This window comes from Cellulomonas sp. P22, from assembly GCF_044392165.1.
Genome location: NZ_JBISBW010000011.1, coordinates 1 through 57671 on the forward strand (window position 1 = coordinate 1; position 57671 = coordinate 57671).

The window sequence follows — 57671 nt, forward strand, 5'->3', positions numbered from 1 at the left end:
TCCCCCCCCCCCCCCCCCCCCCCCCCCCCCCCCCCCCCCCCCCCCCCCCCCCCCCCCCCCCCCCCCCCCCCCCCCCCCCCCCCCCCCCCCCCCCCCCCCCCCCCCCCCCCCCCCCCCGACGTGGTGGTGCAGGTGGTGCTGCTGGTGCAGGTCAGACGGTCGCGCGCGGGGCGACCTCGTCGACCACGACCGCGGGGCGACGGCCCAGCGTGTGGATCGCCCAACCGGTCAGGATGAACAGGACACCGAGGCCCATGACCAGGGCGGCGACGCCGAACGCCACGACCGAGGTGAAGAGCGAGGCACGCAGGAACGAGCCGTTCATCGCCGTGGCGCGCAGCGGGTCGTCCTTCTCGAGCTCGGCGTAGGTCTTGCCACCGGTCGCCTCGAGGGCGTGGTGGCTGATGATGTCCGCCTGCGCGAACGCGGTCCACGGGCTGTTCACGGTCGCGCCGCCGAACGCCGCGGCGTCCTCGGAGACCGTGATCTTCTCGTCGGCGAGCTTGACGGAGACGGCACCCCAGGTGACGCCACCGGCGATGACGAAGATGATGCCCGCGATGATGGAGAGGATGCCGACGACGCGGATCCCCTTGGAGTGGTCGGTGACTGCAACGACGCTCGACATGATGCTGATCCCTTTCGGATACCCCCACGCACGGGCCCGACGGTGCCGGCCCCGCTGAGATCGGTGGATCTCACGGGAAGAACTCTGCTGCACACCCACGGGCCGCCGTCGGGACGTTAGTCACGGATGTTCCCGGGACTAACGCACTCGGCGTCAACGCGCACGGGCCGGTCGGTCGGCAGGTCAGAGCGCTTCTCCGCTCCAGACCGTAGCGAGTGCGGCGGCCCGGCGACACCGGGCGTCCACCGTGGCGAGGACCTGGTCCCACCCGAACCCGGGACGGACGTCCCGGGTGCCCGCCTGGATCGTGCGGAGAAGTCCGGTTCCCGGACGAGCCGCTCGAGGCCGATCCCGTCGGGCGCGATGCGCACGTCGGCACCGAAGACCGTCGCAGGCGACGACCCAGGCGGCGGTCTGCGCCGACCGAGTGAAACCACCGACGTGAATCGTTTAGGGCGCAGCGGAGGCCGTTGACACGACGACATACCCGCACAAACTTGGCAGCAACCCCGCCGGCAGACCCGTCGCGCACGCGGCCCAGCCCGCGCCCGCGACGGGAGGCAACGACGCCCGCCCGGCGGCCGACGTGAGGGGATCCGCATGCCCGTCGCACCTCCGTACCGACCGCTCGTCGCCGGGGCCGCCGCCGCGGCGCTCGTCGCCGCACTGACCGGGGCGGCGCTCGCCGGTCCGGCGTCCGCGGCCGTCCCGACCTCGCCCGCCGGACCCGGCTCCCCGGCCGAGCTGTACGTCGACTGGGAGAGCTCGACGCTCCAGGCAGCGGAGGGCCTCACGGGCCAGGCCCGGGACGACGCCGTGCTGCTCGGCAGCTTCCCGTCCGCCCGCTGGTTCACCTCGGGCACACCCGCCGAGGTCCAGGCCGCGGTCGACGAGTACGTGACCCGCGCCGACGAGCAGGGCGCCGTGCCGCTGCTCGTGGCGTACAACGTGCCGTTCCGCGACTGCGCGCAGTACTCGGCGGGTGGCGCCGCCGACACCGCTGCCTATACCGCCTGGATCGACGCGTTCGCCGCCGGGATCGGCGACCGTGCGGCCTCCGTGGTGGTCGAGCCCGACGGGCTGGGCATCATCCCCTGGTACACGAGCAGCACCGGTGCGAGCGAGTGGTGCCGACCCGCGGAGGCCGACCCCGCCACCGCCGCCACCGAACGGTTCGCCCAGCTCAACCACGCCGTCGACGCCCTCACGGCGCTGCCGGGGACGAAGGTCTACCTCGACGGCACGCACAACGGCTGGCTCGGGGTCGGCGACGCGACCGACCGGCTGATCAAGGCCGGCGTCGAGCGCACCGACGGCTTCTTCCTCAACGCGTCGAACTACCAGACCACCGAGAAGGTCTCGCGGTACGCGGGCTGGCTGTCCGACTGCCTCGCGCTCTCGACCCAGACCTGGTGGCAGGCCGAGTGGTGCGGCAGCCAGTACTACCCCGCGAGCCCCGACGACCTGAGCACCTGGCACCTCACCGACGAGGCCTACGACGCCGCGTTCGCGAGCACGGGTCTCACCCGGGACCGGGCCGCCCAGAAGCACGCGCTGATCGACACGAGCCGCAACGGCCAGGGGCCCTGGACACCGCCCGCCGGCAAGTACACCGACGCGGAGGACTGGTGCAACCCGCCCGACCGCGGGCTCGGTCACACCCCCACGCTGGCCACCGGCGACCCGGTCGTCGACGGCTACGTGTGGATCAAGGTCCCCGGCGAGTCCGACGGCCTGTGCTTCCGCGGGACGGGCGGCCCGCTCGACCCGGAGCGCGGGGTCCAGAACCCGCCCGCGGGCGGGTGGTTCCCCACCCAGGCCGCCGAGCTCCTCGCGTTCGCCAGCCCCGCCGTCGAGCGGCCGACGTGCGCGGTCCGCTCGGTGGTGCACGGCACCTGGCCGGGCGGCTTCGTCGCCCAGGTGTGGGTCACCAACACCGGCACCACGACGCTCCAGGGGTGGGACCTGCGCTTCGCCCTGACCGGCGGCGCCCGCGTCGCCGACGCCTGGAGCGCGGCCGTGAGCCAGACCGGCCAGGTCGTCGACGCCGCGAGCCTCTCGTGGAACGCGACGCTCAGCCCGGGCCGCACGCTCACGTTCGGCTACGTGGGCGCGGGCGACTCGGGCAGCACGTCCCTGCTGCGGCTGCTCGACGGGAAGGCCTGCACCGTCGGGTGAGATGACACGTCGTCACCCGGACGAACTCTCAGGGGCACCCCTCAGGTGGCCGATGGTGTGGACGTGGAGCAACGACGCCTTCCCGCTCACCTCGCCATGGTCCTGGGGGGTGCCCTGCTGTGCGCGCTCTTCGCCGTGAGCGGGGGGTGGGTGCGCGGCACGGTCCTGGTGCTCGCGAGCGCCCTGCCCGCGACGATCGTCCTGACCCGGGTCGTGCGAGTGCCCCCCGCGCGGCCCGCGCCGTGGTGGTTCCTCGCGGCGGGCCTCATGGCGCTGAGCGTCAACTCGGTCGAGTGGCTGCGCCAGGTGGGACTCGGCGGACGCAGCGTCGCCGTGGGGCCGCTCGAGGGCTGGAGCATCCTCGTGGGCTACGTGCTGCTGCTCGTGGGGGCCGTGCTGATCCTCGCGTCGTTCGCACGGACCGACGGCGGCGCGCTCGTCGAGGCCGCGGTGTTCGGGCTCGGCTCCGCAAGCGTGCTGTGGGTGGCCCTCGTGCACCCCGCGCTCGTGCGCGACGAGGTCGACGGCGCCCAGCGCCTGCGCACGCTCGTCATGATGCTGCTGGTCAGCGGTATCGCCGGGATGCTCCTGCGGGCCGCGGTGGACAACCGGCCGGCGCGGCCGGCGCTGCTGTACCTGCTGGTGGCCGTGGGGCTCACGCTCGTCGGGACCGTCGCCCGCAGCCAGACGCACTCGGCTGCCGACGGCAGCTCGGCGAGCTGGATCGGGCTCGTGTGGGTCATCGTGTACGCGGCGGTCGCCGCGGCCTCGGTGCACCCGTCGTGCGTCGCGCTGACCGCGACCGGCGACCCGGCCCCCGACCGGCTCAGCATCACGCGCCTCACCCTGTTCGGGCTCGTGCTCGGCGCCAACCCCGTGCTCGCGGGCCTCCAGCAGGCGCGCGGCAGCGACGTGGACTGGATCCTGCTCACCGTCTCGACGCTGACGATCGTGCCGCTCGTCGTGCTCCGCATCGGGCGGCTCGTCCGCCGCCAGGAGGAGGTCGAGGCGGCGCTCGCCCAGCTCGCCGCGCACGACGAGCTCACGGGCCTCGCGAACCGCCGCACCGCGATCGCCCACCTGACGGACGTCCTGGCGCGGGTCGCGGCGGGCGCCGCACCCGGGGTCGTCGTGCTGTTCCTGGACGTCGACCGGCTCAAGGCCGTCAACGACGAGCACGGTCACCGGGCCGGCGACACGGTGATCCGCGCGATCGCCCGCCGGGTGGATCGCGCCGCCGGGCCGGCCGCGCTCGTGGCCCGGCTCGGGGGTGACGAGCTGCTGGTGGTGTCGGTGGCGACCACCGAGCAGCGCGACTCGCTCGTCGCGGCCGTGCGCGCCGCCCTCGACGGCTCGGTCGACGTGGGCGGCGGCGTGCTGGTGCGGGCGACCGCGGCGGTCGGGGTGTCGTGGGTGCGCAGCGGCGTGCGGGCCGAGGCCGTACCGACCATCGCCGACGCGGACCGCGCCATGTACGAGGACAAGCGCCGGCGCGCGGAAGGCGCCCGGCGGTGAGGAACCGTGCGGGGGCGAGCACTGGTCACCCCCGCACGGCCCTCACTCCCACTCGATGGTGCCCGGCGGCTTGCTCGTGACGTCGAGGACGACCCGGTTGACCTCGGGCACCTCGTTGGTGATGCGCGTCGAGATGGTCGCGAGCACGTCGTAGGGCAGGCGCGTCCAGTCGGCCGTCATGGCGTCCTCGGACGAGACGGGCCGCAGCACGATCGGGTGGCCGTAGGTACGGCCGTCGCCCTGCACACCCACCGAGCGCACGTCGGCGAGCAGCACCACGGGGCACTGCCAGATCTCGCGGTCCAGGCCCGCCTTGGTGAGCTCCTCGCGGGCGATCGCGTCGGCCGCACGCAGGGTGTCGAGCCGCTCGGCCGTGACGTCGCCGACGATGCGGATGCCGAGGCCCGGACCGGGGAACGGCTGGCGCCAGACGATGCCCTCGGGCACGCCGAGCTCGAGGCCCACCGCCCGCACCTCGTCCTTGAACAGCGTGCGCAGCGGCTCGACGAGCTCGAACTGCAGGTCGTCGGGCAGGCCGCCCACGTTGTGGTGGCTCTTGATGTTGGCCGCACCCTCGCCGCCGCCCGACTCGACCACGTCGGGGTACAGGGTGCCCTGGACCAGGAACTTCACGTCCTCGCCGTGCGCACCAGCCTCCGCGACGACCTCGCGCGCCGCATCCTCGAACACACGGATGAACTCGCGTCCGATGATCTTGCGCTTGGTCTCGGGGTCGCTCACGCCCGCGAGCGCGGTGAGGAAGCGCTCGCGCGCGTCGACCACCATCAGCTTGACGCCGGTGGCGGCCACGAAGTCCTGCTCGACCTGCTCGGCCTCGCCCGTGCGCAGCAGCCCGTGGTCCACGAACACGCACGTGAGCTGGTCGCCCACGGCCTTCTGCACGAGCGCCGCGGCGACCGACGAGTCGACGCCGCCCGAGAGGCCGCAGATCACGCGGGCGTCGCCGACCTGCGCGCGGATCGCGGCGACCTGGTCGGCGATGACGTTGCCCGGGTTCCAGTCGGGCTTGAGCCCGGCACCCTCGTAGAGGAAGTTCTCGAGCGCCTTCTGCCCCAGCGGGGAGTGCTTGACCTCGGGGTGCCACTGCATGCCGTAGAGGTGCCGCTCGCGGTCCTCGAACGCCGCGACGGGCGACCCGGCGGACGTGGCGAGGACCTCGAAGCCCTCGGGCGCGGCGTGCACCGAGTCGCCGTGGCTCATCCACACCGACTGCTCCTCGGGCGAGCCGGCCAGCAGCGTGCCCTCGTCGGACACAGCGACCGCCGTGCCGCCGTACTCGCGCGAACCGGTCCGGGCGACCTCGCCGCCGAGCGCACGCGCCATGGCCTGGAAGCCGTAGCAGATGCCCATCACGGGCACGCCCGTCTCGAACAGGGCGGCGTCGACCGACGGGGCGCCGTCGGCGTACACCGAGGCGGGACCGCCCGAGAGGATGATCGCGGCCGGGTCCTTCGCCAGGATCTGCTCGACGCTCGCGGTGTGCGGCACGATCTCGGAGTAGACGTTCGCCTCCCGCACCCGACGCGCGATGAGCTGCGCGTACTGGGCGCCGAAGTCGATGACGAGGACCGGGCGGGGGGTCTGCGGGGAAGGCTGCGTCACGGGCCCAGGGTAGTCGGAGACGCTGGGTGCTCGGCGCGGGGCTCCGCGCGCGCCTCAGCGCGTGAGGCCGGCCAGCGCGTCGGCGTGCACGCGGCGCTCCAGGATGAACGACATGACCGGCACGACGCCCGCGAGCGCCATCGTCACGAGGCGGCCCATCGACCAGCGCATCTTCGACCAGAGGTTGACCACCGTGGCGAGGTACACCACGTAGACCCAGCCGTGCACGATCGCGATCCAGGAGCCCAGCACGGGCTTGGCGTGGCCCTCGGCGTCGACCCCGTTCGCCTGGAACACGTACTTGAGGACGATCTCGAGCGTCAGCACGAGCAGCATGGCGCCGGTGACCCACGCCATCGCGCGGTAGCGGCTCAGTGCCGTGCGGCGGGCCGCCGTGCGGCTGTCGACCGCGGCAGGGACCGTTCCGGCGTCGGCCGTCGGGGTGGCGTCGCCCTGGGTCATCTCGAGGTCCTCTCTCGTCGCCGCCGGGCGCCCACCGCCCACCGACCGCCCCGATTCTCCCCCACGAATCCCGGTGGGCTACCCGTTCGTGGGTGACCCGTGGCTCACACCGTCGCCGGGGTCGGCCGTGCAGGCCCGACCCCGGCGCGCGTGCGGTGCGGTGCTACCGGGGCGAGCGCTTGAGCCCGAGCGCGGACAGCACCGTCGAGTTGAGGTCCGTCTGGTCCGTCAGACCCAGCACCTTGGCCGAGCCCGGGCCCGACGCCGCGATCCGCAGCTGCGATCCGGTGTGCTGCTGCGAGCCGCCCGCGGCCGCCGTGCCGTACGAGATCTTCAGCGGGGAGCCCTCGTTCGTGGTCAGCGCGATGCTCAGGCCGGGGGGCGTCGAGTCGACGATCTGGCTCGAGTGCGCGTGGTCGGCGGTGACGACCACCAGCGTGTTCTTGTCCTTGGCCGCGAACGCGAGCGCCGCCTGCACGGCCTCGTCGAGGTCGATCGTCTCGCCGATCTGCCCGCACGCGTTGGCCGCGTGGTCCTGCTTGTCGATGCTCGCGCCCTCGACCTGCAGGAAGAAGCCCTTCGAGCCCCTGGTGTCGAGCAGCGCGATGGCCTTCTCGGTCAGGGCGCGCAGCGACAGGGCCGGGTCGAGCCGCTCCGGGTTCTCGGTGCACCGCACGGGGGCGGCCGACGCGCCGCCGACCGTCGCGGGCGTCGCGCTCCAGCGGGTCGGGAAGTTGCCGGGCGTGAACAGCCCCAGCACCGGGCTCTTCTGGTCGGCCTTCGTGACCGCCGCGAGGTCGGCCGCGGTCCGCACCACCTGGTAGCCGCGCTCGGTGGCCTGCTGCCAGAGCGTCCTGCCCTGGTAGGTGCCCGCGGTGGCGGTCTCGTCGAACGTGGCCGCGCCGCCGCCGAGGGTCACGTCGGGGCGGGTGGTGAGCAGCTGCTCGGAGATCGAGCCGAGCCCGCCGTTCTCGAGGGCCTCGGCGGTGCACGTGGCGCTCGTCCGCACCGGGCCGTAGCAGCTGCGCTGGCTGATGTGGGCGACCTGCACGGCCGGCGTCGCGTCCTGGATCTCGGCGGTGCTCACGTCGCCCGTCTTGAGGCCGGCGGCCTTGGCCGCCTCGAGCAGCGTCTGCTGCGGCTTGCCGTCGATGTCGACCGAGATCGCGTTGTCGTACGTCTTGACGCCCGTGGCCCACGCGGTGCCGGTCGCGGCGGAGTCGGGCACGTAGTCGGGCTTCCCGCGCAGCGCGCCGTCCTTGTACAGCGAGTACGTCGTGTACTGACCCGTCATCGGGAGCGCGTCGATGCCGGGCAGCTCGCCCGCGGCGCCGTACTCGTAGTCGCGGGCGATCGTGATCTCCGAGTCGCCCATGCCGTCGCCGATCAGCAGGATGACGTTCTTGGCGCGCGTGGCGCCGAGCTGGGAGCGGACCGACTGCTCGGCGTCGCCGTGGCGCCGGAACGCGTCTCCCCACCCACCTCCGCCGTGCTGCCCGGCGACGGCCGGGCCGGCCAGGGCGGTCAGGGTCGTCAGGGCCACCGCGGCGACGACTGCCGTGCGTCGTCGGCTGCGGGTCAGTGCTCGAGGCATGCGGACTCCTGGGGGTCGGTGCGCCGGGTCGGCGCGGTCGGACGGGCCGGCGGCCCGCGGCGTGCGACCCGCACGCGAAGCACACCGGACATACGTGACGAATCGACGTCCGCCAGGTGAGCGCCAGATGGCCGCTGCCCGTCGGGTCGGGGCGGGCCGACCCCGGCCGCGGCCACGCAGGTCCGGAATATGCACTTCGGGCTTGTGGGTACCCGCACGTACCGTGTGGGACGTGCGCCAGCTCCCCGTGCCCGATCCCGGCACGCCTCCACTCACCTCCCCCGCAGGCCTCCTGTGGTGGATCGCGCGCCGGCAGGCCGGCCTCCTGAGCCTCGCGATCGCCGTCGGCATCGCCGGCAACGTCGCGGCGGCCGTCATGCCCGCCGTGCTCGGCAGCATCATCGACGGCGGGCTCGAGGACGGGCTCGGCACCGAGCTGTGGCGCGGCTGCGCCGCGCTGGCGGCGATCGGCCTGGTCCAGGTCGGGGCCAACGTGTGGGGGCACCGGCTCGACGTCGAGAGCTGGCTCCGTTCGGCCTACCGCGCGTCGCAGCTCGTGGGTCACCACGTGACGCGCACGGGCGACGCGGTGAGCGCCGAGCTGCCCACGGGCGAGGTCGTCTCGACCGTCGCGAGCGACAGCCACCGGCTCGGCGAGGTCTACATGATGGCCTCGCGCGTGGTCGGCGGCGCGGTCGCCTACGGCGTCGTGGCGGTCGTGCTCATGCGCACCTCGACCACCCTCGGGATGCTGGTGCTGCTCGGCCTGCCCGCCGTCGTCGCCGTGCTCGCCTTCCTGGTCAAGCCTCTGCAGCGACGACAGGCCGCGCAGCGCGAGGCCCAGGGGCGCCTCACGACGCTCGGCGCGGACACCGTCTCGGGGCTGCGCATCCTGCGCGGCATCGGCGGCGAGGACGTGTTCGCGGGGCGCTACCGCGCCCAGTCGCAGGTCGTGCGCAAGGCCGGCGTCGAGGTCGCCCAGACCCAGTCGCTGCTCGACGCGCTCCAGACGCTGCTGCCCGGGCTGTTCCTCGCGGTGGTCGTGTGGGTCGGTGCGCACGAGGCGCTCGCGGGCGACATCACCCCCGGCCAGCTCGTCGCGTGCTACGGCGTCGCGGTGTACCTCACGCAGCCGCTGTGGACCGCGACCGAGGCGATGCGCGTGGTCACGCGCACCCTCGTCGGCGCCCGCAAGATCATCGCTGTGCTCCAGGTGCCCGAGGTCGGTGCCCAGGACGGTGCGGCGGCCGACGCCGGGGCCGCCGGTGCCGCGCCCGACGCGGGCGACGAGCTCGTCGACGAGACGAGCGGCCTCGTGGTGCGACCCGGACAGCTCCTCGCGCTCGTCAGCGCCGACCCGGACGAGTCGGCGCGCATCGCGCTGCGGATCGGTCGGTTCGGCGTGCCCGGCCCGGTGCGGTGGGGCGCCACGTCGCTCGACGCGCTGCCGCTCGACGTCGTGCGCGCCCGCATCGTCGTCGCCGAGTCGACCCCCACGCTGTTCACCGGGCTGCTCGCCGAGGAGCTCGACGTGCGCGGCCAGGCGCAGGAGGCCGACCTGGTCGCCGCGATGCGCACGGCCGACGCCGCGGACGTGCTCGACTCGGTGCCCGGCGGCCTCGCGGGCGAGATCGAGGAGAAGGGCCGCTCGCTGTCGGGCGGCCAGCGCCAGCGCGTCGCCCTGGCCCGCGCCCTGCTCACCGACGCCGAGGTGCTCGTGCTCGTCGAGCCCACGTCGGCGGTCGACGCGCACAGCGAGGCCCGGATCGCCCAGCGCCTCGCCGCCGCCCGCGCCGGACGCACCACCGTGCTCGTCACCGCGAGCCCGCTCGTGCTCGACGTGGCCGACGACGTCGCGCTCGTCGTCGACGGCCAGGTGCGTGCGCGCGGACGCCACCGCGACCTCATGGACGCGGACGACGACGCGGCACGGGCCTACCGGGCGGTCGTCTCGCGCACCTCCGACCTCGACCCCACCCCGCTCGCCCCCACCACGCTCGCCCCCACCACGCTCGCCGAGACCACGAAGGAGGACCGCCGTGAAGCTGCCCATCGCTGACGGACCCGCGCTGCGCCGCCACACCGGGGTGCTCCTGCGCCGCCACCGCGGCGCGCTCGCGGGCGTGGTCGCACTGCACACGCTCGCGGCGACCGCGGGCCTGGCCGGGCCGTGGCTGCTCGGCCGGCTCGTCGACGCCGTGGTCCAGGGCACCACAGCTGCCTACGTCGACCGCACCGTCGGGATCCTCGTCGTCGCCGTGCTCGCCCAGACCGGGCTGGTGCGCTACGCCCAGCGCGCCGCGATGGTGCTCGGCGAGACGGTGTTCGCCGACCTGCGTGAGGAGTTCCTCACCACCGTCACGCGTCTGCCGCTGTCGACCGTCGAGCGCGCCGGCACGGGCGACCTGGTGGCGCGCACCACGACCGACATCGACCGCGTGCAGTACACGGTGCGCTTCGGGGTCCCCCGGGTGCTGGTGACCACCGTGACGATCGTGCTCACTGTGATCGCGGCGCTCGCGACCAACGCGGTCGTCGCGCTCGCCCTGTTCGCGGGCGTGCCGCTGCTGCTCGTCGTCACCCGCTGGTACCTCGCGCGCGCCACGTCGGCCTACCTGGCCGAGGGTGCGGCCTACGCGACCATCAACGGCACCATCACCGAGTCGGTCGAAGGGGCCCGGACGGTCGACGCGCTCGGCCTCGGCACCCGGCGACGCGCGCGCCTCGATCGGGACATCGGCGTCGCGTTCGAGGCCGAGAAGCGCACCCTGTTCCTGCGCTCGGTGCTCTTCCCCGGCGTCGACACCGCGTTCCTGATCCCCGTCCTCGCCGTGCTGGTGTGGGGCGCCTACCTCGTCTCGACCGGGCACGCGAGCCTCGGTGCGGTGACCACGATCGCGCTCTACGCGGTCCAGGTCATCAACCCGATCGGCGAGCTGATCTTCTGGATGGACGAGATCCAGGTGGGCGCGACGTCGCTCGCCCGGATCGTCGGCGTCGCGGCCGTGGCCCCGGACCGGCAGGCCGGCACGGACCAGCCGGCCGACGAGCACGTCGTCGCGCGCGACGTGCGCTACGCGTACCGCAAGGGGCACGACGTGCTGCACGGGATCGACCTCGACCTGCGGGTCGGCGAACGGCTCGCTGTCGTCGGGCCGTCGGGCGCCGGCAAGTCGACCCTGGGGCGCATGCTCGCGGGCGTCCACCCGCCCACGGGCGGCAGCGTGACCGTCGGCGCCGTGCCGCTCGTGGAGCTGCCGCTCGACGACCTGCGCGGCCACGTCGCGCTCGTGACCCAGGAGCACCACGTGTTCGTGGGCACGCTCGCGCAGAACCTGCGCCTGGCCCAGGAGGACGCCGACGACGCGGCCCTCGAGCGTGCGCTGCGCGGGGTCGACGCCTGGGACTGGGTCGAGGCCCTGCCCGACGGTCTCGAGACCGAGGTCGGGTCCGGCGGGGTCGCGCTCACCCCCGCGCAGGCGCAGCAGGTGGCCCTGGCGCGGCTCGTGCTGCTCGACCCGCACACCCTCGTGCTCGACGAGGCGACCTCGCTGCTCGACCCGCGGGCCGCCCGGCACCTCGAGCGCTCGCTCTCCGCGGTCCTCGAGGGGCGCACGGTCGTGGCCATCGCGCACCGGCTGCACACAGCGCACGACGCGGACCGCGTCGCGGTGGTCGACGCCGGGAACATCACCGAGATCGGCTCGCACGACGAGCTCGTCGCCGCGGGGGGCGACTACGCGGCGCTCTGGCGGTCCTGGCAGAGCGACTGACCCCGTCGACGCCGGTGCGCGTCAGACGGGGACGTCGGTGCGCCGGCCCAGGGTCGTCCCGTGCTCGTCACCCGTGATCCGGTGGAACCCGAGCCGCTCGTAGAAGCGCAGCGCGCCGGTGTTCCTCGCCGCCACCCCGAGGTGCACGCCCGGCACGTCCCGCTCCGCGAGCGCCGCGAGGAACGTGCGCATGAGCTCGCGACCGTGGCCCGCGCCCTGATGCCCCGGCAGCAGGTCGATGTGCAGGTGCGCGGGGTACTCGTCGAGCTCGTCGAGCACGTTGCGCTCGGGGTGGTGCAGCGTGTCGACGAGGTGGTCCTCGGCGGTCACCGGGGGTTCGACGAGGCGGTAGCGCGGCGAGACCAGCGGAAGCCAGTGCCGGCGGCAGGCCGCCGCCCACGCCCGCGTGTCGGCGGTGCCGAGCACGTAGCCCACGGCCCGGTCGCCGTCGTCGAGGACGAACGCCAGCTCGGGTTCGAGGTGCAGGTAGGAGCCCGCGTACACGTCGGGGAGCAGCTCGTCGTCGCTGTACAGCCCGCGGGCGTCCCCGCCGCCGTCACCCGTCCGCACGCAGATGTCGTAGACGTCCTGCCGGTCGAAGGGCTCGTAGGGCCTGACGAACACAGGGTCTCCTTCGACGGTGTGAGGACGGGGTGCACACCCGACGGGTGCGAGTATGCCCGTGACAGACGCCCCGCGGTAGCCGATCCTGGACAGATGTTCGGCTTCATCACCCTGCGCGGCGGCGCGATGATCTCCCCCGACGCGCTCGCGTGGCGGTTCTCACGCTCGAGCGGCCCCGGGGGTCAGTCGGTCAACACCGCCGACTCGCGCGTCGAGCTGTCGGTGCGGCTCACGGACGTCGCGTGGTCGAGCCCCGTGCAGCTCGAGCGTGTCCGGGTCCGGCTCGCGGGTCGGCTCGGCGACGACGAGGTGCTCACCGTGACCGCGTCGGAGCACCGTTCGCAGCTGCGCAACCGCGAGGCCGCGCTCGCCCGGGTCCGGGCGCTGCTCGACGAGGCTCTCGCTCCGCCGGCCCCGCCCCGCAGGGCGACCAGGGCGAGCAGGTCCTCGCGTGAGCGCCGCGCGCAGGGCGAACGTCGGCGCCGGGCCGTCAAGGAGATGCGGAGGCGTCCACCGGCGTCGTGACGTCCGGCGACGCGTTCGAGGTCACGGCGTCCGTGGTCACGGCGTCCGGCCCACCGGGCAGGGCGTCCGGATCGTCGGGGCCGTCGGTGTCGTCGTCGGGGTCGTCGTCGGGGTCGCCCGCCGCCTCGTCGCGCACCAGCCGGATCCACACGAACAGCGCGAAGCCGCCGAAGATCCACCACTGCGCGGCGTAGGCGAGGTTCTGGATGTTGAGACCCGACCCGCTGCGGGTGGGGGCGGGCACGAGCTCGAGCCCGGCCGCGTACGCGGGGTCGGCGGGCTCGACGTCCGAGAGCACCACGTAGGCGGTCCAGATCGGGCCGTCCCACCGCCCGAGCAGCTCGGCCGAGCTGATCGCGTCGACCTGGCCCGCGGGGAGGGCGCCGACGCCCGAGCCCTCGGATGCCTGCAGGTACCCGGTGACGGTGACCTCACCGGTCGGGACCGCGAGCTGGGCGGCGTCCTCGGGGGTCTCGACCCAGCCGCGCACCACCGGGAGCACCGGGGCGTCGCCGGTCGGGTCGGCGCCTCCCGACGAGGGGGTGGCGTCGCTCACGCGCAGGGGCGTGAGCACCAGGTAGCCGGTGCGGTCGTCGAGGACGCGCTGCACGACCAGGAGCTGGCCGTCGGGCTCGTAGGTGCCGCGCGCCACGACCTGGCGCCCCACGAGCCCGCCGGTGAAGGCCGTCTGCGGGGCCAGCACGTCGCCCAGGTCCTGGGGCGGCCGGGCCTGCTGCGCGGCGAGCTCGCGGGCGGCGGCCGACGCACCCCGGATCTCGGCCCTGTCGAGCTGCCAGGCCCCGAGGCGCCCGCACACCGCGGCGGCCAGGAGCAGCACCACGAGCAGGCCGATCATGCGGGGACGGGTCGCGGCGCGGAGCAACGTCGTCGGCCCCCGGCGGTCGGTCGCGGGTGCACCGCCGAGCGCAGCACGGGGCGGGGTCGCGGGCACGCCCCACGGTAACCCGGGGCCCGGGACGGAGCCCAGCCGCAGATGTCGTGCGCCGGGGCCCCGACCTGCGGGGACGTTCGTCACCCGACCGGCTGTGACGTGCGGTACACCGGGCGCCGACGTCGCCGGCGCCCACGGGGCGTGACGGAGCTGCCCGGCTGCCGCGGATCCACCGTCCACAAGCCCGCCACCAGCGGGATCATGGGGGTCGCGCGGGTCTGCGGCCCGTGCGAGGACCCCGGGGATGGGGTTGTATGGCAGGTGGACCGCGAAGGTCACCGAGGGCTCCGTCTGGGTCAGACGTCCCACCCGGCAGTCGTGATCCGCGTCAGGCTGAGGGCGGCCTGTGGTGCAGCCGCACCGCGGCCACGAGGGAGGACAAGGACACATGAGCACGACGGCGTCGCACACCACCACCACGACCACGTGGCCGACGGGCAGCGGAACACCGCTCTCGAGCGAGACCCTCGACCGTGTCCATCGGTGGTGGCGGGCCGCGAACTACCTCTCCGTCGGGCAGATCTACCTGCTGGCCGACCCGCTGCTGCGCGAGCCCCTCACGGTCGAGGACGTCAAGCCGCGCCTGCTGGGTCACTGGGGCACGACCCCGGGCCTGAACTTCCTGTACGCGCACCTCAACCGCGTCATCCAGGAGCGCAGCCAGTCCACGCTGTACATCACGGGCCCCGGGCACGGCGGCCCGGGTCTGGTCGCGAACGCGTACCTCGACGGCACGTACTCCGAGTACTACCACGACATCACGCACGACACCGAGGGCCTGCGCCGGCTCTTCCGGCAGTTCTCCTTCCCGGGCGGCATCCCCAGCCACGTCGCGCCGGAGACGCCGGGATCGATCCACGAGGGCGGCGAGCTCGGCTACTCGCTGTCCCACGCGTACGGCGCGGCGTTCGACAACCCCGACCTGCTGGTCGCCGCGGTCATCGGCGACGGCGAGGCCGAGACGGGCCCGCTCGCGACGAGCTGGCACTCGAACAAGTTCGTCAACCCGATCCAGGACGGGGTCGTGCTGCCGATCCTGCACCTCAACGGGTACAAGATCGCCAACCCGACCGTGCTCGCCCGCATCCCCGAGGACGAGCTGCTCGACCTCATGCGCGGCTACGGGCACAAGCCGCACATGTTCGTCGCCGGCTTCGACGACGAGAGCCCGGAGTCGTACCACGCGCGCTTCGCCGAGGTGCTCGACACGGTGATGGACGAGATCGCCGAGATCAAGGCCCGCGCGGCCACGGGCGACGACAGCCGGCCGCGCTGGCCCATGATCATCTTCCGCACCCCGAAGGGGTGGACCTGCCCCAAGGTCATCGACGGCAAGCAGGTCGAGAACTCGTGGCGCTCGCACCAGGTCCCGCTCGCGAACGCGCGCGACACCGTGGAGCACCTGCGCACGCTCGAGGACTGGATGCGCAGCTACCGCCCCGAGGAGCTCTTCGACGCGGACGGCAAGGTCAACGCCGACATCACCGCGCTGGCGCCCGAGGGGCCGCTGCGGATGAGCGCCAACCCGCACGCGAACGGCGGCCTGCTGCTCCAGGACCTGCGCCTGCCCGACTTCCGTGACTACGGCGTCGACGTGCCCGTGCCGGGCGGCTCGGTCACCGAGGCCCCCCGGGTGCTCGGTGAGTGGCTGACCGACGTGATCCGCAACAACCCGAACAACTTCCGCATCTTCGGGCCGGACGAGACGGCGTCGAACCGCCTGCAGGCTGTGTTCGACGTCACCGACAAGCAGTGGGACGCGGAGTTCCTCGACCCGCAGGTCGACGAGCACATGGCGCGCATGGGCCGCGTCATGGAGATGCTCTCGGAGCACCAGTGCCAGGGATGGCTCGAGGGGTACCTGCTCACGGGCCGGCACGGGCTGTTCAACTGCTACGAGGCGTTCATCCACATCGTCGACTCGATGTTCAACCAGCACGCCAAGTGGCTCAAGGTCACGCGCGAGATCCCGTGGCGCCAGCCGATCGCGTCGCTCAACTACCTGCTCTCGAGCCACGTGTGGCGTCAGGACCACAACGGCTTCAGCCACCAGGACCCGGGCTTCATCGACCACGTGATCAACAAGAAGGCCGAGATCGTCCGGGTGTACCTGCCGCCGGACGCGAACACCCTGCTGAGCACGTACGACCACTGCCTGCGCAGCCGCGACTACGTGAACGTGGTGGTGGCCGGCAAGCAGCCCGCGCCGAACTTCCTGACGATGGAGCAGGCCGTCGCGCACTGCACGCGCGGGCTGGGCATCTGGGAGTGGGCCGGCACCGAGGTGCCCGGCGAGGACCCGGACGTCGTGCTGGGCTGCGCTGGCGACGTGCCGACGCTCGAGGCCCTCGCTGCGGCGGACATCCTGCGCCGTGAGATTCCTCACCTGAAGGTGCGCGTCATCAACGTCGTGGACCTCATGCGTCTGCAGGACGAGGCCGAGCACCCGCACGGTCTGTCCGACCGCGACTTCGACACGCTGTTCACGCGCGACAAGCCCGTTGTTTTCGCGTACCACGGCTACCCGTGGCTCATCCACCGCCTGACGTACCGTCGCGCGGGGCACGCGAACATCCACGTGCGCGGGTACAAGGAGGAGGGCACGACGACCACGCCCTTCGACATGGTGATGCTCAACGACCTCGACCGTTTCCACCTGGTCATCGACGTCATCGACCGGGTGCCGAGCCTCGGGTCGAAGGCCGCCGGCCTGCGCCAGCGTATGCTGGACGCCCGCCTGGCAGCCCGCGAATACACCCGGGAGCACGGCGAGGACATGCCTGAGATCCGTGACTGGGTATGGCCCGACGTGGGCGACACCGCGACAGCCGCAGGCGGCCCGTCCTACGACGCGACCGCTGTGACGGGTGGCGACAACGAGTAGCCGCACCACCAGCACGACCCGCAGCACGCTCACCGCACAGGAAGAAGCACCACCCGTGTCTCGCAGCATCTACGTCACGTCAGCCGAGGGCGACACCGGCAAGTCGACAGTCGCCCTCGGTCTGGTCGACCTCCTGACCCGCAGCGTCCAGCGGGTCGGGGTGTTCCGCCCGATCGCCCGCTCGACGGCGACGCCCGACTACGTGCTCGAGCTGCTGCTCGCCCACGACGGTGTCGACCTCACCTATGCGGACTGCCTCGGGGTGACGTACGAGCAGGTCCACGCGGACCCCGAGGCGGCGCTGGCCGAGATCGTGCAGCGCTACCACGCGGTCGAGCGGCAGTGCGACGTCGTGGTGATCGTCGGCACCGACTACACGGACGTCGCCGGCCCCACCGAGCTGTCGTACAACGCCCGGATCGCCGCGAACCTCGGCGCACCGGTGCTGCTCGTGGTGAGCGGCAACGGCCGGACGCCGGACGACGTGCGGCAGGTCACGGACGTCGCGATCGGCGAGCTCGAGGCCAACCACGCGCACGTCATGGCCGTGGTCGCCAACCGCTGCGCACCCGACCAGCTCGACGAGGTCCGGACGGCCGTCAGCAAGAGCGTCCCGGCGTGGGCGCTGCCCGAGGAGCCGTTCCTGACGGCGCCCACGGTCCGCCAGCTCATGGAGGCCGTGGGCGGCGAGCTCTCGGTCGGCGACGAGGAGCTGCTCTCCCGCGAGGTCGTCGACGTGCTCGTCGGCGCCATGTCGATCGAGCACCTGCTCGACCGGCTGCAGGACGGCGTCGTCGTCATCACCCCGGGCGACCGCTCGGACATCCTGCTGGGCCTGCTCATGGCGCACGCGGCCGAGGGCTTCCCGTCGCTCGCGGGCATCATCCTCAACGGCGGCTTCTTCCCGCCGCCGACGGTCGCCCGGCTCGTCGAGGGCCTCGGCTCGCGGCTGCCCATCATCCGCACCGACGCCGGGACGTTCCGCAGCGCGAGCGCCGCGGGCCGCACCCGTGGCCGGGTCTCGGCCGACTCGCAGCGCAAGGTCGACTCGGCTCTCGCGCTGTTCGAGGGTCACGTCGACGGCGAGGCCATCGTCGCGGCGCTCGACGTCCCGCGCCGCGAGGTCGTCACCCCGCTCATGTTCGAGTACGAGCTGCTCGACCGGGCACGCGCGAACCGCAAGCACATCGTGCTTCCCGAGGGCAACGACGACCGCATCCTGCGGGCCACGTCGACGCTGCTCAAGCGGGGCGTCGCGGAGATCACGCTGCTCGGCGACGAGGCCGCGATCCGGGCCCGCGCGACCGAGCTCGGCCTGGACATCACCGAGGCGCACGTCGTGGACCCGCGCTCGGGCGAGCTGTTCGAGCGCTTCGCCGAGGAGTACACGAAGCTGCGTGCCCACAAGGGCATGACGGTCGAGCGGGCCCGCGAGATCGTCTCGTCGGTGTCGTACTTCGGCACGATGATGGTCGAGCTCGGCCTGGCCGACGGCATGGTCTCGGGTGCGCTGCACACGACCGCGCACACCATCAAGCCGTCGTTCGAGATCATCAAGACCGCCCCGGGCGTCTCCATCGTCTCGAGCGTGTTCCTCATGTGCCTCGAGGACCGGGTGCTCGTCTACGGCGACTGCGCCGTCAACCCCGACCCCACGGCCGAGCAGCTCGCCGACATCGCGATCTCGTCGGCCGCGACGGCCGCCCAGTTCGGCGTCGAGCCGCGCATCGCGATGCTGTCGTACTCGACAGGCGAGTCGGGCTCGGGGGCCGACGTGGACAAGGTCCGCGCGGCGACCGAGCTGGTGCGCGAGCGCCGGCCCGACCTGTCGGTCGAGGGCCCGATCCAGTACGACGCCGCGGTCGACGCCTCGGTGGCCCGCACGAAGATGCCCGACTCGGCCGTCGCCGGCCGCGCCACGGTCTTCGTGTTCCCCGACCTCAACACCGGCAACAACACGTACAAGGCCGTGCAGCGCTCGGCCGGTGCCGTCGCCGTCGGCCCTGTGCTCCAGGGTCTGCGCAAGCCCGTCAACGACCTCTCGCGCGGTGCCCTGGTGCAGGACATCGTCAACACCGTCGCGATCACAGCGATCCAGGCGCAGGCCCTGGACACCACCGCCCCGGAGGACCTTTCGTGAACCCGTCCCACGACACCACCCCCGCTGCCGCGCACGGCAGCGTGCTCGTCATCAACTCGGGCTCGTCGTCGGTCAAGTACCAGCTCGTCGACCCCGTGGGCGGTGAGGCGCTCGCCTCGGGCATCGTCGAGCGGATCGGCTCGCAGGACGCGCTGCTCTCGCACAAGCACGCGGGCACGTCGACCAAGCTCACCGAGCCCATCGCGGACCACGGTCAGGCGCTGCGCCGGGTCATGGAGCTGTTCGCCGAGCACGGCCCGGACCTCGCCGAGGCCGACGTCGTCGCGGTGGGCCACCGCGTGGTGCAGGGCGGGGACGTCTTCGACGGTCCGGCCCTGATCGACGACGCCGTCGTCGAGGCCATCGAGGCGCTGTCGCCGCTGGCACCGCTGCACAACCCGGCGAACGCCCGCGGCATCCAGGTCGCCCGTGAGCTGTTCCCCGACGTCCCGCAGGTCGCCGTGTTCGACTCGGCGTTCTTCCGCACGCTGCCCGACGCCGCTGCGACGTACGCGATCCCGCTCGACGTGGCCGCGAAGTACAGCATCCGCCGCTACGGCGCGCACGGCACCTCGCACCAGTACGTCGCGGCCGAGGTCGCGCGCCTGGTCGGGCGTCCGATCGAGGAGCTCAACCAGATCGTGCTGCACCTCGGCAACGGGGCGTCCGCCTCGGCGATCAAGGGTGGCGTCGCGGTCGAGACGTCGATGGGCCTGACCCCGCTCGAGGGGCTCGTCATGGGCACCCGCTCGGGCGACATCGACCCGGGCGTCATCTTCCACCTGCACCGCAACGCGGGGATGTCGATCGACGACATCGACAACCTGCTGAACCGGGAGTCGGGCCTCAAGGGCATGTCCGGCGAGAACGACTTCCGCGCGCTGCACGACCTGATCGCCGCGGGCGACAAGGACGCCGCGCTCGCGCTCGACGTCTACATCCACCGGCTGCGCAAGTACATCGGCGCCTACCAGGCTGTGCTCGGCCGCGTGGACGTCATCGCCTTCACGGCCGGTGTCGGCGAGAACGACGACATCGTCCGCGCCAAGGTCCTGACGGGGCTCGCCGATCTGGGCATCGAGGTCGACCTCGAGCGCAACGACGGCCGCAAGTCCGCGGCGACCGTCATCTCGCCCGACGGCGCGAAGGTCCTCGTCCTGGTCGTGCCCACGGCCGAGGAGCTCGCGATCGCCCGCCAGACGGTCGCGACGATCGAGGCGACCGAGGTCTGACCTCACCCGCTCGTCCCATCACGACAGCCCGCCGGCGGTCGATGGGCAGGGTATGAACCACCACGACGAGACGTCGTCGCCCACCCCACCGGTGAGCGGCGACGTCTTCTCGTTGGAGCGCTTCGCACTGCTGGCCCAGTCGGACCCCGCCGCGTGCGTCGCCGAGCACGAGAGCCAGATCGCTGCGGCCAGGGCCCGCGGTGACCGGGACGTCGAGGTGCAGGTCACCTACTTCGTGGGGGTCGCCCACCACCTCTTGGTGGACGACTCCGCGGCGTTGGACCTCATGGGGGCTGCGCTCGATCTCGCCGTCGAGCTCGGCGACCCGGCCTGGCAGGCACGCATCAAGAGCGGTCTCGCGTCGGTGCACAGCGCGTTCGGCGACAACGCCACGTCGATCGACCTGCAGGAGCAGGCGCTCGAGATCCGGCGAGGCCTGGACGACCAGCGCGGTCTCGCGATGACCCTCAACAACCTCGGCGCCACCTTCCTGTCGATGGGCGACTTCTGGGACCGGGCGCACGACCTGCTGATCGAGGCGCACGACCTGTTCGACGGCGTCGGAGACGACATGGGTCGGTGCACGGCGCTGACGAACCTGGCCGCCGTCGGTGTGGCGCGCAGCGAGCAGCTCGCGGCGAGCGACCCGGTCGCCGCGCAGGCACTGGCCGACGAAGCGGCCCGGTACGCCGACGACGGGGTCCGCCGCCTGCTCACCCTGCAGGACGTGGGTCGGGTGCTGATCGACGCGCGCCTCACCGAGGTCCGTGCGCTCCTCGCCTGCGGACGGGCCGCACGCGCCGCCGAGGTGTTCTCCGCGGTCGACGCGCAGATCGCCGCCGGCGACCTCTCCCCCGGTGACCCGCTCCGGCTGGGCGTCGCGGTGCTGCGTGGGCGGTGGCGTCGCATGCGCGGCGAGCACGATCTGGCCGTCGCCGAGCTCGAGGCCGGCCTTGCCCTGGCCGCCGGTGACGATCGGCCCTTCGAGCGGCTCGACCTGCTGGCCGAGCTCGTCGTCGCGCAGGAGCAGCAGGGCGACCACCGGGCGGCGCTCGCGACGCACCGGGAGTACCACGCGCTGGTGCTCCGCCAGCGCGACGAGGCGGCGGCGAACCGCGCCCGCCTGCTCAACTCCCGTCTGGACATCGACCGCGCGAGGCTCGAGGCCGAGGCCGAGCGGCTGCGCTCCGCCCAGCTCGAGCTCGACAACCGCACGCTCGCGTACGAGGCGACGCACGACTCCCTGACGGGGCTCGCCAACCGCCGCAGCTTCGACGCGCTCGTCGCCGTCCGCACCGAGCAGCCCGGCTCGGTGGTCGCGTGCCTGCTGGGCGACCTCGACCACTTCAAGTCCGTGAACGACGGGTTCTCCCACCTGGTAGGCGACGAGGTGCTGCGGCAGGCCGCCCAGGTGGTGGGTGCGTGCGTGCGGGAGACCGACGTGGTGGCCCGGTTCGGCGGCGAGGAGCTCGCGATCCTGCTGTCCGAGACAGATCCCGTGGCGGTCGCCGAGGTGGCCGAGCGCATCCGGGCAGCGGTCGCCGACCACCCGTGGGAGCTCATCGCCCCTGGGCTCCGCGTGACGATCAGCATCGGGGCTGCGGTGCGCGGTCCCGCGGAACCCGCGACGGACCTGCTGCGGCGGGCCGACGCGCTGCTGTACGCCGCGAAGAGCACGGGCCGTGACCGGATCGCGGTGGACTGCCTGTCCGCCTGACCGCTCGACCTCAGGCGCCGAGCCGCGCCGCGAGGAAGGCCACCGCGCGGGCGAGCGGCGGCACCGGATCGACACCCACGAAGCAGTGGTCGGCGCCGGGCACGACGTCGAGCACCACGTCGGTGGCGCCCGCGTCGACGAGGGCGTCACGCAGCCGCAGGCTCTGCTGGAGCGGGACGATCGCGTCCTCGGCGCCGTGCTGCAGCAGCATCGGCGGTGCGTCGCCGTGCGCCCGGGTCACGGGCGAGGCCGCCGCGGCGAGCGCTGTCCGGGCCGCGAGCGCACCGCCGAGCAGGAGGGCCTCGGGGCTGTCGAGCAGGTGGGCCTGAGGCATCGCGTGCCCACCGAGCGGGAGCGTGAAGTCGGTGGGTGGGTAGAGCAGCGCCGCGGCCTGCACCGGACCGGCGAACGCGTCACCCACCTCGGCCGCGGTACCCGCCGGCGGGGCGTCGGCCCCGGCCCCGGTCCCGGCCACGAGCGCGGCCAGGTGGCCACCCGCGCTCTCCCCCATCGCACCGACCCGTCCGGCGTCGATCCCGAGCGCGGGCGCCTGGGCCCGCAGATACCGCACCGCGGCACGCACGTCGTCGATCTGCGCCGGGAAGACCGCCTCGCCCGAGAGCCGGTAGTCGACGGTCGCGACAGCGAGACCGGCCGCGACGAGCGCGTCGTAGAGCCAGCCCGCGGGCCACGCCGCCGGGGTGCGGCGCCGGTCGCCGGACAGCCAGGCTCCCCCGTGCACCCAGACCACGAGCGGCACACCGGCGGCCCCACCCGCGGCCACGCGCTCGGCGGCGGTCTCGGGCACGTGCACGTCGAGCGCGAGCGGCCGGAACCCCGGCACGGTCCGGTAGGTGACCTCGCAGCGGCTGACAGCGCCCGCGACCACGCCCCGCACCGGGGCCGGCAAGGGCGGGAGCCCTGCCGCGGAGACGGGGTCGGGGACGGTCACGGCTGCCGCAGCGTCTTCATGGTGCGCAGCACGTCGGTGAACAGGCCGGTCCACCGCTCGCCCCCGAGCTCGAACAGCCGGTTCAGCCCGATGCCGGGCAGCCCCGCGACGCCGTGCACGCCGCGCTGCACCGCGATGGTCTGCTGCTCGGTCGTCTGCCACAGCCCTTCGGGTCCGTGCCGGTGCCCGAGGCCCGACTGCCCCCGTCCGCCCTGCGGTGCACCGGTCGAGCCCCACACGGCCGTGTAGCCCTCGTTGACGTTGACCGAGCCGGCCCGGACCCGGCGCGCGATCTCGGCGCCGCGTCGTGAGCTGCGGGTCCACACGCTCGCGTTGAGGCCGTACTCGCTGTCGTTCATGGCCGCGACGGCCTCGTCGTCCGAGGCGACGCGGTAGAGCGAGACCACGGGACCGAACGTCTCCTCGCGGTAGGCGCGGGCGCGGGCGCTCACACCGGCCAGGATCGTCGGTTCGTAGAACAGCGGGCCGATGTCGGTGCGGTGCACCCCGCCGGTGAGCACGCGCGCGCCGTTGCTCAGGGCGTCCTCGACGTGCTCGACGACGGTCGCGAGCTGGGTCGTCGACGTGAGCGAGCCCATGTCGGCGGCGTAGTCGAGCCCGGCGCCCAGCCGCAGCGCCCGGGTGCGGCGCACGAAGGCCTCGGTGAACGCGTCGGCGACGTCCTCGTGCACGTAGAGCCGCTCGATCGAGACGCACAGCTGGCCGGTGTTGGCGAAGCACGCCCGCACGGCGCCCTCGGCCGCGACCTCGACGTCGACGTCCTCCGCGACGTACATCGCGTTCTTGCCGCCGAGCTCGAGCGTCGCGGGGATGAGCCGTTCGCCCGCGCGGGCCGCGACGGTGCGACCCGTGCGGGTCGAGCCGGTGAAGCTCACCTGGTCGACGTGGTCGACGACTGCCGCCCCGATGCTCCCGTCGCCCACGACGACCTGCAGCACCCCTGACGGCAGCCCCGCCGCCTCGAGCTGCTCGGCCGCCCACAAGGCCGTCAGCGCGGTCTGCGGGTCGGGGCGCAGCACGACCGCGTTGCCCGCGACGAGGGCCGGCAGCGCGTCGCCCAGCGTGAGCGTGAGCGGGTAGTTCCACGGCGCCACGATGCCGACCACGCCCACCGGGTGCCGCAGCACCTCGACCCGGGTCAGGCCGGGGACGAGCCCGCGGACCCGACGCGGCGCGAGGTAGGTCCGGGCCCGCCGCGCGTAGTGCCGGGCGACGAGCGCGACGTCCGCGAGCTCCTCGTAGGCGCTCTGGCGCGACTTGCCGTTCTCGAGCTGGACCAGGTCGAGCACGTCGCTCTGGTGCGTGAGGACCAGGTCGTGCAGCCGCAGGAGCACAGCGGCCCGGTCGCGCAGCGGGGTGCGGGCCCACGTGCGCTGCGCGCGGCGTGCCTCGACCGTCGCTCGGGCCACGTCCTCGGGGGTCGAGAGCGGTACCGCGACGATCGGGGAGCCGGTGAACGGCGCGTACGTCGTCCACGTCGCGAAGCCGGGGGACGTCACGACACGGTCGAGCAGGGTGCGCACGTCGTCGGGTTCGAGCACGTAGGTCGCGAGCGGGTCGGTCTCGGGGTCGATGAGCCGGTCGGAGTCAGGGTCGTGCGCCATGCCCAGAGGCTACGTCGCTCAGGGTCGGTGGTGCGCGCGGTCGGTGGTGCGCGCGGAGGCGCCGGCGCTCGACGAGATCGGCCACGGCCCCGTCGCGGACGGCCCGAGCCCTCCTGGAGAGGAGGGGGCTCGGGCCGCCCGGCGGAACGAGGATCAGTGCGGCTGGTACGGCGAGACGACGACCTCGACGCGCTGGAACTCCTTGAGGTCCGAGTAGCCCGTCATCGCCATCGCACGGCGCAGCGCGCCGACCAGGTTGAGCGTGCCGTCAGCCGTGTGCCCCGGGCCGAAGAGCACCTGCTCGAGCGAGCCCGCCTGGCCCACGTGCACCCGCTCGCCGCGCGGCAGCTGCGGGTGGTGCGCCTCGGGGCCCCAGTGCCAGCCCTGGCCCGGCGCCTCGGTCGCCCGCGCGAGCGCCGCACCGAGCATGACCGCGTCCGCGCCGCACGCGATGGCCTTGACCAGGTCGCCCGAGCGCCCGACGCCGCCGTCGGCGATCACGTGCACGTACCGGCCGCCCGACTCGTCGAGGTAGTCGCGACGCGCGGCCGCGACGTCCGCGACAGCGGTCGCCATGGGCGCGTGGATGCCGAGCGAGACGCGCGTGGTGTGCGCGGCGCCGCCGCCGAACCCGACGAGCACGCCCGCGGCCCCCGTGCGCATGAGGTGCAGCGCCGCGGTGTAGGTCGAGGCCCCGCCGACGATCACGGGGACGTCGAGCTCGTAGATGAAGCGCTTGAGGTTGAGCGGCTCGGCCCGGCCCGAGACGTGCTCGGCCGAGACCGTGGTGCCGCGGATGACGAACAGGTCGACCCCGGCGTCGACGACGACCTTGGAGAACTCCTGCGTGCGCTGCGGCGACAGCGCACCCGCGACCGTCACGCCCGCGTCACGGATCTCCTTGAGGCGCTGCGCGATGAGCGCGGGGTCGATCGGTGCCGCGTACAGCTCCTGCATGCGGGCGGTCGCCTGCTCGGGGTCGAGCTCGGCGATCTCGGCCAGCAGCGGCTCCGGGTCGGCGTACCGCGTCCACAGCCCTTCGAGGTCGAGCACCCCGAGGCCGCCCGCCCGGCCCAGCGCGACGGCCGTCCGGGGGCTCATGACCGAGTCCATGGGGGCCGCGACCACGGGGAGGTCGAAGTGGTAGGCGTCGATCTGCCACCCGACGGACACCTCCTCGGGGTCCCGGGTGCGGCGCGAGGGCACCACCGCGACGTCGTCGAAGGAGTATGCGCGCCGTCCGCGCTTGCCGCGTCCGATCTCGATCTCGTTGCTCACGCGACCAGGTTACCGGGGCTCACCGGCCCGGGCCGTCGTCCGGCGGCCCCTGAGCACCCGGGTCACTGCCCCGCGGCCTCGGCGACCACGTCGACCAGCATCGTGCAGAAGGCCGGCAGGTCGTCGGGGCCGCGCGACGTCACGAGGGTCCAGCCGCCGGCGCGGTCCACGAACACCTCGGCATCGACCCACGTCGCGCCCGCGTTGCGCAGGTCCGTGCCCACGCTCGGGGCCGACGTGAGCGTCTTGCCCGGCGCGACTCCCGCGTCGATGAGCACCCACGGGGCGTGGCAGATGGCGGCGACGGGCTTGCCCGCCTCGGTGAAGCCTCTGACCAGCTCGCGCGCGGCCGGCAGGATGCGCAACCGGTCGCCGTTCACCGTGCCCCCCGGGAGCACCAGCGCGTCGAACTCGAGCGCGACCACGCCGTGCAGCAGCCGCCCGACCGGGTACGTCGCGACGGGGTCGCAGCCGTGCTCGACCGTCGCCACCTCGCCGAGCTCGGGCGCCACCAGCACCGGGGTCCCGCCCTCGTCGCGGACGACCGACCACGGCACCGCCAGCTCGGCGTCCTCGATGCCCGACATGCTCGTCACGAACGCGACAGTCGTCCCCGTCAGACGCCCCATGGTGTCCCCCTCGTCGACCGGTGACCCTTCCACGGTCACACCGCCCCCACGACCCCGCATCCCGGCGCGCACGGCGTGCGTCACGGCCCTGTGGGCGAGCGGTGGCATGCTGACGGCGGCACGAGGAGGACACATGACCTGGACCCTGGGACCGCTGCTCGGTTTCGACACCGAGACCACCGGCATCGACGTCGAGCACGACCGCATCGTCACCGCCGCGCTCGTCCGGCGCGACGCGTCGGGCACGCACGTGCGCACCTGGATCATCGACCCGGGCGTCGAGATACCCGAGGCGGCGAGCGCGATCCACGGCATCACGACCGCGCAGGCCCGCGCCGAGGGCATGGCGCCGTCCGTCGCCCTCGAGGAGATCGCGACCGTCCTGACCGACGCGTTCGCCGCGGGCACGCCGGTGGTCGCCTACAACGCCGGGTACGACCTGGGCATCCTCGACGCCGAGCTGCGTCGGCACGGGCTCGCCACCGTGGGCGAACGGCTCGGGCGCGCCGCGCAGCCCGTGATCGACCCGCTCGTGCTCGACCGGCACGAGGACCGCTACCGCAGGGGCAAGCGCAAGCTCGTGGACCTGTGCGGGTACTACGAGGTGGTCGACCCCGGGACGCTGCACACCGCGGACGTGGACGTCGTCGCGACGCTCGACGTGCTCGCCAAGATCGTCGGCCGGTTCCCGCACCTGGGGGCGCTCGACCTGGCCACGCTGCACGCGTACCAGGAGACGGCCCACCGCGCGTGGGCCGAGGGCTTCAACGCGTGGCGCGAGACCCGTGGCCTCACCGGACCCGGCGCCGCCCTCGAGTGGCTGGGCCCACGCCCCACCACCGCGGCCCCTGCGACCCCCCGACCTGCGGAGCTCGTGGCATCTCAGCCATGAGTTGCGCCAGGGGGCGGGCGGACGTACACGCGGCGGCACGGCCCGCCGTCGCGGAGACATCATCTCAGCCATGAGTTATCGTCATCGGGTGACGACGACCAGCACGACCGAGACCACCGAGCACCTCACACGGGTCGGCGGCCTTGTCCGCAGCGCCCGCCAGCACCAGGGGCTCACCCAGGCACAGCTCGCCGAACGGCTCGGCACGAGCCAGAGCGCTGTGCACCGCATCGAGCAGGGCGCCCAGAACATCAGCCTCGACATGCTCACGCGCATCAGCGCGGCCCTCGACTCCGAGCTCGTGACCATCGGCCCGCGGCACTCGCACCTGCGCGTGCACGGCGGTCACCAGCTCTCGGGCCGCATCGACGTGAACTCGAGCAAGAACGGTGCCGTCGCGCTGCTGTGCGCCTCGCTGCTCAACCGCGGGACCACGCGGCTGCGGCACGTGGCCCGCATCGTCGAGGTCGACCGCATCGTCGAGGTGCTCCGCAGCATCGGGGTGCGCGCCACCTGGTCGCCCGACGGGCACGACCTCGAGATCCAGGTGCCCGATCGCCTCGACCTCGCGTCGATCGACGTCGACGCGGCCCGCCGCACCCGGTCGATCATCATGTTCCTCGGCCCGCTGCTCGGGCTCGAGCGCGAGTTCGCGCTCCCCTACGCGGGGGGCTGCGACCTCGGCACCCGGACCGCCGAGCCGCACCTCATCGCGCTGCGGCCGTTCGAGCTGGACGTGACGACCACGGGCGGCTTCTACCAGGCGACGGTCGGCGCCGCACAGGCCCGCGACCTGAGCGTCGTGCTCACCGAGCGCGGCGACACCGTGACCGAGAACACGATCATGGCCGCGGCCCGGCGCCAGGGCGTCACGACCATCCGCAACGCGAGCTCGAACTACATGGTCCAGGACCTGTGCTTCTACCTCGAGCGGCTCGGCGTGACGATCGACGGCATCGGCACCACGACGCTGCGCGTGCACGGCGTGCCCGACATCGACACCGACGTCGAGTACACGGTCTCCGAGGACCCGGTCGAGGCCATGAGCCTGCTGACCGCGGGCATCGTCACCGGCTCCGAGATCACCGTCGGGCGGGTGCCGATCGAGTTCATGGAGATCGAGCTCGCGACGCTCGCCGAGATGAACCTGCGGTTCACCGTCTCGGACGAGTACCTCGCCGACAACGGCCGCACCCGCCTGGCCGACGTCACCGTGCACCCGAGCGAGCTGCGGGCACCGGCCGACAAGATCCACCCGATGCCGTTCCCGGGGCTCAACATCGACAACCTGCCGTTCTTCGCGGTCATCGCCGCGTGCGCGCAGGGCCACACCCTCATCCACGACTGGGTGTACGACGGTCGCGCGATCCACCTGACCGACCTCACGCGCCTGGGCGCCGACGTCCGCCTGCTCGACCCGCACCGGCTCGACGTGCAGGGCCCCACGCGCTGGTCGGGGGCCGAGGTCAGCTGCCCGCCCGCGCTGCGCCCCGCGGTCGTGATCCTGCTCGCGATGCTCGCCGCGAAGGGCACCTCGGTGCTGCGCGACGTCGACATCATCGCGCGCGGCTACGAGCAGCTCCAGGAGCGGCTCGTGAGCCTCGGCGCGCAGATCGAGACGTTCCGCGACTGACCCCGCGGGGCGTCCGCCCTCCAGCACGTACGACGGAGCCCACGGCGACCAGCGCCGTGGGCTCCGTCGTACCGCGGGTCAGCGGCTCGAGTAGTTGGGTGCCTCGGAGATCATCTGCACGTCGTGCGGGTGCGACTCCTTGAGCCCCGCGGGGGTGATCCGCACGAACTTCCCGCGCTGCTGCAGCTCGGGGACCGTGCGGGCACCCACGTAGAACATCGACTGGTGCAGACCGCCGACGAGCTGGTGGGCGACAGCAGCGAGCGGGCCGCGGTAGGGCACCTGGCCCTCGATGCCCTCGGTGATGATCTCGTCGTCGGACAGGTCGCCCTGGAAGTAGCGGTCCTTCGAGTACGAGCGGCGGTCGCCACGCGTCTGCATCGCACCGAGCGAGGCCATGCCGCGGTAGCGCTTGTACTGCTTGCCGTTGACGAAGACCAGGTCGCCGGGCGACTCGTCGCAGCCCGCGAGGAGCCCGCCGAGCATCACGGTGTCGGCCCCCGCGACGAGGGCCTTGGCGATGTCCCCCGAGTACTGCAGGCCACCGTCGCCGATGACCGGCACCCCGGCCGGCTTGGCGGCGAGCGACGCCTCGTAGATCGCGGTGACCTGCGGCACGCCCACACCGGCCACGACGCGCGTGGTGCAGATCGAGCCCGGCCCGACGCCGACCTTGATGGCGTCCACGCCGGCGTCGACGAGCGCCTGCGCACCCTCGCGCGTGGCGATGTTGCCACCGATGATCTGGACGTCGCGCGTGGCGGGGTCCTTCTTGAGCCGGCGCACCATGTCGAGCATGAGGCGCGCGTGCCCGTTGGCGGTGTCGACCACGAGCACGTCGACGCCGGCCTCGACCAGCGCGATGACCCGCTCCCACGCGTCGCCGAAGAACCCGACGGCCGCGCCCACGACGAGGCGACCCTCGCCGTCCTTGGTCGCCTGCGGGTACTGCTCGGTCTTGACGAAGTCCTTGACGGTGATGAGCCCGGCCAGCACGCCCGCGGCGTCCACGAGCGGCAGCTTCTCGACCTTGTGCTTGGCCAGGAGCCCGGCGGCGTCCTCGCGCGCGATGCCCACCGGGGCCGTGACCAGCGGCATCGACGTCATGACGTCGCGCACGAGCCGGGTCGGGTACTCGTCGGGGGCCACGAAGCGCAGGTCGCGGTTGGTGATGATGCCGAGCAGCCGCTGCTTCTCGTCGACCACCGGAAGGCCCGAGACGCGGTACTTGCCGCACAGCTCGTCGAGCTCGGAGAGCGTCGCCTCGGGTCCGACCGTCACCGGGTCGGTGATCATGCCAGACTCGGACCGCTTGACGAGGTCGACCTGGTGCGCCTGGGCCTCGATCGACAGGTTGCGGTGCAGGATCCCGATGCCACCCTGACGGGCCATCGCGATGGCCATGCGGGCCTCGGTCACGGTGTCCATGGCCGCCGAGACGAGCGGCAGGGCCACCGAGATCTCGCGGGTGAGCCGGGAGGTCGTGTCCACCTCGCTCGGGATGACGTCGGTCTCTCCCGGGAGCAGCAGCACGTCGTCGTAGGTCAGACCGATGCGGCCGAACGGGTCGGAGGTCTCACGTGATCCGGGGGTTCCGAGGTCGGTCATCCGTCGATGATACGTCCACGGGACAGGCGTCGTGAATGACCCCGCAGGCCCCCGGAGAGGGGCCGCAGATCAGCGGATCAGACCGCGCCGCAGCCCGATGGCGACCGCCTGCGCGCGGTCCGCGGCGCCGAGCTTGCGGAACAGCCGGCGCGCGTGGGTCTTGACCGTGTCCTCCGAGAGGAACAGCTCGGCACCGATCTGCGAGTTCGAGCGACCGTTGCTCATGCCGACCAGGACCTCGATCTCGCGCTTGGTCAGCGAGACCTCCTCGACCCCGCGCTGGGTCGGCGTCTCGACCATGGCGTCCATGAGCGTCGACTCGGCGCGGATGGCCGTGGGCCCCGCCGTCGCGGGGACCGCGGGGCTCGCGAGAACGTGCGCGGCGACGGCGGACAGCTCGGCCCTCCCCACGTCGGGCGCGAGGTAGCCGCGCGCACCGATCGAGATGGCGCGGTCGAGCGCGACCTCGTCGCCGGGCACCGCGAGCATCACGATCGTGGCGGTGGGGGCCAGGCTGCGCAGCCGGCGGATCGCCTCGACCGGGCCGGGGCCGGGCAGGTGGGCGTCGAGCAGGACGATCGTCGGGGGGATGCGGCGCGCGAGGGCCGTGAGCTCCTCGGCGGTCGAGGCGGAACGCACCGGGGTGAGCGAGGGGACACCGAGGGCCGTCAGCACCAGGCGCTCCCGCACCACGGTCGAGCCGTGACACACCACGACCCCAGCCATCGAGCCCTCCTTGCCGCACACGGGTGTCGCGCGCTTGTTACCACTCTGTATCGACGCGGCGTCGCGCAACGTTAGTCCACAGTGCGGGTGAAAGGCCCGGAGCGTCTGACTCTGCGCCATCTCCGGCGGGCTCAGACGGTGACGGCCAGCACCTCGGCGAGCAGGCCCGTGAGCGTGCGCGCCCGGTGCACAGAACGGCCGAGCGGCAGCCCCTGCGCCGCGGCGTCCCCCAGCATCGCGAACTGCGGGACGTCGGGATGGGTCTGCACGATCGCCTCGACGGCGGTGAGGTCGGGGGCGGCGAGCTCGGTGACGAGCACGACGGCCGCCGGACGGGTCATCGCGGTGATCTCGACGAGGCGGTGCCGTTCGACGGGGCCCACCACGATGCGCGGGTCGGCGCCACGCTCGGCGAGCACCGCCGCGAGCACGTGGAGCACGAGCGGGCACTGCTCGCCGGGGGCCGGGAGCAGCAGCACCACGCGCCGCCCGGCGACGTGCGCCCGGGCCTGCGGCGCGGTGCGGGCGCGCAGCCCGGCGAGCACGGCACCGACCACGAGCGCGTCGGCGTCCTCCCCCGGTCGGGCCAGGACCGTGCGGGCCGCGAGGCCGAGGCGCACGGGCTCGACGAGGTCGCTCCACCAGGACACGAGCGCGTCGGCGGGCGGCGGGGCGAGCAGCCGCCGGCAGGCGACCTCGTCCCCGCGCAGCGCCGCGTCGATCACGACGGTGGGGGTCGCGTGCACGGCGGGGTCGGCCGACGCGAGGGGGTTCGGGAGCGGCACGACCTCCGGGTCGGCGGCCCCCAGGGCGGCGGCGCGCATGTCGGTCTCGCGGGCCACGCGCGCGGCCTCCGAGGGGGCGACGCCGTCGAGCGTGAGGCCCCGCATCACGAGAAGCCGCGCGACGTCGTCGGAGGTGTAGCGGCGGTGCGACCCCGCGGAGTGCTCGGACGGGCCGAGCCCGTAGCGACGGTCCCACGTCCGCAGCGTCGCGGGGGCGACCCCGAGGCGACGGGCGACGGCAGCCACGGAGAGGGCCGGACCGTCGACGGCGGACGTCGGCCCCGGCACGGGTGCCGGAGCGTCACCGTCGGTCACCATGACCCGATTGTGCACAACTTGCGGCGCGGTTGCCAACGCGTGTCCAGTTCAGATTCGGTACGACCTGGACGTTCGTCACACTGAAGCGATTCTGAACAGGGACTTGAACAACTTGTGGCGCGGTTGGTAGCGTCTCGCCCCGTACGCAGTTGCACCGCAAGACATCCCGATCGCTGGGGCCTGGCGCACCGCCGCCGCCGGCCCGGCGTCTGAGTCGAGGAGGACCGCATGGCCGAGATCTCACGTCTGCCCGGGCCCGTCATGGACCTCTGGGAGTGGCAGTTCGAGGGCGCCTGCCGCGACGCCGACGAGAACCTGTTCTTCCACCCCGAGGGTGAGCGTGGATCTGCGCGCCGCCGCCGCGCCGAGGCCGCCAAGGCGGTCTGCGCGACCTGTCCCGTCATCCAGGAGTGCCGCGAGCAGTCGCTCGCCGTGCGCGAGCCCTACGGCGTGTGGGGCGGCCTCTCCGAGGACGAGCGCGCCGCGATCCTCGCCCGCCCCTCACGCAAGGCCATCTGAGCACTGCCGCACCTCCCCTCAGACACGACGAAGCCCCTCCCGGCACAGCCGGGAGGGGCTTCGTCGTCTCAGCTCAGCGGTGCCGAGCAGAGGTCACTTCTCGACGATCGCGAGGATGTCGCGGGCGGAGAGGATGAGGTACTCCTCGCCCGAGTACTTGACCTCGGTGCCGCCGTACTTGCTGTAGATGACCTTGTCACCGACGGCCACGTCGAGCGGCACACGGTTGCCGTTGTCGTCGATGCGGCCGGGGCCGACAGCGAGGACCTCGCCCTCCTGGGGCTTTTCCTTGGCGCTGTCCGGGATGACCAGACCGGAAGCGGTCGTCTGCTCCGCCTCGAGCGTCTTGACGACGATCCGGTCCTCGAGCGGCTTGATGGAGACCGACACTGCGGACCTCCCCTTCACTTGTGGGTTCTCAGTGATGTCCGAATCCCGCTGCGCAGACCCACCGCCGTCGCGGGTGTCGGGGAGTCAGCCAGTGCGGAGGACCCAGCCCTGAGGACTGTGCCACCAGTCACTCTAGGAACCCGTTAGCACTCGGTCAAGGCGAGTGCCAGAACTGCCGGGTGCGCGCGCCGCCCCGCAGCGGCATCCGTTGCCGCCTGCACGCGAGCCGGGGCCTTCCGCGTGCGAGGATCGCCCGCATGGACGCAGCCGGTCTCGCGAAGCTCCTCAGCCCGACCGGCTGGGCGCTGCTGAGCGCACTCCCCCCGTACGACGAGCAGCGCACGATGGCGCTGTCCGAGCGGCTGCGCCGCGAGGGCCTCGACCCCGAGCTCGTCGCGGCGGCGCTGACCCAGTCCCGGCTGCGGGCCAAGGCGCACGCGAAGTTCGGCGAGTTCGCCGACGGGATGCTCTTCACCCCGGCCGGGCTCGAGCAGGCCACCCGGCTCGTCGTCGCCGCGCACCACGCGCGCCGCTACACCGCCGCCGGGGTGACGAAGGTCGCCGACCTCACGTGCGGCGTCGGCGCCGACTCGATGGCCTTCGCGGGCGTCGGCCTCACCGTGCTCGCGACCGACCTGGACGAGGTCGCCGCGTCGGTCGCGACCGTCAACCTGCGCCACTTCCCCGAGGCCGAGGTGCGGCACGGCGACGGTCTCGCGCTCGACCTCGAGGCCGAGGGGGTCGACGGCGTGTACGCCGACCCGGCCCGACGCACCACGTCGGGCAGCCGGGTCTTCGACCCCGCGGCCTACGCCCCGCCGCTCGACGCGGTCCTCGCGCTGCGGTCGCGCGTGCCGGCGCTCGGGCTCAAGCTCGGACCCGGCATCCCGCACTCCGCGCTGCCCGACGACGCCGAGGCCCAGTGGGTCTCGGTCGACGGCGACGTGGTCGAGGCCGGGCTGTGGTTCGGCCCGCTCGCCCCCGACGGCCCGGGTCGCAGCGCCCTCGTCCTGCGGCCCGACGGCGCGCACGTCCTGCGCTCGGGACCCGGCGGCCCACCCGCCCCCGACGTCGGCCCGGTCGGCGGCTACCTCTACGAGCCCGACGGCGCCGTGATCCGCGCGGGCCTGGTGGCCGACGTCGCCACCGCGGTGAACGGACGCCTGGTCGACCGCACCATCGCCTACGTCACGTCCGACATGCTGCACCCCGTGCCCACCGCGACCGCGTACCGCGTGCTCGACACGCTGCCGTTCGGCCTCAAGCGGCTGCGCACCTACCTGCGCGAACGCGACGTCGGGCGGCTGACGATCAAGAAGCGCGGCACCGCCGTGGTGCCCGAGCAGCTGCGCGGGCAGCTCTCGCTGCGCGGCTCGGCCGAGTCGACCATCGTGCTGACCCGGGTCGACGGACGCCAGCAGGTGATCGTCGTGGAACCCCTGTCGGGGCCGGCGTGAGCCCGCGGGTCGCGCTGCCGTTCGCCCGCTCCGAGCGCTCGACGCTCGGGGTCGAGTGGGAGCTCGCGCTCGTCGACTCCGACTCGGGCGACCTGCGGCAGGTCGCCCAGACCGTGCTCGACGCCGTGCGCCCCGACCACGGCGGCGACCATCCCGCGATCCGCCAGGAGCTGCTGCTCAACACCGTCGAGGTCGTCTCGGGCGTGTGCCGCACGGCCGCGCAGGCCCGCGACGACCTCGAGCGGGCCATCGAGGAGGTCCGCGCCGTGACCGACCCGCTGCGGGTCGAGCTCATGGGTGGCGGCACGCACCCGTTCGCGCGCTGGGCGCAGCAGAAGGTCACCGACAAGCAGCGCTACGCGACGCTGATCGACCGCACGCAGTGGTGGGGCCGGCAGATGGTCATCTACGGACTGCACGTGCACGTGGGCGTCGAGGACCGCGACAAGGTGCTGCCGATCTCGCGCGCCCTGCTCACGTGCTTCGCGCACCTGCAGTCCCTCTCGGCCGCGTCGCCGTTCTGGGGCGGACGTGACACCGGCTACGCGTCGAACCGGGCGCTGATGTTCCAGCAGCTCCCGACGGCCGGGCTGCCGTTCGCGTTCGAGCGCTGGGACGAGCTCGAGGGCTACGTGGGCGACATGCTCCACACCGGAGTCATCGACCAGTTCGACGAGGTCCGCTGGGACGTGCGCCCCTCGCCGCGGTTCGGCACGATCGAGGCCCGCATCTGCGACAGCCCGTCGAACATCCTCGAGGTCATGGCCCTGACGGCCCTCACGCACTGCCTCGTGGAGCACTTCTCGTCGATGCTCGACCGCGGCGAGGACCTGCCGACGATGCCGCCGTGGTTCGCGCAGGAGAACAAGTGGCGATCGGCCCGCTACGGCATGGACGCGATCGTCATCGTGGACGCCGCGGGCGAGGAGGAGCTCGTGACCGACGCGGTGCGGCGCCTGCTGGTCGACCTCGCCCCCGTGGCCGAGCGGCTGGGCTGCGCGGCCGAGCTCGACCTGGTGCACGTCATCCTGCGCCGTGGCGCGTCCTACCAGCGCCAGCGCGCCGTGGCCCGCCGGCACGGCGGGGAGCTCGACGCGGTCGTCGCGAGCCTGGTCGCCGAGATGCACGCGGGTCGGCCGCTGTAGCGCAGCGCCGCAGGTCCGGTGCCGGATACGCCTGCCCGGGAGACCCGGCCCGCGCTAGGGTTCGAGCGCCGCGGCCCCCGCCCGGTCGTCCGCCGCGAGCCCCTGGAGCCCTGCATGCCCCGACCCGGTCCCCGCCCCGACCGCCGCTCCGGCACCGGTCGGGCCGCGCAGGCCGCGACGTGGACGCTGGTCGGCGCCGCGTGGGTCGCCGTCGCAGCGGCGGCAGTTGTGCGCCTGGCCGGGGGCGACGGGTACGAGCTGCCCGAGGCCGTCGAGGACGCGCTGCCCCCCTCCGTCACGGGCTTGCTGATCGGTGCGGCGCTGACCGTGGTGCGGTTCACGGTGCGGCTGCTCGCCTGAGGGCTGTTGCGCTCAGACCAGCACGTGCGTGAGCGGCATCGAGGAGTCGACCGGCAGATCCAGGTCCGAGGGCGCGAGCCCGCGGCGCACGGCGGCCGAGCCGAGCGCGGCGATCATCGCGCCGTTGTCGGTGCAGAACCGGATCGGCGGGATGCGCAGGTCGATGCCGGCCTCGGCGCAGCGCACCGCCGCGAGGTCCCGCAGCTGCGAGTTGGCCGAGAAGCCGCCGCCGATCACGAGCGTCGAGACGTCGTGGCGCCGGCATGCGGCGATGGTCTTGGCCGTGAGGACGTCCGCGACGGCCGCAGCGAACGAGGCCGCGACGTCGTGCAGCGGGATCTCCTGGCCCGCGTCCTCGCGCGCCTCGACCCAGCGGGCGACGGCCGTCTTGAGCCCGGAGAACGAGAAGTCGTACGCGTGCTGGGCCTGGTCCTTCGCGGCGGTGAGCCCGCGCGGGAAGCGGATCGCCTCGGGGTCGCCCTCGCGCGCCAGCCGGTCGATGTGGGGGCCACCCGGGTAGGGCAGGCCGAGCAGGCGTCCGACCTTGTCGAAGGCCTCCCCCGCGGCGTCGTCGAGCGTCGAGCCGAGCTCGTTCACGCCGGTGACGATGTCGTCGACGAGCAGCAGGCTCGAGTGCCCGCCCGAGACGACCAGCGCCATGACCCGCTCGGGGAACGGCCCGTCGACGAGCTCGTCGACGGCGGCGTGGCCGATCACGTGGTTGACGCCGTACAGGGGCTTGCCGAGACCGACCGCGAGCGCCTTGGCGGCCGCGGCGCCGACGGTGAGCGGGCCCACCAGCCCGGGGCCTGCCGTGACGGCGATCGCGTCGACGTCGCCGAGCTCGACGCCCGCGCCCTCGAGTGCGCGCTCGAGCGTGGGCACCATCGCCTCGAGGTGGGCTCGCGAGGCGATCTCGGGGATGATCCCGCCGAAGCGGGCGTGCTCGTCCATCGAGCTCGCGACCGCGTCGAACAGCAGCTCGTGGCCACGGACGAGCGCGACGCCCGTCTCGTCGCAGGACGTCTCGATCCCGAGGACGAGGGGCTCACTACTCATGGGACCAGGATATGTCTCCGAGCTGGCGGTCCGGTCCGGCGGGCGACCGGGTGGTCGTGACGGAGGTCGCGCACGGCGGTGGTGTGGTGCAGGTCACGCCCGAGTCGGGAAGAAATCGTTTTCGTGAATTCTTCAACTATCCGTGAGCACTGACACTCTTCCCGAGACCGCCGCCACCCCCTTCGTGATCGCCGACGACGCCGCCGACCTCCTGTTCCGCGAGGCCCGCACCGCACGCGAGTTCACCGACGCCGAGGTCACCGACGAGGAGCTGGCCGCGGTCTACCAGCTCATCGCCTGGGGCCCCACCGCCATGAACACGGTCCCGCTGCGCGTGCTCGCCGTGCGCAGCACCGAGGCCCGCGAGCGCCTGGCCGCCCTCATGGCCGAGGGCAACCGCCAGCGCGTGCTCGACGCCCCGGTCACCCTCGTGCTCGCCGCCGACCCGGCGTTCCACACCCACCTGCCGGTCCTGGCCCCGCACATGGCCGGCATGGCCGAGGCGCTCGAGCCCGCCGCCGCCATGCGCGCGCAGATGGCCCGTGACAACGCCTTCCTGCAGGCCGGGTACCTCATCGTCGGCCTCCGCGCCGCCGGGTTCAGCGCCGGTCCGATGGGTCTGGCCGACCCGGCCGGCATCGACGCCGCGTTCTTCGCCGAGACCGGCTGGTCGTCGCTCATGGTGGTCAACGTCGGCCGCACCGAGGGCACCGGCACCGAGTTCCCGCGCGCGGCACGGCTCACGTACTCCGAGGCGTCGCTGACCGTCTGACGGTCCCGCGTCCGGTCCGGGCCGGTCGCGCGGCGAGCATGCTCGCGCGGCCGGCTCAGCCGGGCTCGTCACCGGTCGCCGCAGGGCGCCGCGGGTCGTTCGACCACTGCGACCACGACCCCGCGTAGAGCGCGGCGTCGACCCCCACCGACGCGAGCGCCGCGGCCTCGTGCGCGGCCGTGACGCCCGATCCGCAGTACACGCCGACCGCCACGCCGGGCACGACGCCGAGCGCTGCGAACCGCGCCACGAGGTCGCCCACGGGCAGGAACCGCCCGTGCGCGTCGAGGTTGCCCGCCGTGGGCGCGCTCAGCGCCCCGGGGATGTGGCCCGCACGCGGGTCCACCGGCTCGACGTCCCCCCGGTAGCGCTCGGCCGCGCGCGCGTCGAGCAGGATCCCGCCCCGGGCAAGTGCGGCCGCCCCGTCGGCGTCGAGGACCCCGGCCGCGACGGGCGCGAGCTCCACGTCGCCCTGCTCGGGCACGACGTCGCCCTCCTCGAGCGCCCACCCCGCCGCGGTCCACGCCGGGAGGCCGCCGTCGAGCAGCCGCACGTCGCGCACCCCGGCCTGCCGCAGCAGCCACCACGCGCGGGCCGCGGACATGCCGCCCGCGTCGTCGTAGACCACGACCGACCCGCCCTCGCGCACGCCCCAGCGGCGCGCCGCGGCCTGCAGCACGTCGAGCGGCGGCAGCGGGTGGCGCCCCTGCTGCGGCGACGCGGGGGCCGCGAGCTCGGTGTCCAGGTCCACGTACACGGCGCCCGGGACGTGACCCGCGAGGTGCCGCTCGCGCCCGTCGGTGCGCCCCAGCGCCCACCGCACGTCCAGGACGACGGGCGGCCGTGCGCCGGCCAGCAGCTCGTGCAGCGCGACGGCGTCGACGAGCACCTGCTCGCGCGCCGTCCGGGTGCCGTCGGCCACTGTTCGGGCCTGGTCGTTCTCGCTGGCCACGGGGGCCTCCTCGTCGTCTCGGTGCCCGGCAGCCCTCACGGCAGCGGCGGCAGCGGCAGGCTCATGGTCCACGCGTCGACGCCCTCGGGCTGGTAGTACCCGCGGCGGCGGCCCAGACGCACGAACCCCGCCCGCTCGTAGAGCCGCAGCGCCGGCTCGTTGTCGATGCGCACCTCGAGCAGCACGTTCGCCGCCCCCAGGTCTCGCGCCCGGGTCACGAGCGTGTCGAGCAGCAGCGCACCCACGCCCCGCCCCTGGTGGGCGGTGTCCGTGCCGATCGTCATGACCTGCGCGTCGTCGCCGTCGAACCACAGGCCCGCGTAGCCCACCAGCTCACCCGTCACGACGTCCTGCGCGCCCACGTACCACCGGCCCGGGCCCTGCAGCTCCTCGGCGAGCGAGGCCGCCGACCACGCGCCCGCACCGAAGAGCTCGGTCTCCATCCGTGCCAGGGCGGGCAGGTCGTCACGGCCCAGGAGCCGCACGACGACCCCGGGCGTGGTCCTCACGCCGAGGCGCGCTTGCGTTCGGCCGACGGCACCGCGTCCGGGCGGCGCAGGTACAGCGGCGCGGTGGGAAGCTCGGTGGCCCCGGCTGCGAGCCGGGCGAGGGCCAGCCGGGCGAGCTCGGCCGGGTCGGGCTCGGTGGGCGCACCGGCCACGGGCGGCAGCAGGTCGGGGTACAGCTCGGCGCCGGCACCGACCACGAGCGCACCCGCGCCGAGCCCGGCTGCCACGACGTCGGCGGCGTCGACCACGGGGCCGCCGACCAGCTCGACGAGAGCGCCGTGGTGCTGCGCGGGGTCGAGCACGCGGTAGCGCGCCGCGTAGACCTCGCGACGGCGTGCGTCGGCCGTCGCGAGCACCTCGGTGCCGGGCGCCAGGTCGAGGGTGCGGGCCGCGCCGGCCGCGAGCGCGTCGAGGCTGCTCACGCCGTGCACGGGCACCCCGAGCGCGACACCCAGCGCGCGCGCCGTGACGAGCCCGACCCGCAGCCCCGTGAAGGGCGCCGGCCCGGTGCCCACGACCACGGCCGTGAGGTCACGGCGGTCCGCACCGGCGTCGGCAAGGACGTCGACGATCATCGGTGCGAGCAGCTCGGCGTGACGCCGTCGCTCGGGGGTCGCGCGCGAGGCGAGCGTGACGCCCGCCTCGTCGGTCAGGGAGACGGAGGCTGCTGCTGAGGTGTCGAGGGCGAGAACAGGCACGGGTCAAGCCTGCCACCTCTACGCCCCGGTGCGGGACTCGCGCAGGTCAGGGCGCTCCGGTGGCGCTCAGGCGGGCAGGTCGACGCCCACCCAGCGCCGCCCCACGGCCGTGAGGGTCGCGACCCGCGCACCGCCTGCGGCGTCCTCGAGGTCGGCGGGCAGCGTGCCGCCGCGCGGCCGGCGCAGCGCGATCTCGAGCCGATCCTCCGCGAGCCCTTCGACGAGCCCCTCGCCCCACTCGACCACGGTGACGGACTCCTCGAGGCTCGCGTCGAGGTCGAGCGCGTCGACCTCCTCGAGCGACCCCAGCCGGTAGGCGTCGACGTGCACGAGCGCGGGGCCGCGCGCACCGTCGACGGCCGCGAGGGGCGGGTGCACGCGCGCGATGATGAACGTGGGCGACGCCACCTGGCCACGCACCCCCAGCCCTGCACCGATGCCCTGCGTGAGCGTGGTCTTGCCCGCACCGAGGTCACCCGTCAGCACCACCAGGTCACCCGCGCGCAGCACCCGTGCCAGCTCGCGGCCGAGCGCACGTGTCGCCTCCGCGTCGGGCAGGTCGATGCTCAGCTCCTGGACGACGCTCACCGCACGATCCCTTCCACCTCGGAAACAGCTCCTTCCACCGCGGGCGCGAAGCCCGCCCCATCGACGGCTCCCGGCGCCCGCTCGGCCACGGCGCCCAGGGGGCCGTCCGCCGCCGCGGTGTCGACGTGCACGCGCGGCACCCGCGCGCCCAGCCGGGTGACGATCTCATAGCTGATGGTGCCCGCCGCGCGCGCCCAGTCCTCGGCGGTGGGTCCCCCCGCCGCCCCGGTGCCGAACAGCTCGACCCGGTCGCCCGCCTGCTCCCTCGCCCCGGGCCCGAGGTCCACCACGACCTGGTCCATGCAGACCCGCCCGGCCACCCGCAGCCGGCGCCCGCCCACGAGGAGCGGACCGCCGGGGTGGTCGGGGCTGCCCGACGCGTGCCGCGGCACCCCGTCGGCGTACCCGATGGGCACGACGCCCAGCACGGTCTCGCCCGGCGTCACGTAGGCGTGCGTGTACGACACGCCCTGACCCGCGGGCACGGCCTTGACGGTGGCGAGCTCGGCCTCGAGGGTCATCGCGGGCACGAGCCCGAAGGCCTCGGGCCCCCCGATCGCCGGCACGGGCGAGAGGCCGTAGACCGCCAACCCCGGCCGCACGAGGTCGTAGTGCAGGGCGGGGGCCGTCAGCGTCGCCGCCGAGTTCGCCAGGTGGCGCACCTCGAGGTGCGCCCCCCGGGCCTCGACCACAGCGACCGCCTGCGCGAAGACGGCGGCCTGGGCGTGCACCGTGGGGTGGTCGGGCTCGTCGGCGAACGCGAGGTGCGACCACAGGCCGACCACCTGCACCGCCCCCTCGGCCTCGGCGCGCAGCGCGGTGTCGAGCACGTCGGGCAGCACGTCGGGCGTCAGGCCGTTGCGCCCGAGCCCGGTGTCGACCTTGAGGTGGATGCGAGCGGTGCGACCTGCGTGGCGGGCCGCGGCCACGACCTCCGCGAGGGCCCACGGTGCGGCGACCGAGACGTCCACGTCCGCGGCGACAGCCGCGGCGAGCGGAGCCCCGGGCGCGTACAGCCAGGTCAGCAGCCGGGGGGTGGTGACGCCCGCGGCCCGCAGCTCGAGGGCCTCACCCATCTGGGCGACCCCCAGCCAGGTGGCTCCGGCCGCGACAGCCGCCTCGGCCACGGGCACCAGGCCGTGGCCGTAGGCGTCGGCCTTGACCACCGCCATGACCTGCGCGGTCGGGGCGTGGGCGGCCAGCGAGCGCACGTTGGTGCGGATCGCGGCGAGATCGACGACGGCACGAGCGGGGAAAGAGCTCACGGGCCCAGTCTCCCACTGCCCCACGGGTGCCCGGGCGGCTCAGCCGCGCAGCAGCTCCGCGACGGTGCCCGCGAGCGCGTCTGCCACCGCGAGCGCTGACACCGGACCCCCCGGGTTCGCCCGGTCGGCCGCGCGGCCGTGCACCAGGGCTGCCGCGGCCGCGAGGGCGGCGACGAGCGAGGGGTCGGCGACCACGTCGGCCGCCCGGCCCGCGAGGAGCGCCCCGAGCAAGCCGGCGAGCACGTCACCGGCCCCGGCGGTCGCGAGCCACGACGGTGCGTCGGCCTGCGAGTAGACAGCACCTCCGGCGCCCACGACGAGCGTGGTCGGGCCCTTGAGCAGCACGGTGGCGTGCGTGAGCTCGTGCGCCCGACGGGCCCAGCGCAGCGGCTCGGCCTCGACCTGCGCGCGGTCGACGTCCTCGCCGCGCGCGCTCAGCAGCGCCGCGAGCTCGCCCGCGTGCGGGGTCAGCACGACCCACGGGGCCAGACGCTCGGGAACCAGGCTCAGCGCGCCGGCATCCACCACCGCGGGCTGCTCCTGCGCGATGACGGCCGCGAGCGCGGCGTGCACCCGCTCGGCCTGCGCGAGGTCGTCGGGGTCGACCCCGGGGCCGAGCGTCCACGCCTGGACGCGTCCGTCGCCAGCGACGACCTCGGGGCGCATCGAGAGCACGGTGGCGCTGACCCCGGGCGAGCCCAGGTAGCGCACCATGCCGACACCGGCCGCCACCGCCGCGGACACCGTGAGCACCGCCGCCCCGGGGTACGACGGCGTTCCCGCGACGATGCCGAGCACCCCGCGCGAGTACTTGTGCGCGTCGGGCGACGGCACGGGCCACAGTCCCGCCACGTCGGCCCCCTCGAGCCTGGCCACGGCCGGTCGCACGTCGTCGAGGTCGAGGCCGATGTCGACCACCTCGACCTGTCCCGCGCACCTGGTCGCGGGCGGGAGCAGCAGGCCCGCCTTCGCAGCCCCGAACGTCAGCGTCAGATCTGCGGCGAGCACGGTGCGGTGCGGCTCGTGCCGCTCGTGCGGCTCGGTCCGGGGCACGACGCCCGTGTCCACGTCGATCCCGCTCGGGGTGTCGACCGCCACCACGAGCGGCCCAGGACCCCGTCCACCTGCACGTTCGTCGTCGATCAGCTCTCCGAGCAGTGCCAGGACCTCGGCCGCCGGACCCCGCACGGCACCGTTCGCGCCGATGCCCAGCACCCCGTCGAGCACCACGTCGGCCGCGTAGGCGTCGGCGATCGCCTCACCGGCCCACACGGGTGCGCCCGGCCCTTCGCCCACCTGCAGCACCCGCCCGTGCGCCGCCCGCAGCGCCGTGAGGCCACCCTCGTGCGCACGCGTCGACGTCAGCAGCGCGCACACCTCGACGCCGCGCCGGGCCAGCAGCGCCCCCGCGTGCAGCGCGTCGCCGCCGTTCGCCCCCGCCCCGGCGAGCACGACGACGCTCGCGCCGCGCACCCTCCCCCGCCGCTCGCGCAGCAGCTGTGTCACCCGGACGGCCAGGGCGTGCGCCGCGCGGTCCATGAGCGGGACGCCCGCGGCGAGCATCGGCTGCTCCGCGGCGCGCACGTCGGCTGCTGTGTAGGCGAGGATCACGCGACCATCATGTCGGGCCCGGGCGCCGGGGTCGCGCCGGGTTCACCCGATAGGTTCAGGGCATGCGATTCGGACTCTTCATCCCCCAAGGCTGGCGCCAGGACCTCACCGGCATCGACGCGAGCGAGCACTGGGGCGTCATGCACGGCCTCGCCCAGCACGCCGACGACGGCGACGCGTGGGAATCCGTCTGGGTCTACGACCACTTCCACGCGGTGCCCGAGCCCAACGGCGAGGCCACCCACGAGGCGTGGAGCCTCGTCTCCGCGTTCGCCGCGAGCACCCGGCGCGTGCGCCTGGGCCAGATGTGCACGTGCATGGCCTACCGCAACCCCGCCTACCTCGCGAAGGTCGCCGCGACCGCCGACATCATCTCGGGCGGACGCGTCGAGATGGGCATCGGGGCGGGCTGGTACGAGCACGAGTGGCGGGCCTACGGGTACGGCTTCCCGCGGGCCGGGGCGCGCCTGGCCGCGCTCGAGGAGGGCGTCGAGATCTTCCGCCAGCTGTGGACCACGGGCACCGCGACCCTGCACGGCGAGCACTACCAGGTCGACGGCGCCCAGCTCTCGCCCCTGCCGCTGCAGGCGGGCGGCCCGCCCCTGTGGGTCGCGGGCGGCGGCGAGACGAAGACGCTGCGCATCGCTGCCCAGCGGGCCGCGTACACGAACTTCGACGGCAGCCCCGAGGGCTTCGCGCACAAGTCGGCTGTGCTCGCCAAGCACTGCGCCGACCTGGGGCGCGACTTCTCCGAGATCACCCGTTCGGCCAACTACAACGTGGTCATCGGCAGCACCCAGGCGGAGGTCGACGACCGCCTCGCCTGGATCCACGACCACTACCGCCGCACCGTGCCGGCCAAGGCCGACGGGGTCCTCGAGGAGTTCCGCAGCGGCCCGCTCGTGGGCACGCCCGAGCAGGTCGTCGAGACGCTGCGCGGGCTCGAGGAGCTGGGCATGACGTACCCGATCACGTACTTCGCCGAGGCGGCGTACGACCGCTCGGGCATCGAGCTGTTCGAGCGCGAGGTCATCCCCGCGCTGCGCTGACCCTGTAGCCGTGCCCGGTCAGGACGGACCGGGCACGGCTCGCGGGTCGGGTCGGCGCCCCTCAGGCGGGGTCGGCCGCCGCGCCGTCGGACTCCGCCACGACCATGGCCGACGCGATGCCGCCGTCGTGGGACAGCGACAGGTGGAAGCGGGCGACACCCAGCTCTGCGGCGCGGGCCGCCACGGTCCCGCTCGCCTCGACCTCGGGCGGTCGCCCGACGACGCGCCGCACCGTCACGTCGTGCCAGCGCAGCCCGCCCGGGGCGCCCAACGCCTTGGCGATGGCCTCCTTCGCGGCGAACCGTGCGGCCAGCGAGTTCGGTGCGAGGTCCCGCTCGGCCGCGGTGAACAGCCGCTCACGCAGGCCCGGTGCACGCTCGAGGGTCGCGGTGAAGCGCGCGACGTCGACCACGTCGATCCCGACCCCGACGATCACGCGACGACGCCCGCGCGCACGGCGCTCACTCGACCGTGACGGACTTCGCGAGGTTGCGCGGCTGGTCGACGTCCAGGCCCCGAGCCGTCGCGAGCTCGCACGCGAAGATCTGCAGCGGGACCACGGTGAGCAGCGGCGCGAGCAGCGTGGACGACTGCGGGACGAAGAAGACCTCGTCGGCGTACGGCAGCACGGCGTCGTCGCCGTCCTCCGCGATGACGAGCGTGCGGGCGCCGCGCGCCCGGATCTCCTGGATGTTGGAGACGACCTTCGAGTGCAGCGAGTCACGTCCGCGCGGCGAGGGCACGACGACGAAGACCGGCTGACCCTCCTCGATCAGCGCGATCGGGCCGTGCTTGAGCTCACCGGCAGCGAAGCCCTCGGCGTGGATGTACGCGAGCTCCTTGAGCTTGAGCGCGCCCTCGAGGGCCACCGGGTAGCCCACGTGCCGCCCCAGGAAGAGCACCGAGGTCGCGTCGGCCATGGACCGCGCGCTCTCCCGGACCCGGTCGGCGCGGTCGAGCACCTGCTGGATCTTGTCGGGCATCTGGCGCAGGTCGTCGAGGATCTCGGAGATCTCGTCGGCGAACTTGTTGCCCCGCAGCTGGGCCAGGTAGAGGCCCAGCAGGTAGGCCGCGGTGATCTGCGAGAGGAACGCCTTGGTCGAGGCGACAGCGATCTCGGGCCCGGCGTGCGTGTAGAGCACGGCGTCGGACTCGCGCGGGATCGTCGAGCCGTGCGTGTTGACGATCGCGAGGACCTTGGCCCCCTGCTCGCGCGCGTGCCGCACCGCCATGAGCGTGTCCATCGTCTCGCCCGACTGCGACACGGCCACCACGAGGGTCTTGGAGTTCACGACCGGGTCGCGGTAGCGGAACTCGTGCGCGAGCTCGACCTCGACCGGGATGCGGCACCAGTGCTCGATCGCGTACTTGGCCACGTGGCCCGCGTAGGCGGCGGTGCCGCACGCGATGACCACGATCTTGTCGACCGAGCGCAGCAGCGCCTCGTCGATGCGCAGGTCGTCGAGCACGAGCCGGCCGTTGATGTCGGTGCGACCCAGGAGCGTGTCCCCGACCGCCTGCGGCTGGTCGTGGATCTCCTTGTCCATGAACGAGCGGAAGCCGTTCTTCTCGGCCGCTGCCGCGTCCCAGTCGACCGTGAACCGGCGGGCCTCGACGGGGTTGCCCGCGAAGTCGGTCACCTCGACGGTGGTCGGCGTGATCGTCACGACCTGGTCCTGCCCCAGCTCGAGGGCCTCCTTGGTGTGCGCGATGAACGCGGCGACGTCCGAGCCCATGAAGTTCTCGCCGTCGCCCAGGCCCACCACGAGCGGCGAGTCGTGCCGGGCACCGACCACCGTGTCGGGGGTCCCGGCGTGCACCGCGAGCAGCGTGAACGTGCCGTGCAGGCGAGCCACGACGTCGCGCATGGCCACGGACAGGTCGCCGTGGGTCTCGTACGCGCGGCTGAGCAGGTGCGCCACGACCTCGGTGTCGGTCTCGGAGAGGAACTCGGCGCCGTCCGCGAGCAGCACGGCCTTGAGCTGGGCGAAGTTCTCGATGATGCCGTTGTGGATCACGGCCACGTCACCCACGACGTGCGGGTGCGCGTTCTCGTCGGTGGGACCGCCGTGGGTGGCCCAGCGCGTGTGGCCGATCGCGGCCGTGCCGCCGGGCAGCGGCGTCGCGTCGAGCAGCTCGACGAGGTTCGCGAGCTTGCCGGACTTCTTCGCGACGGCGGCGATCCCGTCACCCGTCCCGGTCAGCGCGACACCCGCGGAGTCGTACCCGCGGTACTCCAGCCGACGGAGCCCTTCCAGGACGACCTCCAGGGGTCGTCCGTTGGGCTCCTGAGTTCCGACGTACCCCACGATTCCGCACATGGGCGGGAGTCTACCGGCGCGGACCGCCCCCGACCGGTCCGGGTGCTGGACGTCACGCGGGGGGAACCGTGCGGCCCACCGGCGTCGATCGGGCAGAATCGTCGTCGTGCCATCTGAGCCCGTGCCCTCCACGCCGTACGTCGACCTCGACCGTGAGGCGTGGGCCAAGCTCTCGTCGTCGACGCCGCTGCCGCTCACCGACGTCGACGTCGACCGGCTCGCGGGGCTCGGCGACCCGATCGACCTGGCCGAGGTCGACGCCGTGTACCGACCCGTCTCGCGCCTGCTCGACCTGTACGTGGGCGCCACGCGCGGCCTGCACGAGGCGTCGAGCACGTTCCTGCGCGAGGACACCGGCAGCACGCCGTTCGTCATCGGGGTCGCGGGGTCGGTCGCGGTCGGCAAGTCCACGACCGCCCGCCTGCTGCGCGAGCTCATGGCCCGCTGGCCCGCGACGCCGCGGGTCGAGCTCATCACGACCGACGGCTTCCTGTACCCGAACTCCGAGCTCGAGCGGCGCGGGCTGATGGACCGCAAGGGCTTCCCGGAGTCGTACGACCGGCGGGCCCTGCTGCGCTTCGTCTCGAAGGTCAAGGCCGGACGCCCCGAGGTCCGCGCCCCCGTCTACGACCACCTCACGTACGACATCGTGCCGGGGGCCGAGACCGTCGTGCGGCGCCCCGACGTGCTGATCGTCGAGGGTCTCAACGTGCTGCAGCCGGCCCGGGCCACGTCCGAGGGCACGTCGAACCTCGCGGTGAGCGACTTCTTCGACTTCTCGATCTACGTCGACGCCCGCACCGACGACGTGCGCCAGTGGTACGTCGACCGGTTCCTGTCGCTGCGCGCCACCGCGTTCGCGCGCCCCGAGTCGTACTTCCGCCGCTACGCGGACCTGACCGACGAGGAGGCCGTGGCGATGGCCGAGCACCTGTGGGACACGATCAACGCCCCCAACCTGGTGCAGAACATCCTCCCGACGCGCAGCCGGGCGACGCTCGTGCTGCGCAAGGGTCGCGACCACGCGGTCGAGAGGGTCCGGCTGCGCAAGCTCTGAGCCCGCCCGTCCGTCCGAGGGCAGCCGGTCAGCGTCCCGCGCGGTCCGCCCGGACCCCGTCCGCCTGCACGGGCCCGGCCTCATCGAGGCCGCCCGCCTCGTCGGCCCTGCTCGCCTCGGCGGGCCCGCTCGCCTCGCGCGGCTCGACCAGGTGCACCGGGTAGTGCCTGACCTCGATCTCCGTCAGACCGGACAGCGCCGCCGCGACGTCTCCCTGCACCGCGCCGCACGCATCGAGCGGCAGCGCGGCACGGATGGCCGCGCCCATCGCGTCGACGAGCCACAGGTCCCACCCGTCGGGAGCTGCGGGGCACGGGGTCCCGGCCTCCTGCGCCACCGAGGGCCGGGCGAGCACCTCGAGCAGCCCGTCGAGGTCACCCTCGAGCCGTCGCACGGTGACGGCGTCCCAGACACCGGCCCTGTCGGTGAGCGACTCGCCGCCCACGCACTCCACGACGCCCAGGGGCGTGAAGCCGTCGGGGACCGCGCCCGCTGCCGGGACGTCGGGGTGCGGGGTCGAGGTCGCGCCGCTGTCGAGCTCGAGCCCCAGCGCGGCCACGACCTGCGGCGCGAGGCAGTCGACCGCACGAGCGGTCACCGCAGGGTCGGGCACGGCCAGGGTCGCGGGGCCCGTGGCGCACGACCCGAGCAGCAGCACCGTCGCCCCCAGAGCGCCCACGGCGAGCAGGGTGCGGGTCCTCGCCGAGCGGCTTCCGTCGGGGTGCACGACCGCGCCCGTCGTCGTCCTGCGCATGTCAACCCCCGTCGTCCTCACCGGCCCGCAGAACCGACCCGCTCGTACGAGCGGGACGGCTGTGCAGGGAGACGACGACGGTGTGGTCCCCGCATCGAGGTTAGGCGGGTCCACCGGGCTCCGGGCCGGGAAGAGACCAGATCGTTAGCCGCCGGGCGCGATCGTTGCCGCACCGTGACCCGAGCGTCGGTTCCCCGCGGGCGGCCCGGCGGCCCGGCGCGGCCCGTCCGCCTGCCGCCGCCCCGGTCAGCGACCGACGACCGCGGGGATTCCTCGCGTGATCCGGACGAGCTCGGCGTACGTCGTCGGGAACACCGCGTGCGGGGTGCCCGCTGCTGCCCACACGACGTCATGGGCACCGAGCGCGACGTCGACGAGCGTGCGCACCGGCGCGGGATGACCCACCGGCCCGACCCCGCCGATCGGCTGCCCGGTCGCCGCCCGCACCGCCGCGGCGTCCGCCCGGGTCAGGTGACCACCGAGCAGGCCCTCGACCAGCGCGGGCTCGACCCGGTGCGCCCCCGAGGTCACGACGAGCAGCGGCTCGCCGTCGAGCAGGAACACGAGCGAGCTCGCGATGGCGCCCACCTCGACGCCCAGGCTGCGCGCCGCGTCGGCGGCCGTCCGTGCGGAGAGGGCCAGCTCGCGCACCTGGCCCCGGACCCCCAGGTCGGTCAGCGTGCGGTGCACGTGCGCGGCGTTGCGGTGGAGTCGGACGTCGGTCTCAGGATCGGTGCTGCGAGGTTCGGACACATCACCACCTTACGGACGTGCGGCGCGCGGCACGACCCCCTCGGTGACCGCCGTTCGCCCCGTCGCGCCGCCGTGCTCCTCGGTGGGGGTGGTGAGATCGGCCACGGGTGCCCGGGAGGCACGTCGCCCCAGGACGGTCGGCCGCCCTCCCGCACCCAGCCAGAGGTGCAGCACACGGTCGATCACGATCCCTACGACGGCGCCCAGGACGACCCCCACCACGACGGCGGTCACCGGGTGGTCGTGCAGCCACGCGCCCGCGCCCATCCCGATCAGCACGCCGTACACCCCCCAGGTGACACCGGCGAGCGCCGTGAGAGCGACGAACCGTCGGCGCGGGTAGCCGAGGGCTCCCGCGGTCATGTTGACCGCGACGCGACCGACCGGGATGTACCGCGCCGCCAGGATGAAGGACGACCCCCGGTGCGCGAGCGCGTCCTCGGCCCAGCGCAGCGCCTGGGCGCCGCGCCTGGTGCGGAAGATCCGCAGCCGGTGCGCGTCGACCCTCGACCCGATCGCGTACGCGATCTGGTCGCCCGTGAACGCGCCGGCGGCCGCGACCACCGCGAGCAGCGCCGGGTGCGGCCCACCGGTCGTCACGGAGATCGCCGCGAGCGCGATCACCACCGACTCGCTCGGGACCGGCGGGAAGAACCCGTCGATCGCGGCGAAGGCCCAGACCACGCCGTAGACCCACCCCGAGCCCCCGAGCGCGAGGATCCACTCCTCCAGCACGTGTCATCAGCTCCAGGTGATCGGTGTCCTGCCGGTGACGGCTGGTGTCGCGACGCGGTGCCGGGGCCCTGCGTCGTGAGATCGACCCTACGGACGGCGGCTCCCGGGGGACATCGGTGAGCACCCCCACCCCACCCTGAAGAGTGGGACCCCGACCCTGACGATCTTGGCGTGGTTCGGCAGGCGCCCACGTCCCCCGCGCGGATGAGATCACGGCCAGACGCGCCCTTCTCGGGGTGGACGGTGGCGGCCACGACCCTGACCGGGGTCAGGTCCGCTCGTCGGGGTCCGGGTCGGTCCGGTGCGGGCCGCCGGGCTGCTGTTCGCCGTCCGGGGACCCACCCGTGCCCGCCGCGTCCTCGGCCGTGCGCAGCTGCACCTCGCCCACGCGGGTGAACCGGCGCAGCACCTGGTCGATCAGCAGACCGACCAGGAGCCCGACGGCGACCCCCACGACCACGGCCAGCACCGGGTGGTCGTGCAGCCAGCGCCCGGCCCCGAGCCCGATGGCCGTCGCGTACACGGCCCACGTGACGGCGGCCAGCGCGGTCAGGCCCACGAACCGGCGCCGGGGGTAGCCCAGGGCACCGGCGGTCATGTTGACGGCCACGCGACCGACCGGGATGTACCGCGCCGCCAGGATGAACGCGGCGCCCCGCTGCGCGAGCGCGCGCTCGGCCCAGTCGAGCGACCGGCGCCCACGCTCGGTGCGGAACAGCCGGATCTTGTGGACGTCGATCCGGGTGCCGATCGTGTAGGCGATCTGGTCGCCCGAGAACGCCCCGAGGGCCGAGACCCCGGCGACGAGGTACAGGTTGGGGCTCCCGGTGGACTCCGACAGCGCGGCGAGCGCGATCACGGCCGACTCGCTCGGGATCGGCGGGAAGAAGCCGTCGATCATGACGAACGCGTACAGCGCGAGGTAGACCCATCCCGAGCCCACCAGGTGGACCAGCCAGTCCTGCACGCGCCCTCAGCCCCCGCCGCCGCCGCGTCCGGGTCGGAGCGGCCCGGGCCTGCGTCCACCGTAGGGGGCACGCGGCGCACGGGCAGGGCGAGCGCCGCCCGGCGACGGCTCTCAGCGGGGCAGGTCGCCCGTCACGAGGTCGAAGCCCAGCGAGCGCGACGCGGCGACGGGGTGCGGCTCGGCGGCCCAGCTCCCGCCCAGGTCGTCGGTCGCGGCGAGCGAACGCAGCGCGGCGCGGTCCAGGTAGAGCGTGCCACCCAGGTGGTCGGTCTCGTGCTGGACGATGCGCGCGGCCCAGCCCGTGACGAGCTCGTCGAGCGCGCGGCCCGTCTCGTCGGCACCCGTGAGCCGCACCTGGCGGGGACGGGCGACCACGGCCTGGTAGCCGACCACGCTCAGGCAGCCCTCGTAGAACGCGGCCGTGCGGTCCCCGACGGGCGTGTAGCGCGGGTTGACCAGCACCCGGAGGTCGACGGACGTGCGCTCACGCGCCGCGGTGATCTCGGGGTCGACGGTGCCCGGGTCCTCGACCACGGCGATCGCGAGCGGCAGCCCGATCTGCGGGGCGGCGAGCCCCACCCCGGGTGCCGCGCGCATCGTGCGGTGCATCAGGGCGATCAGCGCCTCGAGGTCCGCCGCGTCGAGCTGCCCGTCGTACGGTTCGGCCACCATGCGCAGCACCGGGTGCCCGGCCTGGACGATCGGTGCGACGTCGCCCGGGGCGTCGTGCGCGGCAGCGAGCAGCCGCTGCACGTGGGCGCGCAGCATCGCCGCCGGCACGCTCACAGTGCGAGCCGGGCGCGGACCACGTCGGCGAGCTGGCCTGCGATGCGCTCGGCGTCCACCTGGCTCGCGGCCTCCACCATGACCCGGACGAGCGGCTCGGTGCCCGAGGGGCGCAGCAGCACCCGGCCCGCGTCGCCGAGCGCGGCCTGCGCCGCGGCCACCGCCTCCGCCAGCACCGGGTCGGTGCCCGCACGGCTCCGGTCGACTCCCGAGACGTTGACCAGGATCTGCGGCAGCCGCTGGACGACGCCGGCCAGCTGGTCGAGCTTCTGGCCGGTGCCGGCTACGCGCGCGGCGAGCTGCAGCGCGGTGAGCACGCCGTCGCCCGTGGTCGCGTGGTCGGCGAGGATCACGTGGCCCGACTGCTCCCCGCCCAGCGAGTAGGCGCCGGCCCGCATCGCCTCGAGCACGTAGCGGTCGCCCACGCCGGTCTCGACCATGTGGATGCCCTCGGCCTGCATCGCCAGGCGCAGGCCCAGGTTGCTCATGACCGTCGCGACGAGCGTGTCGTGCGCCAGCACCCCGCGGTCGCGCATCGCGACCGCGAGCACTCCCATGATCTGGTCGCCGTCGACGAGCGCACCCAGGTGGTCGACAGCGAGGCAGCGGTCCGCGTCGCCGTCGAACGCCACCCCGAGGTCGGCCCCCGAGGCGACGACTGCGGCCTGGAGCTGCTCGGGGTGCGTCGAGCCGCACTGCTCGTTGATGTTGCGCCCGTCGGGCGAGGCGTTGATGACGACCACGTCGGCGCCCGCGGCGCGCAGCGCCGCCGGGCCGACCTCGCTCGCGGCACCGTTCGCGCAGTCGACAGCGATCCGCAGGCCCGCGAGGCTCACGTCCACCGTGCTCACCAGGTGCGCCACGTAGGAGTCGCCCGCGACCCCTGTGTCGATGCGGATGCGACCGACGTCGGCGCCGACGGGACGGTCCCACGGCTCACGCAGGCGCTGCTCGATCGCGATCTCGAGCTCGTCGTCGAGCTTGAGGCCCCCGCGCGCGAGGAACTTGATCCCGTTGTCGGGCATCGGGTTGTGCGAGGCCGACAGGACGACACCCAGGTCGACGTCGAGGGAGGCGGTGAGGAAGGCCACCGCGGGGGTGGGCAGCACCCCGACGTTGATCACGTCGACGCCCGCGCTCGCGAGACCGGCGGCCACGGCCGCGCTGAGGAACTCGCCCGACGCGCGCGGGTCACGTCCGACCACGGCGCGCGGCCGGTGCCCTGCGAAGACCCCTTCGGCGCCCAGCACGTGCGCGGCGGCGACCGAGAGGTCGAGGGCGACCTCGGCCGTCACGTCGCGGTTGGCCAGGCCTCGGACCCCGTCGGTCCCGAACAGTCGACCCATCAGCGAGCCCCTTGAGTAGGTGTGGACGGTGGGGCGGTGCGCCCACCGGACAGACGCCGATGGCCCCGATGGTCGTGAAGACCGTCGGGGCCATCGGGCCTCGGCTGAAAGATCAGCGCTTGGAGTACTGGGGAGCCTTGCGGGCCTTCTTGAGACCGGCCTTCTTGCGCTCGACGACGCGGGCGTCGCGAGTCAGGAAGCCGGCCTTCTTCAGGGCCGGACGGTTCGACTCCTCGTCGATCGCGTTGAGCGCACGCGCGATGCCGAGACGGAGCGCCCCGGCCTGCCCGCTCACGCCACCGCCGGTGATGCGCGCGACGATGTCGAAGCGACCCTCGACGTCGACGAGCTTCAGCGGGGAGTTGACGAGCTGCTGGTGCACCTTGTTCGGGAAGTAGCCCTCAAGGGTGCGGCCGTTGATCTTCCACTGGCCGGTGCCGGGCACCAGGCGCACGCGGGCGATCGCTTCCTTGCGACGGCCCAGGGCGTTGCCCGGAGCCGTGATGCTCTGACCGCGGCCCACGGGGGCCGACGTCTCGGAGGTGTAGCTGGTGGGCGTGTCGTCGCCCTCAAGGTCGATGTCGACCGTGGTCTCGGCCACTGGTGGTGTCCTCGCGTCCTGTGTCGTGCTCGCAGCAGGCCGGGGGCCTACTGAGAAACCTGGCTGATCTCGAAGGGCTTCGGCTGCTGAGCCGCGTGGGGGTGCTCCGGGCCTGCGTAGACCTTGAGCTTGCTCAGCTGCGCGCGAGAGAGCGAGTTCTTCGGGAGCATCCCGCGAACGGCCTTCTCGATCGCACGCTCAGGGTGCTTCGCGAGGAGGTCGGTGTACGTGATGGCCCGCAGACCGCCCGGGTAGCCCGAGTGGCGGTAGGCGAGCTTGTTCTCGCGCTTGTTGCCCGTGAGGGCGATCTTGTCGGCGTTGATGACGATGACGAAGTCGCCGCCGTCGACGTGGGGGGCAAAGGTTGCCTTGTGCTTGCCGCGCAGCAGCGTGGCCACGTGAGTGGCAAGGCGGCCCAGGACGACATCGCTCGCGTCGATGACGTACCAGTTCCGCTCGACGTCGCCGGGCTTCGGGGTGTACGTGCGCACGGTCGTAAGCCTTCGTTTCGTGTAATGAATGTGTCAGAGCGAAGGCCCGCAGGTGGCGGGCCCGCCGTGAGTGCTGTCGGTGTCGCGTCCCTGGGCACCGGCGAGTGGGAGCACACCGGGACCGCCGTCTGGGAACGGGGGACGCACAACGACACACAAGAGTAGCCGCCGACCGGTCGAAGGGTCAAAACGCGGTGGGTTCCGCCGTCGTCACGTCCCGACCGGGGCCGCCGCGGCACCCCTCGCCGAGGTGCCCGACGGGCGCAGCGCGGCGCTCGCCGCGGCGAGCACCCGGGCCGTCAAGTCGTCGAGCGTGGGGGTGCGCAAGGACCAGCTCTGCCAGCACAGCGGCACGTCGAGCCAGCGTCCCGGGGCCAGGTCCACCAGGGCCCCGGTCGCCAGGTCGGCCGTGACCGCCTGCTCGGGCACCATGCCCCAGCCGAGCCCCGTCCGGAGCACCTCGACGAACGCCGCGGACGACGGGACGTGGTGGACGGGTGGCTCGACCCCCTCCCCCACGACGTCGGCGACGAACCGGCGCTGGAGCGCGTCGACTCGGTCGAACGCGAGCTGCGGGGCGGCCGCGAGCGCGTCGCGGTCCAGGCCCACGGGGAACCATCGCGCGCGCAGCCGGGGTGCCGCGACGGCGAGGTAGCGCATCGACCCGAGCGGACGGACCCGGCAGCCCTGCACGGCGCGCGCGTCCGCGGTCACCGCTGCCATCACGGTGCCGTCGCGCAGCAGCTGGGCCGAGCGGTCCTGGTCCTGGCGGCGCAGATCGACCAGCACCCCCTCGGGCAGGTCCACGAGCGACGCGGGGAACCAGGTCGAGAGCGAGTCGGCGTTGACGGCGACCGCGAGCCGGACCGTCCCGACGCGCTCGGTCCCGAGCTCGGCCCGCGCGTCGGCGGCGAGGACGTCGAGCTGGCCCGCGAGCCGGACCAGGACCTCGCCCGCGGGCGTGGCCCGGCACGGGCGCGAGCGCAGCACCAGGACGCGCCCGACCTGCTCCTCGAGAGCCTTGATGCGCTGGCTCACGGCCGACGGCGTGACGTGCAGCAGCCGGGCGGCCGCGTCGAACGTGCCCTCGCCGACGACCGCTGCGAGGGCGCTGAGCTGTTCCGGTGCGTAAACCATCATCAGCGATGCTAATGGTTCTGCAGAAACATTCGCTGGCCTTCCGACTCAGGTGCGCCTAGCGTCTGGCTACGTGCCCACCCTGCTCACCGGCTTCCTGACCTCGCTGACGCTGATCGCCGCGATCGGCGCGCAGAACGCCTTCGTGCTGCGCCAGGGGATCCGCCGCGAGCACGTCGTGCCCGTGATCCTGGTGTGCGCGGGAGCGGACCTGCTGCTCATCACCGCGGGGGTCGCGGGCCTCGGCGCGCTCGTCGTCGCGCACCCCGGGGTCCTGACGGCCAGCCGCTACGGCGGCGCGGCGTTCCTGCTGGTGCTCGCGGTCGCCGCCGCCCGGCGGGCCCGGCACCCGTCCCACCTCGACCCCGCCGCGCAGGGCCCCGCGACCCTCGGTGCCGTGCTGGCCACCTGCTTGGCCCTGACGTTCCTCAACCCCCACGTCTACCTCGACACGGTCGTGCTGCTCGGCTCGCTCGCGCAGCAGCACGGACCGGCCGGCAGCTGGGCGTTCGGCGCGGGCGCGGGGCTGGCGAGCATCGTGTGGTTCACGGCGCTCGGCGCCGGCGCCACCCGACTGGCCCCCGTGTTCGCGCGACCGCGCGCCTGGCAGGTGCTCGACGCCGGGGTCGCGGCCGTGATGGCCACGATCGCCGTCCTGCTGGTGGTCTGAGGCGCCGGGCGCGCCGGTTCGTCCTAGCGGACCCGGTCCACCCGCGCGGCGTCCCACACGGGTTCGGGTGTCTCGACGACCTCGCCGTCGGCCCCGAACAGCAGGAACCGGTCGAACGTGCGCGTGAACCAGCGGTCGTGGGTCACCGCCATGACTGTGCCCTCGAACGCCGCGAGGCCGATCTCGAGGGCCTCGGCCGAGTGCAGGTCCAGGTTGTCGGTCGGCTCGTCGAGCAGCAGCAGGGTGGCGCCGCCGAGCTCGAGCAGCAGGATCTGGAACCGCGCCTGCTGCCCGCCCGAGAGCGTGTCGTAGGTCTGCTCGGCCGCCGCGACGAGCTCGTAGCGGTCGAGCGCCTTGCTCGCGGGCTCGCGGCCCATGCCGGACCGGTGCCCGTCGCCCCGGTGCAGGATGTCGAGCAGCGTGCGCCCCGCGAGCTCCGGGTGGGTGTGGTTCTGCGCGAACCACCCCGGACGCACCCGCGAGCCGAGCACGACGCGCCCGGTGTGCGCCACGGGGACGACCGTGGTCTCCCCCGCGGGCTCGTGCTCGGGCCCCGGGTCGGAGCCGCCCGCCGCGAGCAGCCGCAGGAAGTGCGACTTGCCCGAGCCGTTCGAGCCCAGCACCGCGACCCGCTCGCCGAACCACACCTCGAGGTCGAACGGCCGCATGAGCCCGGTCAGCTCGAGCTCCTCGGCGACCACGGCCCGCTTGGCCGTCCGCCCGCCGCGCAGCCGCACGCGCACGTCCTGGTCGCGCGAGACCACCTGGGGCGGCCCGGCCTCCTCGAACTTGCGCAGCCGGGTCTGCGCCGCGGAGTACCGCGAGGCGAGCCCGTCGTTGAACGCCGACTTCGTCTTGAGCGTGAGCACCAGGGTCTTGAGCTTCGCGTGCTCCTCCTCCCAGCGCCGCAGGAGCTCCTCGAGCCGCGAGCGACGGTCCGCCCGCGCCTCGGGGTACGTCGTGAACGAGCCGCCGTGCACCCAGAGGCCCGACCCGGTCGCGGTCGGCTCGAGCGTCGCGACGTGGGTCGCGGCCCGTGAGAGCAGCTCACGGTCGTGGCTGACGAACAGCACCGACTTCGGCGAGGCCACCAGCTGGGCCTCGAGCCAGCGCTTGGTCGGCACGTCGAGGTAGTTGTCCGGCTCGTCGAGCAGCAGCACCTCCTCGGGCCCGCGCAGCAGCGCCTCGAGCACCAGCCGCTTCTGCTCGCCGCCGGACAGGGTGCGGACCTCGCGGTCCTGCGCCCGGTCGAACGGGATCGACAGCACGGCGTCGGTGACCTGGTCCCACCCCGCCTCGGCCTCGTAGCCGCCGACGTCGGCCCAGTCGACCAGCGCGGACGCGTACCGCATCTGGGCGGGCTCGTCGTCGACCTCCATGATCCCG

Annotated in this window: 52 protein-coding genes (1 of these 52 running past the window's edge); 19 read left to right on the forward strand and 33 right to left on the reverse strand. The window is 73.8% G+C overall.

Annotated features, from left to right (window positions below; translation table 11 throughout):
- Positions 1–151 precede the first annotated feature (151 nt).
- Positions 152–628, reverse strand: a complete 477-nt coding sequence (locus tag ACGIF2_RS12585) for an aromatic ring-opening dioxygenase LigA (RefSeq protein ID WP_396047102.1) — start codon at positions 626–628, stop codon at positions 152–154.
- Between the two features lie 600 nt (positions 629–1228).
- Between ACGIF2_RS12585 and ACGIF2_RS12590 the strand changes: the two genes are divergently transcribed.
- Positions 1229–2806 (forward strand): glycoside hydrolase family 6 protein, encoded by a 1578-nt coding sequence (locus ACGIF2_RS12590; RefSeq protein ID WP_396047104.1) that lies wholly within the window; start codon positions 1229–1231, stop codon positions 2804–2806.
- Positions 2807–2869: 63 nt separating this feature from the next.
- Positions 2870–4321: a diguanylate cyclase gene (locus tag ACGIF2_RS12595; RefSeq protein WP_396047106.1), complete on the forward strand. Its 1452-nt coding sequence runs from the start codon at positions 2870–2872 to the stop codon at positions 4319–4321.
- A 42-nt stretch (positions 4322–4363) separates the two neighbouring features.
- Here ACGIF2_RS12595 and guaA read toward each other — a convergent pair whose 3' ends face one another.
- From guaA to phoA, 3 genes are all read right to left on the reverse strand, one after another.
- Positions 4364–5944 carry a glutamine-hydrolyzing GMP synthase gene (guaA, locus tag ACGIF2_RS12600; RefSeq protein WP_396047108.1) on the reverse strand — a complete coding sequence of 527 codons (1581 nt, stop codon included), beginning with the start codon at positions 5942–5944 and terminating at the stop codon, positions 4364–4366.
- Between the two features lie 54 nt (positions 5945–5998).
- Positions 5999–6406 carry a DUF3817 domain-containing protein gene (locus ACGIF2_RS12605; RefSeq protein ID WP_396047110.1) on the reverse strand — a complete coding sequence of 136 codons (408 nt, stop codon included), beginning with the start codon at positions 6404–6406 and terminating at the stop codon, positions 5999–6001.
- A gap of 163 nt (positions 6407–6569) precedes the next feature.
- Positions 6570–8000, reverse strand: coding sequence for an alkaline phosphatase (phoA, locus tag ACGIF2_RS12610; protein WP_396047112.1), 1431 nt, complete (start codon positions 7998–8000; stop codon positions 6570–6572).
- A 232-nt stretch (positions 8001–8232) separates the two neighbouring features.
- On the opposite strand from phoA, the gene ACGIF2_RS12615 reads away from it, so the two are divergent.
- Together ACGIF2_RS12615 and ACGIF2_RS12620 are read left to right on the forward strand one after the other, a co-directional pair.
- Positions 8233–10059: an ABC transporter transmembrane domain-containing protein gene (locus ACGIF2_RS12615; RefSeq protein WP_396047114.1), complete on the forward strand. Its 1827-nt coding sequence runs from the start codon at positions 8233–8235 to the stop codon at positions 10057–10059.
- A complete protein-coding gene (locus ACGIF2_RS12620) occupies positions 10040–11773 on the forward strand; it encodes an ABC transporter ATP-binding protein (protein WP_396047116.1) in 1734 nt (577 codons plus the stop codon). The genes ACGIF2_RS12615 and ACGIF2_RS12620 overlap by 20 nt, the downstream gene beginning before the upstream one ends.
- 21 nt (positions 11774–11794) lie before the next feature.
- Here the strand turns inward: ACGIF2_RS12620 and ACGIF2_RS12625 are convergent, their stop codons facing one another.
- Positions 11795–12397 (reverse strand): GNAT family N-acetyltransferase, encoded by a 603-nt coding sequence (locus ACGIF2_RS12625; RefSeq protein WP_396047118.1) that lies wholly within the window; start codon positions 12395–12397, stop codon positions 11795–11797.
- 93 nt (positions 12398–12490) lie between these two features.
- On the opposite strand from ACGIF2_RS12625, the gene arfB reads away from it, so the two are divergent.
- Positions 12491–12922 carry an alternative ribosome rescue aminoacyl-tRNA hydrolase ArfB gene (gene arfB / locus ACGIF2_RS12630; RefSeq protein ID WP_396047120.1) on the forward strand — a complete coding sequence of 144 codons (432 nt, stop codon included), beginning with the start codon at positions 12491–12493 and terminating at the stop codon, positions 12920–12922.
- On the opposite strand, the gene ACGIF2_RS12635 is transcribed toward arfB, so the two are convergent.
- Positions 12888–13874: an SURF1 family protein gene (locus tag ACGIF2_RS12635; protein WP_396047122.1), complete on the reverse strand. Its 987-nt coding sequence runs from the start codon at positions 13872–13874 to the stop codon at positions 12888–12890. The genes arfB and ACGIF2_RS12635 overlap by 35 nt on opposite strands.
- A 388-nt stretch (positions 13875–14262) precedes the next feature.
- On the opposite strand from ACGIF2_RS12635, the gene ACGIF2_RS12640 reads away from it, so the two are divergent.
- The 4 genes from ACGIF2_RS12640 to ACGIF2_RS12655 are packed head-to-tail and all read left to right on the forward strand — an operon-like array spanning position 14263 to position 21847.
- The gene (locus ACGIF2_RS12640) at positions 14263–16758 is read left to right on the forward strand and encodes a phosphoketolase (protein WP_396047124.1); all 2496 of its coding nucleotides are present in this window, start codon (positions 14263–14265) and stop codon (positions 16756–16758) included.
- A 55-nt stretch (positions 16759–16813) separates the two neighbouring features.
- Positions 16814–18898 carry a phosphate acetyltransferase gene (gene pta / locus ACGIF2_RS12645; protein WP_396047126.1) on the forward strand — a complete coding sequence of 695 codons (2085 nt, stop codon included), beginning with the start codon at positions 16814–16816 and terminating at the stop codon, positions 18896–18898.
- Positions 18895–20130 (forward strand): acetate kinase, encoded by a 1236-nt coding sequence (locus tag ACGIF2_RS12650; RefSeq protein ID WP_396047128.1) that lies wholly within the window; start codon positions 18895–18897, stop codon positions 20128–20130. Before pta ends, ACGIF2_RS12650 begins: the two co-directional genes overlap by 4 nt.
- 52 nt (positions 20131–20182) lie before the next feature.
- Entirely contained in the window at positions 20183–21847 is a 1665-nt protein-coding gene (locus ACGIF2_RS12655) for a diguanylate cyclase (protein ID WP_396047130.1), read from the forward strand.
- A gap of 10 nt (positions 21848–21857) precedes the next feature.
- On the opposite strand, the gene ACGIF2_RS12660 is transcribed toward ACGIF2_RS12655, so the two are convergent.
- From ACGIF2_RS12660 to ACGIF2_RS12675, 4 genes are all read right to left on the reverse strand, one after another.
- A complete protein-coding gene (locus tag ACGIF2_RS12660) occupies positions 21858–22799 on the reverse strand; it encodes an alpha/beta hydrolase fold domain-containing protein (protein WP_396047132.1) in 942 nt (313 codons plus the stop codon).
- On the reverse strand, positions 22796–24424 hold the full coding sequence (locus ACGIF2_RS12665) for a succinic semialdehyde dehydrogenase (protein ID WP_396047134.1): 1629 nt from the start codon (positions 24422–24424) through the stop codon (positions 22796–22798). Before ACGIF2_RS12665 ends, ACGIF2_RS12660 begins: the two co-directional genes overlap by 4 nt.
- Before the next feature lie 153 nt (positions 24425–24577).
- Positions 24578–25702: a GuaB3 family IMP dehydrogenase-related protein gene (locus tag ACGIF2_RS12670; RefSeq protein WP_396047136.1), complete on the reverse strand. Its 1125-nt coding sequence runs from the start codon at positions 25700–25702 to the stop codon at positions 24578–24580.
- A 62-nt stretch (positions 25703–25764) separates the two neighbouring features.
- Positions 25765–26331 (reverse strand): DJ-1/PfpI family protein, encoded by a 567-nt coding sequence (locus ACGIF2_RS12675; protein WP_396047138.1) that lies wholly within the window; start codon positions 26329–26331, stop codon positions 25765–25767.
- Positions 26332–26464: 133 nt separating this feature from the next.
- Here ACGIF2_RS12675 and ACGIF2_RS12680 point away from each other — a divergent pair, with 133 nt between their 5' ends.
- Together ACGIF2_RS12680 and ACGIF2_RS12685 are read left to right on the forward strand one after the other, a co-directional pair.
- Positions 26465–27223, forward strand: a complete 759-nt coding sequence (locus tag ACGIF2_RS12680; protein WP_396047140.1) for an exonuclease domain-containing protein — start codon at positions 26465–26467, stop codon at positions 27221–27223.
- Between the two features lie 70 nt (positions 27224–27293).
- Positions 27294–28856, forward strand: coding sequence for a helix-turn-helix domain-containing protein (locus ACGIF2_RS12685; RefSeq protein ID WP_396047142.1), 1563 nt, complete (start codon positions 27294–27296; stop codon positions 28854–28856).
- A gap of 78 nt (positions 28857–28934) precedes the next feature.
- On the opposite strand, the gene guaB is transcribed toward ACGIF2_RS12685, so the two are convergent.
- From guaB to ACGIF2_RS12700, 3 genes are all read right to left on the reverse strand, one after another.
- Positions 28935–30464, reverse strand: a complete 1530-nt coding sequence (guaB, locus tag ACGIF2_RS12690; RefSeq protein WP_396047144.1) for an IMP dehydrogenase — start codon at positions 30462–30464, stop codon at positions 28935–28937.
- 69 nt (positions 30465–30533) lie between these two features.
- Positions 30534–31190, reverse strand: coding sequence for a LuxR C-terminal-related transcriptional regulator (locus ACGIF2_RS12695; RefSeq protein ID WP_396047146.1), 657 nt, complete (start codon positions 31188–31190; stop codon positions 30534–30536).
- A gap of 131 nt (positions 31191–31321) precedes the next feature.
- Complete coding sequence (locus tag ACGIF2_RS12700) at positions 31322–32293, reverse strand: MerR family transcriptional regulator (protein WP_396047148.1); 972 nt, start codon at positions 32291–32293, stop codon at positions 31322–31324.
- 228 nt (positions 32294–32521) lie between these two features.
- Here ACGIF2_RS12700 and ACGIF2_RS12705 point away from each other — a divergent pair, with 228 nt between their 5' ends.
- The gene (locus ACGIF2_RS12705; protein ID WP_396047150.1) at positions 32522–32812 is read left to right on the forward strand and encodes a WhiB family transcriptional regulator; all 291 of its coding nucleotides are present in this window, start codon (positions 32522–32524) and stop codon (positions 32810–32812) included.
- Positions 32813–32905: 93 nt separating this feature from the next.
- Here the strand turns inward: ACGIF2_RS12705 and groES are convergent, their stop codons facing one another.
- Positions 32906–33202: a co-chaperone GroES gene (groES, locus tag ACGIF2_RS12710; protein ID WP_066582386.1), complete on the reverse strand. Its 297-nt coding sequence runs from the start codon at positions 33200–33202 to the stop codon at positions 32906–32908.
- A 257-nt stretch (positions 33203–33459) separates the two neighbouring features.
- Between groES and ACGIF2_RS12715 the strand changes: the two genes are divergently transcribed.
- From ACGIF2_RS12715 to ACGIF2_RS12725, 3 genes are all read left to right on the forward strand, one after another.
- Positions 33460–34659 (forward strand): SAM-dependent methyltransferase, encoded by a 1200-nt coding sequence (locus ACGIF2_RS12715; protein WP_396047152.1) that lies wholly within the window; start codon positions 33460–33462, stop codon positions 34657–34659.
- Positions 34656–35804: a glutamate--cysteine ligase gene (locus ACGIF2_RS12720; protein WP_396047154.1), complete on the forward strand. Its 1149-nt coding sequence runs from the start codon at positions 34656–34658 to the stop codon at positions 35802–35804. Before ACGIF2_RS12715 ends, ACGIF2_RS12720 begins: the two co-directional genes overlap by 4 nt.
- A gap of 114 nt (positions 35805–35918) precedes the next feature.
- Complete coding sequence (locus ACGIF2_RS12725) at positions 35919–36164, forward strand: hypothetical protein (RefSeq protein ID WP_396047156.1); 246 nt, start codon at positions 35919–35921, stop codon at positions 36162–36164.
- 12 nt (positions 36165–36176) lie between these two features.
- Here the strand turns inward: ACGIF2_RS12725 and tsaD are convergent, their stop codons facing one another.
- The gene (tsaD, locus tag ACGIF2_RS12730; protein WP_396047158.1) at positions 36177–37223 is read right to left on the reverse strand and encodes a tRNA (adenosine(37)-N6)-threonylcarbamoyltransferase complex transferase subunit TsaD; all 1047 of its coding nucleotides are present in this window, start codon (positions 37221–37223) and stop codon (positions 36177–36179) included.
- 142 nt (positions 37224–37365) lie between these two features.
- On the opposite strand from tsaD, the gene ACGIF2_RS12735 reads away from it, so the two are divergent.
- The gene (locus ACGIF2_RS12735) at positions 37366–37995 is read left to right on the forward strand and encodes a malonic semialdehyde reductase (RefSeq protein WP_396047160.1); all 630 of its coding nucleotides are present in this window, start codon (positions 37366–37368) and stop codon (positions 37993–37995) included.
- A 55-nt stretch (positions 37996–38050) separates the two neighbouring features.
- Here the strand turns inward: ACGIF2_RS12735 and ACGIF2_RS12740 are convergent, their stop codons facing one another.
- From ACGIF2_RS12740 to ACGIF2_RS12765, 6 genes are all read right to left on the reverse strand, one after another.
- A complete protein-coding gene (locus ACGIF2_RS12740) occupies positions 38051–38947 on the reverse strand; it encodes a sulfurtransferase (RefSeq protein WP_396047162.1) in 897 nt (298 codons plus the stop codon).
- A 35-nt stretch (positions 38948–38982) separates the two neighbouring features.
- A complete protein-coding gene (gene rimI, locus ACGIF2_RS12745) occupies positions 38983–39456 on the reverse strand; it encodes a ribosomal protein S18-alanine N-acetyltransferase (protein ID WP_396047164.1) in 474 nt (157 codons plus the stop codon).
- Positions 39453–40154, reverse strand: coding sequence for a tRNA (adenosine(37)-N6)-threonylcarbamoyltransferase complex dimerization subunit type 1 TsaB (gene tsaB, locus ACGIF2_RS12750; protein ID WP_396047166.1), 702 nt, complete (start codon positions 40152–40154; stop codon positions 39453–39455). Before tsaB ends, rimI begins: the two co-directional genes overlap by 4 nt.
- Before the next feature lie 66 nt (positions 40155–40220).
- Positions 40221–40742, reverse strand: coding sequence for a tRNA (adenosine(37)-N6)-threonylcarbamoyltransferase complex ATPase subunit type 1 TsaE (gene tsaE / locus ACGIF2_RS12755; RefSeq protein WP_396047168.1), 522 nt, complete (start codon positions 40740–40742; stop codon positions 40221–40223).
- The gene (gene alr / locus ACGIF2_RS12760; protein ID WP_396047170.1) at positions 40739–42007 is read right to left on the reverse strand and encodes an alanine racemase; all 1269 of its coding nucleotides are present in this window, start codon (positions 42005–42007) and stop codon (positions 40739–40741) included. The genes tsaE and alr overlap by 4 nt, the downstream gene beginning before the upstream one ends.
- Positions 42008–42046: 39 nt before the next feature.
- A complete protein-coding gene (locus ACGIF2_RS12765; RefSeq protein WP_396047172.1) occupies positions 42047–43618 on the reverse strand; it encodes a bifunctional ADP-dependent NAD(P)H-hydrate dehydratase/NAD(P)H-hydrate epimerase in 1572 nt (523 codons plus the stop codon).
- Positions 43619–43680: 62 nt separating this feature from the next.
- Between ACGIF2_RS12765 and ACGIF2_RS12770 the strand changes: the two genes are divergently transcribed.
- The gene (locus ACGIF2_RS12770; RefSeq protein ID WP_396047174.1) at positions 43681–44667 is read left to right on the forward strand and encodes a TIGR03560 family F420-dependent LLM class oxidoreductase; all 987 of its coding nucleotides are present in this window, start codon (positions 43681–43683) and stop codon (positions 44665–44667) included.
- Between the two features lie 61 nt (positions 44668–44728).
- Here ACGIF2_RS12770 and ACGIF2_RS12775 read toward each other — a convergent pair whose 3' ends face one another.
- Together ACGIF2_RS12775 and glmS are read right to left on the reverse strand one after the other, a co-directional pair.
- Complete coding sequence (locus ACGIF2_RS12775) at positions 44729–45103, reverse strand: holo-ACP synthase (protein WP_396047176.1); 375 nt, start codon at positions 45101–45103, stop codon at positions 44729–44731.
- A gap of 25 nt (positions 45104–45128) precedes the next feature.
- Positions 45129–46988, reverse strand: coding sequence for a glutamine--fructose-6-phosphate transaminase (isomerizing) (gene glmS, locus ACGIF2_RS12780; RefSeq protein ID WP_396047178.1), 1860 nt, complete (start codon positions 46986–46988; stop codon positions 45129–45131).
- 106 nt (positions 46989–47094) lie between these two features.
- On the opposite strand from glmS, the gene coaA reads away from it, so the two are divergent.
- Positions 47095–48045 (forward strand): type I pantothenate kinase, encoded by a 951-nt coding sequence (gene coaA / locus ACGIF2_RS12785; protein WP_396047180.1) that lies wholly within the window; start codon positions 47095–47097, stop codon positions 48043–48045.
- Between the two features lie 28 nt (positions 48046–48073).
- On the opposite strand, the gene ACGIF2_RS12790 is transcribed toward coaA, so the two are convergent.
- From ACGIF2_RS12790 to ACGIF2_RS12830, 9 genes are all read right to left on the reverse strand, one after another.
- Positions 48074–48799: a hypothetical protein gene (locus ACGIF2_RS12790; protein WP_396047182.1), complete on the reverse strand. Its 726-nt coding sequence runs from the start codon at positions 48797–48799 to the stop codon at positions 48074–48076.
- Between the two features lie 246 nt (positions 48800–49045).
- Positions 49046–49552: a YbaK/EbsC family protein gene (locus ACGIF2_RS12795; protein ID WP_396047184.1), complete on the reverse strand. Its 507-nt coding sequence runs from the start codon at positions 49550–49552 to the stop codon at positions 49046–49048.
- A gap of 9 nt (positions 49553–49561) precedes the next feature.
- Entirely contained in the window at positions 49562–50287 is a 726-nt protein-coding gene (locus ACGIF2_RS12800) for a DedA family protein (protein ID WP_396047186.1), read from the reverse strand.
- Between the two features lie 268 nt (positions 50288–50555).
- Positions 50556–51254 (reverse strand): DedA family protein, encoded by a 699-nt coding sequence (locus tag ACGIF2_RS12805; RefSeq protein WP_396047188.1) that lies wholly within the window; start codon positions 51252–51254, stop codon positions 50556–50558.
- A gap of 111 nt (positions 51255–51365) precedes the next feature.
- The gene (locus ACGIF2_RS12810) at positions 51366–52022 is read right to left on the reverse strand and encodes a peptide deformylase (protein ID WP_396047510.1); all 657 of its coding nucleotides are present in this window, start codon (positions 52020–52022) and stop codon (positions 51366–51368) included.
- A gap of 14 nt (positions 52023–52036) precedes the next feature.
- Entirely contained in the window at positions 52037–53386 is a 1350-nt protein-coding gene (gene glmM, locus ACGIF2_RS12815) for a phosphoglucosamine mutase (protein ID WP_396047190.1), read from the reverse strand.
- A 112-nt stretch (positions 53387–53498) separates the two neighbouring features.
- Entirely contained in the window at positions 53499–53987 is a 489-nt protein-coding gene (rpsI, locus tag ACGIF2_RS12820) for a 30S ribosomal protein S9 (protein WP_396047192.1), read from the reverse strand.
- 47 nt (positions 53988–54034) lie between these two features.
- Complete coding sequence (rplM, locus tag ACGIF2_RS12825; RefSeq protein WP_396047194.1) at positions 54035–54478, reverse strand: 50S ribosomal protein L13; 444 nt, start codon at positions 54476–54478, stop codon at positions 54035–54037.
- Positions 54479–54688: 210 nt separating this feature from the next.
- Positions 54689–55618: a LysR family transcriptional regulator ArgP gene (locus ACGIF2_RS12830; protein WP_396047196.1), complete on the reverse strand. Its 930-nt coding sequence runs from the start codon at positions 55616–55618 to the stop codon at positions 54689–54691.
- A gap of 70 nt (positions 55619–55688) precedes the next feature.
- Here ACGIF2_RS12830 and ACGIF2_RS12835 point away from each other — a divergent pair, with 70 nt between their 5' ends.
- Positions 55689–56285, forward strand: coding sequence for a LysE/ArgO family amino acid transporter (locus ACGIF2_RS12835; protein WP_396047198.1), 597 nt, complete (start codon positions 55689–55691; stop codon positions 56283–56285).
- Between the two features lie 23 nt (positions 56286–56308).
- Here ACGIF2_RS12835 and ACGIF2_RS12840 read toward each other — a convergent pair whose 3' ends face one another.
- Positions 56309–57671, reverse strand: partial view of an ABC-F family ATP-binding cassette domain-containing protein gene (locus ACGIF2_RS12840; RefSeq protein ID WP_396047200.1) — the 3' portion only. The gene runs 320 nt beyond the window's last position; only the last 1363 of its 1683 coding nucleotides appear in the window; the start codon falls outside the window, past its right edge; it ends in the stop codon at positions 56309–56311.

What these genes read in the sequence shown, in the direction of transcription:
- ACGIF2_RS12715 (WP_396047152.1), top strand. Translation starts at nt 33,460, where the DNA reads ATGGACGCAGCCGGTCTCGCGAAGCTCCTCAGCCCGACCGGCTGGGCG.
- phoA (WP_396047112.1), bottom strand. Translation starts at nt 8,000, where the DNA reads ATGCCTCGAGCACTGACCCGCAGCCGACGACGCACGGCAGTCGTCGCC.
- ACGIF2_RS12655 (WP_396047130.1), top strand. Translation starts at nt 20,183, where the DNA reads ATGAACCACCACGACGAGACGTCGTCGCCCACCCCACCGGTGAGCGGC.
- ACGIF2_RS12705 (WP_396047150.1), top strand. Translation starts at nt 32,522, where the DNA reads ATGGCCGAGATCTCACGTCTGCCCGGGCCCGTCATGGACCTCTGGGAG.
- ACGIF2_RS12695 (WP_396047146.1), bottom strand. Translation starts at nt 31,190, where the DNA reads ATGGCTGGGGTCGTGGTGTGTCACGGCTCGACCGTGGTGCGGGAGCGC.
- ACGIF2_RS12665 (WP_396047134.1), bottom strand. Translation starts at nt 24,424, where the DNA reads ATGGCGCACGACCCTGACTCCGACCGGCTCATCGACCCCGAGACCGAC.
- ACGIF2_RS12810 (WP_396047510.1), bottom strand. Translation starts at nt 52,022, where the DNA reads ATGCTGCGCGCCCACGTGCAGCGGCTGCTCGCTGCCGCGCACGACGCC.
- ACGIF2_RS12700 (WP_396047148.1), bottom strand. Translation starts at nt 32,293, where the DNA reads ATGGTGACCGACGGTGACGCTCCGGCACCCGTGCCGGGGCCGACGTCC.
- ACGIF2_RS12675 (WP_396047138.1), bottom strand. Translation starts at nt 26,331, where the DNA reads ATGGGGCGTCTGACGGGGACGACTGTCGCGTTCGTGACGAGCATGTCG.
- ACGIF2_RS12605 (WP_396047110.1), bottom strand. Translation starts at nt 6,406, where the DNA reads ATGACCCAGGGCGACGCCACCCCGACGGCCGACGCCGGAACGGTCCCT.
- glmS (WP_396047178.1), bottom strand. Translation starts at nt 46,988, where the DNA reads ATGTGCGGAATCGTGGGGTACGTCGGAACTCAGGAGCCCAACGGACGA.
- tsaD (WP_396047158.1), bottom strand. Translation starts at nt 37,223, where the DNA reads ATGAGTAGTGAGCCCCTCGTCCTCGGGATCGAGACGTCCTGCGACGAG.
- ACGIF2_RS12790 (WP_396047182.1), bottom strand. Translation starts at nt 48,799, where the DNA reads ATGCGCAGGACGACGACGGGCGCGGTCGTGCACCCCGACGGAAGCCGC.
- ACGIF2_RS12830 (WP_396047196.1), bottom strand. Translation starts at nt 55,618, where the DNA reads ATGATGGTTTACGCACCGGAACAGCTCAGCGCCCTCGCAGCGGTCGTC.
- ACGIF2_RS12725 (WP_396047156.1), top strand. Translation starts at nt 35,919, where the DNA reads ATGCCCCGACCCGGTCCCCGCCCCGACCGCCGCTCCGGCACCGGTCGG.
- ACGIF2_RS12585 (WP_396047102.1), bottom strand. Translation starts at nt 628, where the DNA reads ATGTCGAGCGTCGTTGCAGTCACCGACCACTCCAAGGGGATCCGCGTC.
- glmM (WP_396047190.1), bottom strand. Translation starts at nt 53,386, where the DNA reads ATGGGTCGACTGTTCGGGACCGACGGGGTCCGAGGCCTGGCCAACCGC.
- ACGIF2_RS12640 (WP_396047124.1), top strand. Translation starts at nt 14,263, where the DNA reads ATGAGCACGACGGCGTCGCACACCACCACCACGACCACGTGGCCGACG.
- ACGIF2_RS12680 (WP_396047140.1), top strand. Translation starts at nt 26,465, where the DNA reads ATGACCTGGACCCTGGGACCGCTGCTCGGTTTCGACACCGAGACCACC.
- ACGIF2_RS12770 (WP_396047174.1), top strand. Translation starts at nt 43,681, where the DNA reads ATGCGATTCGGACTCTTCATCCCCCAAGGCTGGCGCCAGGACCTCACC.
- arfB (WP_396047120.1), top strand. Translation starts at nt 12,491, where the DNA reads ATGTTCGGCTTCATCACCCTGCGCGGCGGCGCGATGATCTCCCCCGAC.
- guaB (WP_396047144.1), bottom strand. Translation starts at nt 30,464, where the DNA reads ATGACCGACCTCGGAACCCCCGGATCACGTGAGACCTCCGACCCGTTC.
- ACGIF2_RS12685 (WP_396047142.1), top strand. Translation starts at nt 27,294, where the DNA reads ATGAGTTATCGTCATCGGGTGACGACGACCAGCACGACCGAGACCACC.
- ACGIF2_RS12590 (WP_396047104.1), top strand. Translation starts at nt 1,229, where the DNA reads ATGCCCGTCGCACCTCCGTACCGACCGCTCGTCGCCGGGGCCGCCGCC.